The organism is Deinococcus taeanensis (genome assembly GCF_020229735.1).
GTDB classification, from domain to species: domain Bacteria; phylum Deinococcota; class Deinococci; order Deinococcales; family Deinococcaceae; genus Deinococcus; species Deinococcus taeanensis.
This window is the reverse complement of the sequence record NZ_CP083455.1, coordinates 1166898-1224193: the sequence shown is the minus strand read 5'-3', so window position 1 is coordinate 1224193 and position 57296 is coordinate 1166898. Positions and strand designations below refer to the sequence as shown.

The following is a 57296-nucleotide window of genomic DNA, read 5'->3' as shown; positions in this document are numbered from 1 at the left end:
CATGTCGCCTGCCAGACCGAGGCTCTGGAGGATGCCGCTGAACTGCGCGAGGCGGCCCTGGGCGCGGGCGAGTTCAAAGTACGCTTCGGCGCTGTTCCGGTCCTTGGCGATGGCCTGCTTGGCGTACGCCTGGGCTTTCTCAAACAGGCCTTTTTTCTGGTTGTCGGGGACCAGGGAAGCGCCGGCGGTGGTGGCCTCGGCGGCCAGCGCCAGGCCTTCGCTGGTGTTCAGGGCGGCGGCGGCGGCAGCCGCGTCCTGCCATTTGCCCTGGTCCAGGAGCGCGTGTGCGGATTGCACGGTTTGGGCGGTGGCCGTGGCGGCCAGGGTCAGGGCAAGGGTCAGAGCGGTCTTACGCATGGGTTCCTCCGGGGGGACAGTGCGGGTTTGGGTCTTGGGCCGGAGTATACACGCCCGGTCTGTCAGGTGTCTGACGAACGCGTCGGGAACGCTGGCCCTGGGTTGTTCTGCACCGGGTCCATCATGCGGGCAGGTGGTACTCTCGGGGCTGACGTGAACTGGAAAGCGGCCCTGGCTGACCTGCGCGCCCACCTGCCGCCGGGTGGGGGCGGCGTGACGCCGGGCAGCCTGCGCTGGCTGGAAGCCCAGATGGAGGCGCGCGGCGCGAAGCCCGGCACGGTGCGCAACATTGTGTACCGGGACGTGGGAAGCGCCGCCGATAAGGCGGCCCTGCGGGGCCTGCTGCTGGAACTGGCGCGTGAGGCGGGCCGGACCCTCCCCGACGAGGGTCATGGGCCGGTCACACGGCCAGCCGCCGAGCTGGAACTGCTGGGACGCAGCAAGAAACGGGCGTTCCGGCAGTTCACGGCGGGCGTCCGGGCGGGCCGGGCGCCGCGGCTGATCGTGAGTGGTCGCGCCGGAGCCGGCAAAACCGTGCTGCTCTCCCGCGTGGAGCGGGCGCTGCGCGACGCGGACGTCGCGGTGCGGCAGGTGTTCCTGTCTGGAGCCGCAGGGGACGTTCTTGTGCCGCGCGGACCGATCGGGTCGTCGTTTGCGGCGCAGGCACAGGCGCAGCTGGACGCGGCGCGCGCGCTGCTGCCCCAGGACGGCGCGCTGCTCGTGCGGGTCACGGCGGACCTGCAGCCGCTTGGGGGGCCACCGCGGCTACCAGACGGCGCGGTGACCGACGCAGCCACGTGGGCGGCGCACGCACTGCTGCGCCGCGCCCCGGCGGGCGTGGCTGTGCTGCTGGCCGTAGAAGGTGACGTGGCGGGCGCTCCGGGCGGTGAGGTCATCGAACTGAAACCTCCCACGCCCACCGAAGCGCGCGCGTTCCTGATGACCCGCCTGGGCGTCACCCGGGCCGAGGCAGAGCGGCTGGTGAAGGAAACCGGGCGGCACCTTGACCGCCTGACCCTGCTGGCGAACGTGGCCGGCGACGGGGTGCAGGTGAATGACCTGCTGGCCGACCCGGAAACGCGCCGGCTGGTGGAGGTCACGGCCGCGCTGGCTCAGGCGCTGCCGGGGCAGCTGACGTGGCCGGACGGGTGGCTGAGTGCGGCGCTGGGCCAGGCGGCGTCTGCCCTCCCCCCCCATGCGCGGGCGCTGCTGCTGGGCAGCGCGGACGCCGGGTGGCGCGCGACGCCGGCCCTGAGCCGCGCCTGGAGGGCCGTCAGCGGTGATGGCCTGCACGGTCCGCTGCGGCACCTCTCAACGCTGGACACCGCTCACGGTCAGGTGCAGGTGGGCGCACTGGCGGCCCTGGGGCACTGGGAGGCCCTGGCGGCGCTCGTCAGGGACCGTCCGGACGAAGCGCGGCACCTGCCGGCACTGTGGCCGAAGGTACGAACCGCGACCGGCGAGGCGCGGGAGGTGCTGGCCCGCGCGGTCGTGATGCACCACGCGGGTCGCGGGGAGTACAACGAGCCGCGCGCGCGCGACGCCCTGTTCACGCTGATGGAATCACCGCGTGCCGCGGTCCGGGCGTGGGCACGCGTGAAGCTGGCCGAGAGCAGCCTGGAGGCCGGGCGCATGGACGCCGCCCACGCGCAGCTCAATCATCCGGACGTCACGGGCAGGCATGGCCCTGACCCCTGGGAGCAGGCGGCGCAGGCCGACGCGCTGCTCGTTCATGCGGCGCTGGCACGCTGGCGCGGCGACCTGGAGGAGGCCACCCGCGCCGCCAGCGATCCACGGCTGGCGCGGGGGGGGCCGCGTGCCCTGCTGTGGCGCGGCCTGATCGCCAAGGACGCCGGACGCTGGACCGAAGCGCTGGCGGCCCTCCAGGCGGTACCGGCCGCCAGCCCCCTGCTGTCGGCCCGCGCGCGCTACCAGGAAGGAGACCTGCTGCTGCGCCTGGGCCGCCCCCTGCTGGCTTTCCCGGCTCTTCAGGAGGCCGCAGCGCGCCTGGAGCGGGCCGGAGGCGCACCGGAAGAGCGGGCGCGGGTGCTGGCCCGCACCGCCACAGCCCTGCGGCGCCTGGGGGATCCGGCGCGCGGACAGAACGTGCTGACCACGGCGCTGGACCTGGTGCCTGCCGATGACCGGCGTCACGTGGACGGCGTGCCCCGGGCGCGGCTGCTGTCTGAAGGCGTGCCGCTGCTGCTGGCTCTGGGGCAGCCGGAGGCGGCGCTGCGGCAGGCGGCGCAGGCCCTGGAGTTGCTGGCCCGCAGTGAATCCAGACCGGCCGAAGCGCAGTACCGGGAGCGCCGCACGCGGTACCGGGTGGCGCTGGCGTACCTGACGCGCGGTCTGGGCGTGCCGTACATGCAGCCGTTTCGCGGTCCGGCTGCGGACCACGCGGACCTGCGGCAGGCGCGGGTGCTCCTCGACGACCTGCTGTCCTGCCCGGCGGGCGGCGCGGACCGGGAGTCGATGCTGCATTTCGATATGCGGCTCAGCCGGGCACTGGCTGAACCCGACGCGGCCCTCGCTGTGAGTCAGGTGCAGCGGGCGCTGGACCTGGCCACGCACCCGTACGAGGAAGCGCAGGCGCGCGGCATGCTCGCCGAAGCGCACCTGCGCGCCGGTCAGGACACCGAGGCGCTCGGGCACCTGAACCGCGCGTACGCCCTGGTGCGGCGTCTGGGGCTGCCCGGCGAGGGGACGGCCGATCCAGGGCTGCAGGCGCAACTGCTGGCGCTGGAGGTGCGGCTGACGGCGCACGAGGGCCCGGTCGCGCTCACGTGGCTGCGGGACGCGCTGCGCGAGCCGCCACTGGCTCCTTTCCGCGCAGGGGTGTGGCGCGAGGCTGGCCGGGCCGTGGAGGACCGCTGCGCCGACCCGTGGGCGGTCCTGCGCGCGTGGGGGGTGACGCTCGACAGCGGGGTGTGGCGCGCAGCAGACGCCCTGTGCGTGCACGAGTTAAGCGAGGCTGAGCCTGCATGAACCGGGGTGAACCCGGTATGCTGTGCTCCGTGAGGACCAGTGAACCGCAGGCGGGAGGTCGCGCCGCCGTGCGTCTCCTTCAGGGCTACGTGTGGCACCCGCAGGAGGCCGACATTGACCTGGAGAACTTCCTGCCGCATGAGCTTGACCTTGCCGGCAGTGACGCCGGGGAGAACGAGGGCGCGCACGTGCTTTGGGACGGCGTAACCGCGCCGTTCGCATTCTTTGAGAACGGAGAACCAACCGCGTCGCAGGCGTTCTATCAGTTCACGGTGCTGCGCGTGTACGGTGCACGGCCGGACAATGACGCCCTTCACGCCGACGCCGAGGCCGCCAGCCAGATGCTGGAACCGCTGCTGAGCGGCACGCCTGCGGGTGTGGGCTGGCAGCTCTGGGAGGACCTGCGTGACCTTTGACGCCCGGGGCGTTCCCTGGCTGGACCTGACCGTCGAGGGTGACCCGCACCCCCGGCGCTTCGACGGCATGGCCACGGCGCTGCAGTACCTGCTTCGCGTCGAGCGGCTCTCCGACGCCGCGGCGCACCAGCTGCTGGAGACCGGTGAGGTCGGGCCGCCACTGGCACGCCGGGCGTACGTGCTGCAGCCGCTGGGCACGTGACCGCCCCGGTGCAGGAGACGCCCGGGCCGGTCGTGGCCCTCCCGGTGTACGCCGGAGTGAGCGAACTGGAACTGGGCGTGATGGTTACGGTGCTGCGCCTGTGTGGCGGGGAGGGCTGCGCGCTGACCGTCAACCGCTCGCGCGCCAGTATCGTCACCGCGGGGGGACTGGTCAGTACCCCGCACGTGCTGTATGCGGCGCTGCCCGACCCGGCGGCGCTGCTGGTGCCCGGCGGGCCGGGCGCGGCGCGCGCCGCGCGGGATCCCCTGCTGCGCACCTTCCTGGCTGCGCACGCGCACCTGCCCCTGGCGGCCAGCGGCAGCGGAGCCCTCCTTCCGGGCGAGGCGGGCCTGCTGGCCGGCCGAAGTGTGGGCGGACCGGTGGAACTGGCCGATACCCTGTGGGGGTTCACTCCCGACGAGGTGCGGCCAGGAGCCGTGGTGACCGACGGCCTGCTGTGTACCGCGCCGGGCGGCCTGGGCGCGGTGCACGCCGCGTTGCATGTTGCGCGGCACGTGTGGGGTGAGGCGGCGGCCCAGGAGGCCGCGGAGCGGCTGGGCGCTGCCCCTCTGCTGGGCTGAGACGGTCCTCTGCGCGAGGACGCGGCAGCCTGAAGGGTTCAGCTTACCGGGCGGGGGCGGCACCCACTGACCGGTGCCGCCCCCGCGCTGCGGGCTCAGGTCCAGTGCGCCGGCCGCCCGGCCAGCCCGAAATGCCACGCGATGGCCTGTGCGATTCGCTGGGCCGCGTGGCCGTCGCCGTAGGGATTGCGCGCCGACCGCATTGCCGCCAGCGTGCTCTCGCTGCTCAGCAGATCGTTGAGGACACGTTCCAGGTGCAGCGGGTCGTTCCCGGCGAGTTTCAGGACGCCGGCCTCCACCCCTTCCGGCCGCTCGGTCACATTCCGCAGAACGGCGACGGGAACGCCCAGCGCCGCGCCTTCCTCCTGCAGTCCGCCGCTGTCGGTGGCCAGCAGGCGCGACGCGGCCATCAGCGGCGCCATATCGCTGTAATCCAGCGGCGCTGTCAGTTCGAAGTTCGCTACGCTCTCCAGCGCCGGCCGCACGGCCTCCTGCACCGCGGGGGACAGGTGCACGGGGTAGATAAAGTGATGGTCGGCATGTGCCTGCGCCACGCGGGCCAGCGCGTGGGCCATGTCCCGCATCATGGGCTGGTTTTCACGGCGGTGCATCGTGACGGTCACCAGCGGCTGACCGGCCGCCACACGGGCCTGCCAGTCGGCCCGCAGGGGCACCCGCCCCGCCACCTCGCGCACGGCGTCCACGGCGGTCTGTCCGGTCACGAAGATCCCTCCGTCCGCCTTGCCTTCGCGGCGCAGGTTCTCCCGGCTGCCCTCGGTGGGCGCGAAGTCCAGGGTGGACAGCACGCCAGTCAGGCGGCGGTTTGCTTCCTCCGGGAAGGGTTCGCGCAGGTTCCCGGAGCGCAGCCCGGCCTCCACGTGGCCCACCGGGATACCTTCGTAGAAGGCGCTGAGAGCCACGCAGAAACTGGTGCTGGTATCCCCGTGCACCAGCACCATGTCGGCGTTCATGTCGCGCAGGGTCCGCCCGGCCTGCGGCACGATCCGCGCCGTGAGGTCTGCGAGTGTCTGCCGGTCCGTCATGACGTTCAGGTCCCGGTCAGGCGTCAGTCCGAACACCGCCAGGGCACTGTCGAGCATCTGCCGCTGCTGACCGGTCGAAAGAATCAGGGGGGTCAGGCCGCCCTGACGGAGCAGGGCCTGGTAGACGGGCGCCATCTTGGTGGCCTCGGGCCGCGTCCCGAAGGCGAGTACGATCGTTTTCACTCGTCATCTCCTTCACCGTGGCGGGCAAGCTCGCGCTTCCGGGCTCGGACCCGGCGGTAGGCCACGAAGAACAGGCACAGCATGGCGCTGGCAATGGTGCCGGCAATGGCCTGGGCGCGCAGGCCCTGCAGGGCCATTCCCACGGCGCCGCACGCGAGGGCCACGAGCCACAGGATCACTGCGGTGCGGCGCGCGCTGGACGTGCGGGCCAGCACCCGGTGATGAATGTGGGTCTTGTCCGGGTGACGCAGCGGGTTGCGGATGCCGCGTGCCAGCCGTCCGATCACCACCTGCGTGGTATCGATCAGCGGGAGGGCCAGGACGATCAGCGGGACGATCAGGCTGGCACCAGCGCTGACTTTCAGGGTGCCGAGCAGGCTCACGGCCGCGAGGGTGAATCCGAACAGCGTGCTGCCCGCGTCCCCCATGATGATGCGGCTGGGGTTGAAGTTGTGCCGCAGGTACCCGAGCGCCGCGCCGGCCAGACCCGCCAGGAGAATCACGGCGGCCGCCCGGTCCGCGAACTGCGCGGCCGTGGCGAGCAGCACGAAGCTGGCGACGAAGGCCACGCCGCCCACCACGCCGTCCACTCCATCGAGGAGGTTCACGGCGTTGGTGAGACCCACCACCCACAGGATCGTGAGCACGGTGCTGAGCGGGTGGTTGACGGCGTCGGGAAGGAGCGGCAGCAGTGGAATGGTGTTGAAGTCGATGCGCAGGTCGTTGACGAGCAGCAGCACGGCCGCGAGGGTCTGCACCAGCAGGCGTGACAGGGGCGACAGGCCGTACTGGTCATCAATAAAGCCCACCAGGACCAGCATGGACGCGCCCAGCAGAATGGCGAGCACCTGAATGTTCACGATGTCCACGGCGATGGGGCGCAGCGCCCACGCGACAATGATGCTGACGATGAATCCCGCGTAGATCGCCAGGCCGCCGGCGTTCGGCAGGGGCTCCTTGTTCAGGCGGCGTTCGTTGGGCTGGTCCGCCCAGCCGACCTGAATGGCGAAGGCACGCAGACGCGGAATAAACACCCAGGTGAACACCCCGGCGGTGATGAACGTGATCAGGACGCTGAGAAACCCCCGGCCGAAGAGGTCAGCGATGCCCAGCTGGGCGGCGAGTGCCTGCAATGACTCCATAAACGGCCACAAGTGTAACGGCTGGGCAGGTCACGCCGCTCAGGTGGGCATCAGAAGCCCCTCGTTCCCCAGCAGAGAAGCGGTGATGTGGCCCGGCCTGCACTCTTCCGGCGGGTCTGCAGGGACCTTCTGCCCTCCGGAGTTCTGGCACTCAGGGGGAGGGACCATCCGGCCTGCCAGGGCGAGGGGCACAGAAGTCTCCCCTGTTTTCTCGCCCGTAAATGGTGGGCGCCCAGGCACGCCGGTCCGGAGCCGCTTCCCCGTTCGCGGAAAAGCAGCACCACGACCCCGATCAGGGTCGTGGCAAGGGCCGTGCCTGGTGTGCGGCAGGGCGGTCCGTGATCCGGCCGCCCCGGGTGGTCAGAAGGTGTAGCCCTTGGGGACCACAACCACGCCGTTGTCCGTCACGGTGAACCCGCGGGCGCGGTCCTCCTCGACGTTCAGGCCGATTTTCGTGCCGGGAGGGATGATCACATTCTTGTCGACGATGCAGTTGCGGATGTGGGCGTGACGGCCGACCTCCACGTCGTCGAACAGCACGCAGCTTTCCACAAGGGAGTAGGAGTGCGTGCGGACGCTGCGGCCGAGAACGCTGTCCCGGACGGTGCCGCCGCTGATGATGGTCCCCCCGGCCATAATGGTGTTGAACGCCTGACCCTTGCGCCCGTCGCTTTCATGCACGAACTTGGCAGGTGGGGAGAACTCGCTGCTGGTGCGCAGCGGCCACTGCGGGTTGTAGATGTCGAACTCGGGGTTGATGCTGACGAGGTCCATGTTCGCTTCGTAGTAAGCGTCCAGGGTCCCGACGTCTCGCCAGTAGGTGTTGGCGGTGCTCTGCCCGGGAATGGGGTTGCGGTGGAAGTCGTAGGCGATCACGTTGTACCCGTCACTGAGGGCGCGCGGGATGACGTCACTGCCGAAGTCGAAGCCGGATTCGCCGCTGCCCATGTTGGTTTCGAGCAGTTCGTCCAGCGCGCGGCGGCTGAAGATGTAGTTGCCCATGCTGGTCAGGCTGGTGCCTTCCTGGCCGGGAATACTGGGCGGATCCTTGGGTTTTTCGAGGAAGTCCGTCACGCGCCAGTTCTGGTCGACGTGCATCACACCGAACTGGTGCGCCATGCTCTGCGGCATCGGGTACGCGGCGATGGAGACGTCCGCGCGGGTTTCGATGTGCTTCTGGAGCATGTGCTCCACGTTCATCTTGTAGATGTGGTCGCCGCTGAAGATGGCGACGTAGTCCGCTTCGTAATTGTCAATGAGGTGCATGTTCTGGTACACGGCGTCGGCGGTACCGCGGTACCAGACGGGTCCGAGTTCCTCGATGCGGTACATCTGGGCCGGAACGAGCGTGATGAAGTAATCACTGAGGAAGGTTCCGAACCGCCAGCCGCGCTGGATGTGCTCGGTGAGGCTCTGCGCTTTGTACTGCGTGAGGACGTAGATGCTGAACACGCCGGAGTTGATGAAGTTGTTGATCGCGAAGTCGATGATCCGGTACTTGCTGCCGAACGGCACGGCCGGCTTGCTGCGTTTCTGCGTCAGCGGGGCGAGACGGCTGCCCTGCCCTCCAGCGAGAATCATGCCCAGAACGCGTGGTTTCATGTGTTGTCCTCCAGTGAACCGGTGTACGGAAGGGGGCTTGGGGCGGCCTGCGGCGTGCAATTACTGTACTGTCTGCCCGTTTGCACTGGGCAGCGCCGATCTGAACGACGGCCGCCCCCGCGCTGGAATCGCCCGGTCCGCGCACAGGTTCGAGTTGGGGGTCACGCTAAACGGGCAGCAGGCGGGTCAGGTGCAACCCGGCTTCATGTGCGCTTAACAGCGGTGCGCGCAGCTGCGTACGGATGAACGTCTGCTGCCGCCGGGCGTACTGGCGGGTGGCCAGGGTCACCTGCGTGGCGGCGTCCTGGGGGCTGAGGGTGCCGAGCGCCACAGCCAGGGCCTCGCGGTAGCCCAGGGCCTGCCACACGGTGGGGCGCGGCTGCGTCCCGGGGTCCACCTGTGCGGCAAGCCACGCGGCCTCGTGCGCCCAGCCACGCCCGAACATGGCCTGGATGCGCTGTGCGGCCCGCGCCTCCAGCTCGGCCTGCGGCAGCGTGAAGGCGGTCACGTGGTACGTGTGTGCGGGGGGGCGGCGGCCGTAATCACCGGGGTAACGGCCGGTGCGGCGGTACACCTCTGTGGCGCGCACCACGCGGCGGGGGTTGCGTTCCATGCGGGCCGCCTCGGCGGGATTTCGGGCCGCGATGTCTGCGAGCAGGGCGTCGAGGCCGCGTTCGGCCAGTTCAGCTTCAACCTCGGCGCGGGTGCGCGGATCGGAGGGCGGTGTCAGCGGCAGGCCCTGCGTCAGACCCGTGAGGTAGAAGCCGGTGCCGCCCACCACCAGGGGCTGGCGGCCGCGGGCGCGGATCTCGTCGATGGCTGCTTCGGCCAGCGTGACGAAGCGGGCCACGTCGAACGGCTCATGAACGTCGGCGACGTCCACAAGGTGGTGAAGCACCCGGGCCTGCTCGTCGGGGGTGGGTTTGGCGGTCCCGATGTCCAGTCCCCGGTAGACGGTAAAGGCGTCGGCGCTGATGATCTCGACCGGCCTGCCCTGCGCGAGACGCGTGGCGAGCGCGGATTTACCAGCGGCAGTGGGGGCGGTCAGGATCGGCACCGGCGGCAACACGCGCCCGATCATACCGGGTGCGGCGTCCCGCGCCGGGGTGCTACCGTATCGATCATGAACGAGCCCGTGCTGGCGCGACTGCAACAACTCATGACGCTGCGCGAGGAGGTCGAGACCCTCGCTGCCCTTGGCCCCTGGACGCCCGCCGCCGACTGGTGCGACGGGGACAGCCACCTGGAACTTCACGTGGACGTACCGGGCGTTCAGGCGGACACGCTTGAATTGTTTGAGGAGGGCGACACCGTTACGGTCGCGGGACAACGGGCGGAGCCGGCCCGTCGTCTGGGCGGTGACCGGCCCAGTGGCACCTTCCGCCGAACCCTGACATTTCCGGAGCCGGTGCTGCCGCAGACCGGGCAGGCCAGTCTGAGTCACGGGGTGCTGACCGTGCGCTTCGAGAAGCGGCACCCGACGATCAATGTGGCTGCGGACCGCGTGCCGGACGACACACCCTGACCGCCGGCCGGGGGGCCGCCCCCATCAGGGGCAATGCGGTCTTTTTCGCATTCGGGCGCAGGGCGGGGGTGCTACCTTCACCGCGCTGTGGCCCGGAAACGACGAATGAGGCGCAAAAAACGGCAGAATGATGCCTGGACGATCCCGGTGTCGAATGTCCTGCTGTGCGTGAATGTGCTGCTGCTGGCGGCGGTGCTGCGCGAGCTGCACTGAGTGGGTGGGGCGTGACGCAGGCCGTGACAGGGGCGCCCCGGCGGCCTGCGTCCCGACCTGATAAGATTGAACCCAGTATAAACCGCTGTGTGATTCCCACCGTTTCGCCCCGGCCGAAACCCCTGAGGAGTGCCTATGGACTTCACCCTGAACGACGAACAACGCCAGCTGCAACAACTTGCCCGCGACTTCGCCCGCAAGGAGATCATTCCGATCGCCGCCGAGTACGACCAGAAGGAGGAACTGCCCTGGCAGGTCGTGGAAAAGGCCTTCGAGGTGGGCATCCTGAACCCCACCATTCCCGAGCACGCCGGCGGCCTTGGCCTGGGCATGTTCGACGAGTGCCTGATCGGCGAGGAACTCGCCTACGGCTGCATGGGCATCTACACGGTCCTGATGGCCAGTGAGCTGGGCATCGCCCCCATCCTGATCGGCGGAACGCAGGAGCAGCAGCAGCGTTTCCTGACCCCCCTGACCGAGAAGGCCGGCCTGGCCGCCTTTGCCCTCAGCGAACCGAACAACGGTTCCGACGCAGCGGCAATGGGCACCACCGCCGTGCTGGACGGCGACGAATGGGTCATCAACGGCACGAAGATGTGGATCAGCAACGGCGGCCTCGCCGAGGTAACGGTCGTGTTTGCCACCACGGACCGCCAGGGGGGCCACCGCGCCACGGTGGCGCTCGTCGTTCCCCGGGACGCCCCCGGGTTCACGTACAACAAGATCAAACACAAGATGGGCCAGCGTGCCTCCCTGACCAGCGAACTGGTGTTCGAGAACGTCCGGGTGCCCCGCGAGAACCAGCTGGGCGGCCTGGGTGACGGCTTCAAGATCGCCATGAAAACCCTCGACAAGACCCGCATTCCTGTGGCGGCCGGCTCGGTGGGCATCGCCCGGCGCGCCCTGGACGAGAGCGTGAAGTACGCCAGGGAGCGCGCGGCGTTCGGGAAACCCATCGCGGAATTTCAGGCCATTCAGTTCAAGCTGGCCGAAATGGCCATGGGCATCGAGACCGGCCGCCTGATGTACCAGAAGGCCGCGTGGCTGGTCGATCAGCATCAGGCGCACGGCTACGAGAGCGCCATCGCCAAGGCGTACTGCTCGGAAATGGCCTTCAGCGCCGCGAACGAAGCCATTCAGGTGCACGGCGGGTACGGGTACGTGGGTGAGTACCCCGTGGAGAAACTGCTGCGCGACGTGAAACTGAACATGATCTATGAAGGCACCAACGAAATTCAGCGTGTCGTGATCAGCCGCCACCTCCTCAAGTAACCGGCCAGCCGGCAGACGCGTCGCCCACAGGGGTCTCACCCGGCCTTCAGTCCCTGGACTGACAGGTTCGTGTGAGGCCTTGTGCTGGACACTGCGCGCATGTGGCCTGACCTGCCGGACCTGAATGCTTTTCAGTCGCTGGCTGTCATGGGCGATGAGGCCGGCCGGCTGGAGGCTCTGCGCGCGCTGAACCTGCTGGACACCCCGCCCGAGCAAGCGTTCGACCGGATCGTGCAGCTCGCCGCCCGGCACTTCCGGGTCCCCGTGGTTCTCCTGAGCCTCGTGGATCACGACCGGCTGTGGTTCAAGGCGCAGGTGGGCCACCCTGCCCTTGAGATGCCCCGGGCGTCGTCGGTGTGCAGCCTCACGATTGAGCACAGCGGGCCGCTGGTGATGGCCGATACGCACCTCGACCCGAGAGCCCACCGCCTGGACTGCGTGACAGGCGAAGAGAACGTCCGGGCGTACGCAGGGATTCCCGTAATGAGTGCGGAGGGGTACGCGGTCGGGACGCTGTGCCTCATCGACCACCAGCCGCGGCCCTTCAGCGCGCAGGACATTGAGGACCTGAAGCACCTCGCGGAGATCGTCACTGCGGAACTTGACCGCCGCCGCGCACAGACGCAGCTGGATCATCTGGCCCTGACCGACCCGCTGACCGGCCTGCCCAACCGCGCCCACTTCCGGCAGCACCTGTCGCAGGCCACGCGGCGCGTCACCCTGACGGGAGAGCGCGTGGCACTGTGCCTGCTGGATCTTGACCGCTTCAAGGTCATCAACGACACGCTGGGGCACGAAACCGGGGACCTCCTGCTTCAGCAGGTGGCGGTGCGCCTTCGCGACGCGGTCTCCAGCAGTGACCTTGTGGCCCGGATGGGCGGCGATGAGTTCACGCTGGTTCTCACGGACGTGCGAGACATTCAGGCCACCGATCAGATTCTCGATCGTCTCCAGGACGCCTTCCGCGTGCCGTTCGTGCTGAACGGGCAGGAACTGTTTGTTGCCTGGAGTGCGGGCGTGAGCCTGTACCCGGACGACGGCGTGGACGCCGACGAGATGCTGACCCGCGCGGACACCGCCATGTACCGCGCCAAACGCAGCGGCCAGCGCTACGCGTACTTCAACGCCCAGCACGACCGGCGCAGCGCCGCCGAAATTGAACTCGTCTCCGCGCTGCACCACGCCCGGACCCGCGGGGAGCTGCTCGCGGTCTACCAGCCGGTGGTCCGCGCGCAGGATTTCACGCCGGTGGCGCACGAGGCCCTGATCCGCTGGCGCAGGGGCGGCACGCTGATCAGCCCCGCGGCGTTCATTCCGCTGGCGGAAAGCTCCGGGCAGATCCATGAGCTGGGGGAGTTCATGCTGCGCGAGGCGGCCACACAGGTGCAGAGCGGCCGGCTGAGCCGCGTCTCCGTGAACGTCAGCCCACTGGAATTTGAGCAGGGGGATTACGTGCAGCGGGTCGCCAGGGTGCTGGACGACACCGGCCTGCCGCCTGACCAGCTGGTGCTGGAAATCACCGAAACGTCGCTGCTGGACGCCGACCGCTCCCGCGAGGTCCTCACCCGCCTGCGGGACCTCGGCGTTCAGCTGGCGCTCGACGACTTCGGCACGGGGTACTCCAGCCTGTCGGCGCTCGCAACCCTGCCCGTGCAGCACCTGAAAATTGACCGGTCGTTCGTGCAGGACGTAGGCCAGGACACGCCCGGGGGGCGGCGCGCACTGGACGTCGTGCGGAGCATCGTGACCCTGGCCCGCGCGCTGGACCTCAGCACCATTGCCGAAGGCGTAGAGACCGCCCGGCAGGCCCAGCTGCTGCGCGACGTGGGCTGCACGTACCTGCAGGGCTACCATTTTGGCCGTCCCGCCCCGCTGATCGCCTGAAGTGCGCCGGGCACCCGCGCGTCCCGTATCCTGCGCGCATGCAACTGGTCAGAATTTCCCATGAAGGGCAGGCGCACTGGGGCGAACTGGACGGCGCGCAGGTTCACCTGACGCGCGGCATGCGGGGCGAACCCCTGGGCACCACGGTGCCCTTCAACCCGGCGGCGCTGCTGGCCCCGGCCGAGCCGACCAAGATCGTGTGTGTGGGCCGCAACTACCTGGATCACATCCGGGAGCTGGGGAACGACACCGGGGACCTGCCGCGTGAGCCGGGCATCTTCCTGAAAGGCCCCAATGCCCTGGCGGAACCGGGCGGCACCGTGGACCGGCCAGACTGGACCCAGAATTTCCACTTTGAGGGGGAACTGGCCCTCGTGATCGGCCAGCGCGCCCGGCACCTCACGCCGGACACCGCGCTGGCGCACGTGGCCGGGTACACCTGCGGGCTGGACCTCACGGCGCGGGACCTTCAGAAAACGGACCTTCAGTGGTTCCGCGCGAAGGCCGCCGACCGGTTCTGCCCGCTGGGCCCCTGGCTGGAAACCGACCTGGACCCCACCGACCTGCGCGTGCAGACCCGCGTGAACGGCGCCGTGCGCCAGGACAGCCGCACGAGTCACCTGATCTTCCCGGTCGTGGACATCCTGGTGTACGTCACGCGGTTCGTGACGCTGGAGCCCGGGGACGTCGTCCTGACCGGCACGCCCGAAGGAGTGGGCGCCCTGAACGCCGGGGACGTGGTCGAGGTTGAGGTCGAGGGCATTGGGGTACTCCGCACCCCCATCGGGGTGGGCTGAACACCGTCCTCCGGGCCAGGCCCCGGCGCCGCCCGCACTGCACGCCGCCGGCGCCCCGCAGGCTTCCCTGCCGCCCGTGGCCCGGCGGGTGCCGCTACGCCGGGACGCTCGCTTGACACCCCCACAGGTGGCCCATACCCTAAGCGCACGTTTTCCTGTTTTCATCACCTGCCCGTCCAACGCCACACGCCCCGTCCGGGGCGCCGTGGGTTCAGGCGGCGGGTGCGGAGGTTCCATGAAGAAACTGCTCCTGACCGCTCTGCTCTCCACCCTCAGCGCCGCGTCGGCCGCCACGCTGGTTTTCGGCGGTAACGGCGAGCCCGTCAGCCTGGAGCCCGGGAACATCACCGACGGCATCAGCATCCTCGTGCAGCGCCAGATCTACGACACCCTGGTGGATTTCGAGGACGGCACCACCGACCTCAAACCCGGTCTGGCCACCAAGTGGACACCCAACGCGAACAACACCGCCTGGACCTTCACGCTCCGTAAGGGCGTCCGCTTCCACGACGGCACCGCCATGAACGCCGACGCGATTGTGTTCAACCTCAGCCGCTGGTGGGACAAAGCCCACCCCTACAGCTTCCGTGATCAGGGCCGCACCTTCGAAATCGTTGGCGAGCTGCTCGGCGGCTACAAGGGCGACGCCACGGCCGTCATCAAGAACATCGTCAAGGTCAACGACTCAACCGTCCGCATTGACCTGAACAAACCCTCCAGCGTGCTGCCCAACGTGCTCGCCGCCGGGTACTTCGGGATTGCCAGCCCCACGGCCATCAAGAAGGAAGGTGCGAAGTACGGCACGCCAGCCAGCAAACCCGTCGGCACCGGCCCGTTTGTCTTCCAGAGCTGGCGCACCGGTGACCGCGTGACCCTGCTGCCCAACAAGCTGTACTGGGGTGAGAAGGCCAAGGTCGACCAGCTGATCATCCGGTCCATCAAGGACGCCAGCCAGCGCCTGAACGAGCTGAAGGCCGGCACCATCGACTTTGCCAACGACCTCACGCCCGACAGCCTCAAGAGCGTGCAGGCCGACAAGAACCTCGTGGCGGTCAAGCGGCCCAGCTTCAACGTGGGCTTCCTGAGCCTGAACAACCGCAACCAGTACCTGAAGAACGAGAAGGTGCGCCAGGCGATCAGCATGGCCATCAACAAGAAGGAGATCGTGAATGCCTTCTGGAACGGCCTGGGCATCAGCAACGCCTCCTTCGTGCCGCCCGTGATGGCCTGGGCAAACAGCAGCAAGGTGCCCGCGGATTACAAGTTCGATCCTGCCGCTGCGAAGAAAATGCTCGCTGACGCCGGCTACCCGAACGGCATCAGCCTGGACCTGTGGTACATGCCCGTGTCCCGCCCGTACTTCCCGAACCCCAAACCCATCGCCGAGGCCATTGCCGCTGACCTGAGTGCCATCGGCGTGAAGGTGAACCTGAAAACCGAGGACTGGGCCAAATACCTGGAAGACCGCAACAAGGAACCCGGCTTCGACATGTACATGATCGGCTGGACCGGCGACTACGGCGATCCCGACAACTTCTACGGCGCGTACTACGGCAGCAACGCCAGCGACGACATCAACTGGAACCCCAGCACCGTCGAGACCCTGCTGCAACAGGGCCGCGCCGCACCCACGCAGGCCGCCAAGGCCAAGATCTACCAGCAGCTGCACGAAATGACCTACAACGCCGCGTACCGCATCCCGATGGTTCACAGCAACCCCCTGGCCGCCGCACGGACCTACGTGAAGGGCTGGGTGCCCAGCCCCCTGGGCAGCGAAGCGTTCAACTCCGTCAGCGTTCCCGGCAAGAAATAAGCCGCCCGCGTGGGGCCGGAGCAGCGTCCATCCGGGCGCCTGCCCCGGCCTCCGCGCGCGCAGGTCCATTCATCACCAACTGTTTTTCTGGAGGTTTGCTTTGGGCAGTTACCTGATTCGCCGCCTGCTGCGGACCGTGCTGGTCATGCTGGGCATCAGCCTGGTGGTTTTCGTGTTCGTCCGTTCGATTCCCGGTGACCCGGCAGTGGCCATGCTGGGCGAGCGCGCCACGCCGGAAGCGGCCGCTGCGCTGCGTGAGCAGCTGGGCCTCAACAAGCCGTGGTTCCTCAATCCGTCCAATCCGCTCGACGCCCAGTACCCGAAGTACATGAACGCCTTGCTGCGCGGCGACCTGGGCACCGGCATCAAGAGCAACATTCCGGTGCTGGACGACCTGAAGGCCCGCTTTCCGGCGACCGCCGAGCTGAGTGTCGCGGCCCTGCTGTTCGCCCTGCTGGTGGGCATGCCGGCCGGGATTCTCGCCGCGCTGCGCCGCAACAGCTTCTGGGATAACCTCGCTACCACCATCTCCCTGCTGGGCGTGAGCATGCCCGTGTTCTGGCTTGGCCTGCTGCTGTCGTATTTCTTTGCCGTGAAGCTGGGCTGGCTGCCGCCGAGCGCCCGGCTGGGCAGTGAGACGGACCTGCAGCCCATGACCGGGTTCTACGTGCTCGACGGCCTGCTGCGCGGTCAGCCGGCGGCGAGCTGGGACGCGCTGCGGCACCTGATTCTGCCGGCCATCGCGCTGGGGACCATCCCCCTGGCAATCATCGCGCGCATCACGCGCAGTTCCATGCTGGACGTGCTGGGACAGGATTACGTGCGGACAGCCCGCGCCAAGGGCCTCACGCAGCGGGCCGTGACGGTCAAGCACGCGCTGCGCAACGCCCTGCTGCCGGTCGTGACGGTCATCGGCCTGCAGGCCGGGGCGCTGCTGGGCGGCGCCGTCCTGACCGAAACGATCTTCTCGTGGCCGGGGATCGGCTCGTGGGTGTATGAAGCGATCAGTCAGCGGGACTACCCCATCATTCAGGGCGGCGTGATCTTCGCGGCCCTGGTGGTGAGCGTCGCGAACCTGATCGTGGACCTGAGTTACGCTGCCCTGGACCCCCGCATTCAGTACAGCTGAAAGGAACTGGTGAAGACATGACAACCGCAACCGTTCCGGCTGTGAAACGAAAGCAGGACAGTATCTTCTGGCGCCGGTTCCGGCGCAGCACGCCCGGCAAGGTCGGCGCAGTGATTGTCCTCGCGTTCGTGCTGCTGGCAGTGCTGGCCAGCGTCCTGAAGCCGTACGATCCCACCACTGACCGCAACTACCGCCTGACCCTGAAGCCGCCCAGCGTGACGGCCCTGTGGAACAAGGACGTGGCGGAAACCTACACCGATCCGGTCAGCGGCAAGGTGAATGCCTGGGCCGCACCGTTTGGAACGGACAACCTGGGCCGGGACGTTATGACGCGCGTGCTGCACGGCACGCGGATCAGTCTGAAAGTCGGCGTGGTGAGCACCATCCTGGCGCTCGTGCTCGGCACGCTGCTAGGCCTGCTGGCCGGGTATTACGGCGGGTGGCTGGACAGCGTCCTGGGGTACCTGACGGACGTGATGCTGGCCTTTCCGAGCATCCTGCTGGCCATCGGATTTGCCAGCATCTTCAGCACCAGTGACCCTCCCCTCCTGATCGCCGGCCTTGACCGCCTGTTCGCGCTGAACAGCCCGCAGCTGGTGACCGCGATGCTGGCCGTGTCGCTGGTGCAGGTGCCGGTGTACCTGCGCCTGGCGCGCGGGGTGGTGCTTTCCGTGAGGGAACGGGAGTTCGTGCAGGCGGCGGGTGCGCTGGGCGCCTCGCAGACCCGTATGATCTTCCGGCACGTGCTCCCCAACAGCCTGTCACCACTGATCGTGCAGGGCGCGCTGAGCATCGCCACGGCCACCATTGAGGTGGCGGCCCTGGGATTCCTTGGCATTGGGGCGCAGCCCCCTCTGCCGGAGTGGGGCACGATGATCAGCGACAGCCGCCAGTACTACATTGACGCGCCGTGGACGATGGTGTTCCCGGGCCTGGCGATCTTCCTGACGGTGCTGGGCTTCAACCTGCTGGGTGACGGCCTGCGGGACGTGCTGGACCCGCGCAGCACGCAGTAGGACCGCTGCAAGGAGGGGGCTGCGTATCTCGCGGCCCCCTCCTGCTCTGTCTGCCCTCGCCTCAGGCGAGGGGCAGCGCCGTAAAGCCGTACGTGCCCGGCCCGACGTGCGCGCCGATCACGGGCCCCATCAGCTGCACGCGGCCGCGCTGCACGTTCAAGCCGCTGGCGGCCATGGCGCTGCGCAGCGCATTGATCCGGGCCGTGTCGCGCCCGGCGTGCATGATCGTGACGCTCACCGGCGCGTTCCCCAGGCGGCCCTTGATGCTGTCGAGCATGTCCGCGGCGGCCTGGTCCACCTTCACGCGGCGCGTGGCTTTCAGTTCGCCGTGGTCGAAGGCGAGGATGGGCCGCAGGCTCAGCATGTTGCCCAGCAGCGCCTGGGCCCGCCCGATCCGGCCACTGCGGCGCAGGTACTCCAGGCTGGCCACCGACATTTCGGAGTACATGCGGTCCCGGGCATCCAGCACGGCTTTCGCGGCGCCCTGAAGATCTTCGCTGCTGTTCAGGTGGGTGCGCGCCACCATGGCAAGTTCGGCCAGGGGACCGCCGGCCACCTCGGTGTCGAGCACGTGAATGCGGCTGGTCTCGCCCAGGGCCTGCGCGGCTTCCTGGGCGTTCCGCACCGTTTCAGACAGCTTGCCGGACAGGTGGAGGCTTAAGACGGCGTCGTGCGTTTTCAGGAGTTCGCGGTACTGTTCGGCGAACGCGCTGACCGAGACGGGCGCGGTGGTGGCAGCGCCCCCAGTGCGCATGTGGTCGTACACGGCGTCCGGGTCGATTTCCAGCCAGTCGAGCATGGTGCGTTCCTGCATGTTGACCTGCAGGGGGACAACGCGAATGCCCATCTGCTGCGCACTGTCCGGGTGCAGATCACAGGTGGAGTCGGTAAGAACGGCAATCATACCCTTGTATTAGTGTGTTCTTCACTTCTCTTTCTGTAATGCAATCGCCTTCATGGGGTTCCACCCGCTATCTGAACAGCAAATCCGCGTTCTGAAAGGAAACTGTCAGGGCCTACTGTGTAGCGGACAGAACCGTTCCCTGCAGCGGCCCGGCGCGGCCTGCACGCCGACCCCATGCCGTGCAGCGCCGACCGGGCGTCAGGGGATGAAGATCAGGCGCGCAGCGACGAGCAGCACGATCGCGCCGTACATCCATTTCACGAATGAACTGCCCCGCAGCATCGCCAGGCGTGCACCCAGGGTGGCGCCCAGGGCGTTCGCAGCGCCCATGGGCAGCCCGATCCACCAGACCATCTGGCCGCCGATCAGGAAGAACAGGAACGCGCCGAGGTTCGTGGCGAAGTTGATGGTGCGGGCGTTGCCGCTTGAGCGCACGAGGTTGAAGCCCGCAAGGGCAAACAGGAACATGGCGAACGTGCCGGTGCCCGGCCCCAGAAAGCCGTCGTAGGTCCCGATGATGAACGTGCCGGGCAGGGTCAGTGCCAGCGTGCGTGCGCTCAGGCCCGGGTAGCGGTCTTCAAGCCCGAAGGATTTGTTCACGAGCACCAGGGCGCCCACGCCGAGGATCACGACGGCCACCAGGGTACGGAAGGCGTCCGGGTTCACGAAATGCACCAGGAACGCCCCCAGGGCGCTGCCGGCGAGTGCCAGCGGAATGAGGCGCAGCACCAGCGCGCGCTCCACGTGGCCTTTACGCCAGTACTGCGCGGTGGCGCTGCCGGAGCCGAAGATCGCCAGAAGTTTGTTCGTGGCGACCACCTGCGCCGGGCTGAGGCCCATGAAGAACAGGGTGGGAAGCGTGATGGTGCCGCCCCCCCCGGCGACCGCGTCGATGAACCCGGCGAGAAAGGCGAGCGGCAGACCGTACAGCAGAACTTCGGGACCGGGCACGGGTGCAACTGTACTGCCCGCCCCGGGCGGGGCGTCCGCGAGCAGCAGACAGCGCGGGGCCGTCTGCACGGGCGCGCGCCGCGGCGGGACGTGCATGCTAGCCTCCGCGTCATGAGTTCCGAGTCCGGTGCGGCGAGCGTGGCCCCCTCTCCTCTGTTCGGCACGGCGGTCGTGGCTGGCGTGGGTCTGATCGGGGGGAGTGTGGCGCTGGGCCTGCGGCAACGGTTCCTGGCGAGGCGCGTGATCGGCCTGGACGCCAGTCCGGACGTGCTGCGGGAAGCGGAGGCGCTGGGCGTGGTGGATGAGGTGCGGGCCGCGCCGGGCGAGTGGCTGCGCGGCGCTGACCTGGTGGTGCTGGCCGCGCCCATGCGGGCCCTGGCGCCCCTGGCGCGGGACCTGGCGCCGTTCCTGAACGCGCAGGCGCTCGTGACGGACGTGGGCAGCGTGAAAAGTGGCATTGCGGCGGAAATGGAGCGGCTGGGTGTGCGGCACTTCGTGGCCGGGCATCCCATGGCGGGCAGCGAGCGCGGCGGGGTCACGCACGCCCGCGCGGCCCTGCTGGAAAACGCCGTGTGGGTCCTGACGCCCACCGACCACACTCCCCTCACGGCCCTGAGCCGCGCGCGGACGCTTGTGGAACAGCTGGGCGCGGCGCCGGTGGTGATGCCCCCGGACGCACATGACGCCCTGGTGGCCACGGTCAGTCACCTGCCCTATCTGGCCAGCCTGGCGCTGACGCACATGGTGGCGCGCGACGAGCGCCTCAGCCTGCTGGCCGCAGGGGGGTTCCGGGACCTGACGCGCGTGGCCAGCGGTGATCCGCGCATGAGCCGGGACATGGTCGTTGAGAACAAGGAAGCCCTGCGTGAAGCGCTGACGCGGTTCCGCCGTCAGCTGGAACGTCTGGAAGCAGACCTGGATGAACCGGAGGAACTGCTGGCCGCCGCACACGAGGGCAAACGCACGCGCGACAGCCTGCCCATCGTGAAGCGCAGCCTGCTGCCGCAGCGGCATGACCTCGTGGTGGCGGTGCCGGACCGGCCCAACCAGATCGGGGCGGTCACGCAGGCCCTCGGCGCGGCGGGTGTGAATATCAAGGATATTGAGGTGCTCGCCATTCGTGAGGAGGGCGGCGCGATCCGCCTGGGTCTGGAAACGCCGGAGGACGTGGCGAGCGCCGCCTCGATTCTGCAGGACGCGGGGTTTGAAGTGCGTGGGCGCACCTGACCGGCATTCACCCCGCCGTTGCCCAGGCGGGGTAGGGTGGGGAGGTTGTGACGGACGTTCCCCCTGCCTCACCCGCCGCCCCGCCCCCGCGCGCGGCGCGCGCCGACAATCTGACCGCCATCGACATGTTCCGCGGCCTGACCATCATCGAGGTGGTCGCCCATCACTCGACCGGAGTGATGCTGCGGTACCTGGATCCGGCCTCCACCGCCCACCTTGTGACGCTGCTGCTCAACCGCACGCTGCACTTCGCGGTGCCGGCGTTCGTGTTTCTGTCGGCCGTGGTGCTCACGCGCAGCCTGCTGCGGCGCTTCGAACCGGGCCGCTACGCGTGGCGGCGCCTGACGCGCGGCGCGTGGCCCTACCTGCTGTGGAGCGTCCTGTACATCCTGTGGTACGTGTGGACCGGGCAGCGGGACCCGTCATCCCTGACTGACCCTGAGCGCTGGCGGGACTGGCTGCTGTACGGCAAGGCCAGCTACCACCTGTACTTCCTGCTCGTGGCGCTGGAGGTCTACATGGTGCTGCCGCTGATGCTGCCGCTGGCCCGGCGGCGCCCGGGCATCACGGCGGCGCTGCTGCTGGGCCTGGCGCTCCAGCTGGGACTGTACCTGCTGAACCGTGAGGTGCTGAAGCTGCCCTTCCCGGCCAGTACGGTGCTGTGGTACATGCTGCCCATCACGCTGGGCGTCGCGGTGGGCGCACGCCTGGATGAATTTCCGGCGTGGTGGCGGCGCCGGCGCTGGCTGCTGCTGCCGCTGCTCGCCCTGGTGTACGGCCTGTACCTGCCGCAGGCACTGGCGTACGTGCGTGGAACGCCCGTGACGCCCCTCGTGTACTCAGGTCTGTCGTGGACGTACACCAGCCTGATGGCCCTGACCCTGCTGGGCGTGGCGTTCCGCGTGCAGAGCAGCGCCTCGGCCGTGCGGCTCACCGTGGCGCTCCTGGGCACCGTGAGCCTGCAGGTGTACCTGATTCACCCGGCGCTGCTTCAGGCGCTGGAACGCTGGGACGCGCCGCAGGGTCCGCCGTGGCAGGTGGCCCTGACAATGGTCGGGTACTTCCTGCTGGCGCTGGGCCTCCCGGCGCTGCTGGGGCGGGCGCTGCTGAACACGCGCCTGAGCACCCTGGTGTTCGGCCGCTGATCTGATGCGGCAGGGACCGGCGGGGCTTCACGGCGGGGGCGCTCAGACGCCCGTGATGGCGCACACGCTAGAGTGCCGCCCGGTGAACCGAGTCCTGATGCTTCTCCTGTGCCTGCTGAGCGTAACTGCCGGGGCGTTGATCGTGCCGCCCGCCGCCACCGACGCGGCGGCGACCGCGCGGCGCGGCTGGGTCCCGGTGGGGGCCGGCCGCGCCGCCTCCCTGCTGCGCGTGCCGCCCTCATGCAGCGGCGCGGGGTGCGGGCTGGTCGTGGTGTCTCACCCGCGTGGGCAGACGCCCGAGCACCTGCGCGCAAGTCCGCAGGCGAGCGTCCTGACCGACGCGTTGCTGCGCGCCGGGTTCGCGGTGCTGCTGTCGAGCGACGGTGGCCCGAGCACGTGGGGCAGCCCGGCCGACCTGACCGCGCTGGGGGTCACGCACGCCACGGCCACGCGGCAGTTCATGTGGAACGGACACACCTACGCCCTGGGACTCAGCATGGGCGGGCTGATGGCCCTGCGCAGCGCCCTGCCCGGCGCGCCGTACCCGGTGGAGGGCGTGGCCCTGATTGACGCGTGGGTGGACGTGGACCTTGCGTACCGGTCCGCGGCGTCGCGCCGGCAGGAGATTGAGGAAGCGTACAACCGCGTGTCGGCCCCTGAAGCGGACCTCAACCCCCGCTGGCTGGTGGCGCACGCGGGTACGCTGCCGCTGCTGGTGGTGGGAAGCCGGGATGACCGGACGGTGCCGTTCGGGCTGAACGGCGAGGCGCTGTACAGTCAGGCGGCGCTTCCCGGCCTGGGGGGGCTGATGCAGCTCAGTGGCCCGCACCTCGGCGGCAACCGGTTCACGCCGGGCGTTGCGGAGCGGCTGGTGACGTTCTACCGGGCCCTCGCGGCCGTGTGCCCGGCCGGAGCGCCGGCCCCCTGCACGGCGGGACCGGGCGCCCGTGGCCGCTGAACGCGCGTGCAGACGGGCCGGAGCGCTACAGTGTTCTCCAGTCTGCTTTCCCGGAGAAGGAATGTGAAAGACTTAACGCCAGTGAGTCCTGACCTCAGCGCCCCTCAGACCCTGACCGACCGGACCGTGCTGGCCGAACGCGCCGGCGTGCGCAGCGAGCTTGCCATCTGGCGCGGGCAGCGCGTGTTCGTCAAGACCCTGATGGCCGGCGACCCGGACACCCGGGCCCGCTTTGAGCACGAAGGCCGCGTGGCCGCCCTGGTCCAGCACCCGCTGATCGTGTCCCCCCTGACGTTCACGCGCACGCAGCTGATCTTTCCGTTTGTGCCGGGCGGCACTCTGCGCGAACGCCTGGAACGCGAACTACTGAACGTGGACGAAGCCACGCAGGTCACGGCGGGGGTTCTCGCGGCCGCCGCGGCGCTGCATGCCGGAGGCGTCACGCATCAGGACCTGAAACCGGAGAATGTCCTGCTGGCCGGCGGGGAGGCCGCCCTGCCCGGCGTGAGGGTCATCGATTTCGGCATGAGTCACGCCGGGTCCCTGCCGCTGGACATTCACAGCGGCACGCGCATGGGCACCCCGCACTTCATGGCGCCCGAGCAGTTTCTGGGCGTGCGGGGGGACCCGCGCAGCGACCTGTACTCGGCGGGCGTGCTGCTGTTCGACTGCCTGGCCGGCCACCCGCCGTACGAGGACGCCCTGGGCTGGCTGGCCGGGATTCACGAGCGGCGCGCGGACCTGCCCGGCCCGGAGCCGCTGCATGACCTGCTGCGCCGCAGCCTCTCCCGTGACCGGTCCGAGCGGCCGGAGTCAGCGGCCCGCATGTACGCGGAACTGTGCGAGGCGCGCGCGGCGCTGAGCCTCCCCCCCTGCCGCCCGTGGAGGGGGCCCCGGCGTGCCACTGATCGTGTTCAGCGGGAACCGCTTTCTCGCGGATGAAACGCTGCGGGACACGCTGAGCGCCCGGGGGCTTGACGCCCGGGCGCTGCCGCGACTGGGCGGCGAGGACGTCACGGCCGACACGGTCGGCTCGCACCTGAACCCAGGGCTGTTCGGGGACGGCGGCGTGATTGTGGACCTGGAAGGCGTGAAGCCCGACAAGGCGCTGCTGGAGCTGCTGGCGGCCGCGCCGGTCACGGTGGCGCTCCTGGATGAGACGCCGCCCGCCACGCGCCTGAAGCTGTATGAGGCGCGTGGTGAGGTGGTGCCCTCCCCCGCCCCGTCCAAGCCGGGGGATGTGGCCGGCTGGGTCGTGCAGCGCGCCCGCAAGGAGCGGCTTCCCGTGGAGCGGGACGCGTGCGCCTACCTCGCGGAGGTGTTTGGCGCGGACCTGGCCGGCATCGCCGGGGAGCTGAACAAACTGGCGCTGCTCGACGGCCCGTTTACCCGTGAGGCGGTGCGGCGCGTGGTGGGCCGCGAGCCGCCCGGAGACAGTTTCGCCATGCTGGGCGCCGCGACCGCCGGAAAACCCGGCGAAGCGGTCACGCAGTTGCGGCGCCTGCTGGCGTCCGGTGAAGATCCGTTCAAGCTGATGGGCGCGGTCGTGTGGCAGTACAGCCTCGTGGCGCGCTGCGTGGCCCTGCAGCAGGAGGGGGGGCGGGTTACGGAACAGGTGGCGGCGCAGCGCCTGGGGGTCAAGCCGTACCCGGCGAAGAAGGCGCTGGAGGTGGCGCGCCGCCTGAATGAGGCGCGGATCCGTGCACACCTCAACCGCATCCTGGACGCTGACCTTGCCATGAAGCGCGGCCTGGACGCCGGCGTGGCGCTGGAGCGGCTGATCGTGCAGCTCAGTGTCTGAGAGCGCTGCAGTGACGCCCGGCCCCCGGTCGTGCGCGCGACGGACACGGGACGGGTGGCGGGGCGGGTTGTGCGCGCCCAGAACGGACAACCCGCTCTGGCGTGGCTGGGCCTGCCGTACGCCGCGCCGGCCCGCGGCCCGCTGAGGTTCGCGCCGCCTGCCCCGCCCGCAGAGTGGCGCGGGGTGCGTGACGCGTCGGCGTTCGCGCCGGACGTGCTGCAACCCCTGGATCCGTCGGTGACGCTGGCGCGGTCGCTGGAGGGCAGCCTGCACCTGAACGTGTGGGCGCCCCCGCACGGGGAGGGGCACCCGGTGCTGGTGTGGTTTCACGGGGGCGCGTTCCGGGCCGGGAGTGGCCGCCTGTACGACGGCCGGGAGTACGCGGCCCGGCGGGGCGTGGTGGTGGTGACCGTCAACTCCCGGCTGGGCCCACTGGGCTACGCGAACTTCGGGGGGCTGTTCGGGGACGAGCGGTTCACGCCGAACGCCGGGTACCAGGACCAGGGGGCCGCGGTGCGCTGGGTGGCCCGGAATATCGCGGCGTTCGGCGGGGACCCGGCGCGCATCACGGTGGCCGGCGAGTCGGCGGGGGCCGTGGCGTGCGCGCTGATGCTGCGTGACCCTGACCTGGCGCCCCTCGTGAGTGGCGCGGCGCTGCAGAGTGGCGGACTGAACCAGGTGAGCACGCTGGACAACAGCCTGGAGCTCGCGCAGGCGTACGCCAGGGCCCTCGGGGTGAGTGGGGCGACGCGCGAACGACTCTGGACGCTGCCCCCGGCGGCTTTCGTGGGGGCGCTGCACACCCTGGAACGCGTCCGGGCGCGCCACCTGAACTCCCGCCCGGTTCTGGACGGGCAGGTGCTGCCAGCCACCATGAGCGCCCTGCTGGCCAGGCCGGTCGCGCCGGTGCCGCTGCTGCTGGGCGCCAACCGGGATGAGTACTCGCTGTTCGTGAAGCTTCCGGACCGGGTGTTTCCCCGCACGGACCGCGCGCTCCTTCGCCGCGTGCTGGAGGGCCAGCTGACACCCGGGGGCGCCTCACGCGTCCTGGACTGCTACCCGGACACACCGGACGGCCTGGTGGCGCTGGGAACCGACATGTTCTTTCACGCGGGCAATGACGCGCAGCTGGCCGCGCACCCGCCGGACGTACCGGCCTTCCGGTACCGGTTCGACTGGGGCACCCCGCTGTTCGGGCTGGGCGCCGCGCACGGCATGGAACTGCTGTTCCTGTGGCCCCGCCCGATGGGGTTGGCCTCGGGCGTGTTGCGCGGTGCGGACCGCGGCGGGCGCACCCGGCTGGCCGAAGCCATGCAGACCGCATGGGCGGCGTTTGTGCGGACGGGCTCACCCGGCTGGCCGTCGTGGCGCGTGGATTCGCCGCAGGTGGCGCAGTTCAGTGCGGCAGGGATGACGCTGAGCACGCAGGGGGAGCACGACCGCCTGGACCGCTGGGGCGCGCAGCTGATCGTGATGCCCTGAAGCGGCTCCCGCTGCACCCACACTCAGGCGGTACAGTGGCGGTCATGCGGGGACGGTGGTGGGCAGGCGTGGCAGCCGCGTGGGCGGCAGACAGGGTGTGGCGCTGGTCGGGTCTGGGGACCCTCCGGCGGGCCCGCAGCGCCCAGCCGGGCCTGGGGCTGCTGCTGGAGGGCGGACCGGACCCGGCTGTGACCCCGGCTGTTCTCGCGGCGCTGCGCACGGCAGGCGTGACAGTGACCTTCGCCTTCGAGCCGCCCCTCGCGCGGCGCCACCCGGGCCTGGCCGCGCAGGCGGCCCAGGAGGGGCACGATGTGGTGCCGTTCGTCCGGGTGGGTTGGTGGCCCTGGACATGGTGGCCTGCCCTGCGGGTGGTGCCTCCTGGCAGTGCAGCGCCGGGTCTGCGGCTGGCAGGGCCGGTGCCGGCCGTGGTGGCCGCGCTGCTGTCCTGGCGGTGGGGCGTTGCGCTGACGGCGGGGCAGGTGCAGGGCCGGTGGGCGGACAGGCAGCTGGTGCTTCCCGGCGTGCGGCCCGGCGCGCTGGCGCATCTGAGCGGCACCGACCCCCGGCTTCCCGAAGCGCTTCCGGCCCTGTTAGGCGACCTGAAGGCCCGCGGGTACGAGGTGCGGGGACTGTCCGGGCTGCGCGGCCTGCGTCCGGAACGGCCACGGGACCTGCCGGCCACCGCCCTGCAGTTCGTGGACGTGCTGTACGACCGTGTGGGCCGGATTCGCCGCGTCGGGGCGCACGCCAGCAGCCTCTTCCGGGTGGGCATGGCCTCCTATCCGCTGGCCGACGTGGCGCTCCCGGGCGGCGAGCGGGTCCGCCGAGGTGAGCGGCTGGTGGAGTTTCACCTGGACAGCGCCCGCCTCACGGAACTCGCCGAGCGGCCCCTGGCAGGGCGGCGGATCATCACGCATTCCGTGCGGGACCTGGCGCGGGCCGTGCGGGACGAGCCGGAGTGGAACGCGGCAACAGCTGTGTTCAGCATCAGCATCTTCTCGGACGTGCTGGCGCTGTACGGCTTCACGGTGCTGGACCTGCCGCCCGGACGGCGGCGCGCGCTGACGTGGTGGTCACGTGTGATCCGCCGGGCGTACGGCGTCTCCGACCCACGCAAGCAGCACGTGCCGCGCCTGGCTGTGATCGCCCGCGAGGACCTGATCCGGCGGCACGCCCGGGACTGACGTCCCCGTGTGCTCGGTCCCCTTACGCTCCGTCGGGGTCGGCCACCTGCGCCCAGCGCCACTGCCCGGCGGCGGTCATGGCATGCAGCCGCCGGCGCAGTGCCGCGTGGGGACGCAGGAACGCGTGAAAGGCCTCATCGTTCACCAGCGGCAGGCCAGCGGCGCGCAGCAGCGTCAGGTCCGGCGGGGGCGGCGGGGGCAGCGTCAGGTGCGGCTGCGCCCGCTCGAAGGTGCGGGTCAGGCTGTCCACGCACGCCAGCGCGCGGCGCAGGCCCGGCGTGGGTTCCCCCTGCAGCGCGCCCTGCAGAATCAGCAGCGCTTCGCCCAGCGCCGGCAGGTTCAGGTCCAGAGCATCGCGGTGGTCACGGTCATGAAAGCGGTGCACGTAGGGGGAGTTCAGGTGCGCGGCGTCCAGTCGGTTGAGCAGGTGGTGCAGGTCCGTGGTGAGGCTCAGCAGGCCGCGGTCGTGGTCGGTGTACGCCTGCAGGATCAGCGCCTGCGCGCCCGGCCCGGCCCGGTACAGGTGCAGGGCCAGTTCGCGCCGGTCGGCACGGATCTGCGCCATGGGCACGATGAATGTGATGGCGAAAGTCAGCACGAAAAAGCCGTTGATGGCCGCGATGTCGGTCAGGATGCGCCAGAACGGCTGCGGGGCGATGATCTCACCGAGGCCCAGGGTGCTCAGGGTGTACCCCACGAAGTAGAACGTGGCGATCAAGGTGGTGTTCTGCCCGGTGTCCGCGCCGGTCAGGGCGCCGGGCTGTGACCAGAACACCAGGGTCCATCCTACCCAGGCGAGCATGATCCACGCGGTGAGTGTTCCGGTGATCAGCAGGGGCGCGCTCCAGGCGAGCAGCGTCCGGCGACCGGTGAGGCGGGCGGCGGCGCCGAGCAGGCCGTACAGGGGCCTCTGCACGGCGCGGCTCAGGCGACCCTCACCGGACTGAATACAGGTCACGAGCAGGTCGAACAGGACGGCGATCACCATGATCGCGCCGGGAATCCAGAGCAGGTGCCGGAGCATCACTGAGCATTGTGCGCGCCCGGAAGCGGACGCGAGTGGCGTGCACATGAAGGGGCGCGTACCTTCGCGGCCGAGGTGCGCCGCGACCGGCCCGACAGCGAGCCTGACCCGCGGGGGCAGCTGTTTTTTCCGGCCGGTGTGCGGGTCTGCGCACTGTCCGGCTCCGTGCTGCGTCTCCCGGCCATACTGCCCGAGGGACGGTGCCTGAGTGATGGCCGGGCCTGCTCGCTCATACGTGGTCCACTCCTCTCGCATCAGGGCGGCCCCAGCACCTCCGGCAGGCATGGGGTGGCCTCCCCCGTCCTGGCGGGGAGTTCGTTCGTACCCCATCGCGGGTGACGTCCTGTTCAGGCAGGACAGGACATGGGCGGGAACGGCAGGAGCATCCTTACCCGAAGACTGAGTTCCGGCTGCCATGATGAGGCGCACGCCGGACCTGACCTGCACGCGCCTTTTCCCTACGTGAGCCTCAGGTCAGCTCGGCGAACACGGCGCGGCTGATCACAAGCTGCTGGATTTCACTCGTCCCTTCGTAGATCTCGGTGACCTTCGCGTCACGGTACAGCCGCTCGACCGGATACTCACGGCTGTAGCCGTTTCCGCCGAAGATCTGTATGGCGTCGCGGGCGCAGTCGACGGCCGCCTCGCTCGCCAGGAGTTTGGCAATGCTGGCCTCCTTGCTGTACGGCTGACCCTGGTCCTTGAGCCACGCGGCTTTCAGGGCCATCAGGCGGGCGCTTTCGATCCGGGCCGCCATCCGGGCGATCTTGAAGGACACGCCCTCGAACTCCCGCAGGGGTTTGCCGAACTGCTCGCGTTCAGCGGCGTAGCGTGTGGCGTGTTCCAGGGCGGCGCGGGCGATGCCGAGGGCCTGCATGGCGATCCCGATGCGCCCGGCGTCCAGACTGGCGAGGGCCACGATCAGGCCCTGCCCTTCCTCTCCGACCATGTTGGCGTGTGGCACGCGAACGTCCTCGAAGGTGACGGTGGTGGTGTGCGAGGCGTGCAGGCCCAGTTTCTCCTCAGGCCGCCCGAAGCTCAGGCCTGCCGCGCCGTTTTCCACGATGAAACAGGAGATGCCGCGCGCGCCGGGGCCGCTGGTGCGGGCCATCACCAGGTACGTGTCGGCCTGACCGCCGCTGGTGATCCAGGCTTTGGTGCCGTTCAGCACCCAGTGGTCGCCGTCGCGGGCGGCGCTGAGGCGGAGGCTGGCGGCGTCGCTGCCGGCGCTGCTTTCGGTCAGGCAGAATGCGCCGATGTGCCGCCCGGCGGCGAGGGGACGCAGGTAACGGTGGCGTTGCTCGTCGGTGCCGTAGCGCAGGATCATCTGTTCGGGCAGGCCGTTCTGCACGCTGACGATCACGGCGACGCTGGCATCGGCCGCGGCGATCTCCTCCAGGCACAGCGCGTAGGTGACGGAGTCCAGGCCCGCGCCGTCCCATTCCTCGGGGACGGTGGCGCCCAGCAGTCCGAGTTCCGCGAGGCCGCGCAGCTGTTCATGGGGGTAGTCGCCGCTGCGGTCGTACGCGGCGGCTTTCGGGGCGATCTCGGCCCGCACATACTCGCGGACATGCTGCACGATCATGCGCTGCTCGTCGTTCAGGGCGAACGACATGCCGGGGGCGGGCAGGGTGCTGGTCATGTCGCCCAGGCTACCAAACGGGCGTTAGGTTCTCCGGGGGGCGTGTCCCGATTCTCCGCCGCTCCGTTCAGGCCACGGCGGAGGCCAGCGCCTCCTCGATGCCACGCCCGCGCCATCCGGAGTCGACCCCTGCGGCCTCTCCGGACGCCCAGCGCAGATGCGCGCCGATCACGCTGCCGCCTGCGATGGCGAGCGCGGCGGCACTGAGCGCCTCCAGGGGCGCTCCGGGGCACAGGCGGGCCGCGGCGGTTTTCAGGGCCGGGGCGAGGGGCAGGGGGGGACGGGTCACGCGTACACGGGCGGGCAGGGTCACGCCCAGAGTGTAGCCAGCCGCGCTGCATCCGGCACGCCCTGTGAAGAGCCTCACTGCGCCGCCCGGGATCGGCTTTACAATTCACCCGATGGCCGAGCAGTCAGCCCCCCCTATTCAGCCTGTCCACCGTTTCTCTCCGGGCCGCGTGGCCCTGCTGCTGCTCAGTGTGCTGCTGTTCCTGGGCGCCGCGGCCCTGGGTCTGTTGTCCCTGGGGCTGCTGTCGGCGCTCGCCGCGAACGGTCCGTTGTGGCTGCGTTCGCTGGGGGCCGTGGCCCGCACGCTGATTGAAACCCTGGGCCTGAGTGGCTGGTCGGGCGTGACGCAGGCGTTCACCATGATGCTGCTCACCAGCCTGCTTGCGGCGCTCGCGGCGTACGTGAAACCGCGGCCCTGACAGCTCCGCCGTGCATGAGGCCCCTTTTAGGCGGCCCTCATGGTGCGTGCTACGATTGGGGGGTTTGTACCGGAGGCGAGTGTGAGGCTGTCAGAAGACATTGGAATTGACCTTGGAACGGCGACGTTCCTGATTTACAGCAAAAGCCGCGGCCTGGTTCTCCAGGAACCCAGCGTGATCGCCATGGCCCGCGACAGCAAACAGGTGAAGGCCGTGGGTGAGGAAGCCTACCGCATGATCGGCCGCACCCCCGGCGGAATCGTGGCCGTGCGACCCATCAAGGACGGCGTGATCGCCGACGAGGGCCTGACCGAGAAGATGATCACCATGTTCCTGCAGAAGGTGCAGGGCAGCGCCGGCCGCCTGTTCGGGTTCAAACCTCAGCTGATGGTGGGGGTACCCAGCAACGTCAGCGACGTGGAAAAACGCGCCGTGCTGCGTGCCGCCCTGCACAGCAATGCCAAACGCGCCTTCCTTATCGAGGAGCCGCTCGCGGCTGCCATCGGCGCCGGCCTGAAAATCGCCGAGCCGGTGGGCAGCATGGTCGTGGACATCGGCGGGGGCAGCACCGACGTGGCCGTGATCTCCCTGGGCGGCATCGTGGTCAGTGAGTCCCTGCGCGTGGCCGGCAATGAGTTCGACGAGAGCATCATCCGGTACGTGCGCCGCAAGCACAACGTCCTGATCGGTGAACGCACCGCCGAGGAGATCAAGGTGAAAGTCGGGGCGGCCATGCTGCTCGACGACGCCGAGAACCTGACCGCCGAGGTGCGTGGCCGCGACCTGGTCAACGGTCTGCCCAAGACCATCAGCCTGGATTCCACCGATGTCGTCGAGGCGCTGTCCGAGCCGGTCACCAAGATCGTGGAGGGCGTCAAGCGGGTGCTGGAAATCACGCCGCCGGAACTGGTGAGTGACATCATTGACCGCGGTATCGTCATGACCGGCGGCGGCAGCCTGCTGCGCAACTTCGACGAGCTGCTGCGCCAGACGACCGGGATTCCCGTGGCGGTGGCCGAGAACGCCATCGAGGCCGTCGCGGTCGGCACAGGCATGGCGCTGGAAATGATCCCCGTGCTGGGCGACTCGCTCGTCAGCAGCGACAACTACCTGCGCCGCTGACACGCCGGCTCCGGGCCCTCGCCCCGGGCTCATTTGAGACAGATGGGAGACGGCCGCCACGCGCCTCTCCCGTCTTTTCACTCCCTCTTCCCCGCAAGGAGCACCCCATGGACCCCCTGCTGATCCAAGACGTTCTCAAGACCCTCCCGCACCGCTTTCCCTTTGTGCTCGTGGACCGCGTTCTGTCGGTGCAGGACGGCACCGTGCACGCGCTGAAGAACGTCACGATCAACGAACCGTTCTTTCCGGGCCATTTTCCACAGGAACCCGTGATGCCCGGCGTGCTGATCATCGAGGCCCTCGCGCAGGCCAGCATGTTCTGCCTGCACGGGCAGCTGGAGCCCGGCTCGGTCGGGTACCTCGCCGGTGTGGACGGCGCCCGCTTCAAACGGAAGGTCATTCCCGGCGATCAGCTGCACCTGCACGTGAAACTGGAGTTCCTGCGCCGCGGCCTGGGCAAAACCACCTGCCGCGCCGAGGTGGACGGGGAACTCGCGGCGGAAGCCACGATTCTCTTCGCGGTTGCCAAAGGGTGAGTGAAGGCGAGCGCGCCAGCAGCGGCCGGGAGCGTTGCCGTACGCTGACCCGGATGGCTCGCCGCACCGCTCCCCACGCCCGAGGTCCGCGGTGACCCGCTTGACCCGTTACGTCACGGCGGAACTGCTGCCCCCCCTGCTGGCCGGCACGCTGCTGTTCACGGCCGTCCTGAGCTTCGGGTACTTTTTCATCTCCAGCCAGTGGCTCCAGGGCGTTCCCGTGACGCTGGTCGGCCGCTGGATTGCGTACCAGGTGCCCGACACCCTGGTGAAGGTTCTGCCCATGGCCGTGGTTCTGATGACCGTGGTGGCGTTCGGCCGGATGAGCAACGAGCGAGAACTGGTGGCCGTGCAGTCGGGCGGGATCGGCCTGAACCAGGCCGCGCGGCCCGCCGCGGTCCTGGCGCTGCTGGTCACGGCGCTGTCCGTGTGGCTGAGCCTGTGGGTGGCCCCCCGGGCGAACGTCGAGACCCGCGGCCTGTACTGGGACGTTCTCACGGGCGCCGGACTTCAGCAGCTTGTGGGGAAGACCGTGGACCTGGGCAACAACCTCACGCTGTCCATGCGCGGCTATGATCACACCACGCGCCGCATGACGGGCGTGCGCCTGGAGCGCTGGGAGGCGGGCAGCCATCAGCGGGGCACGCTGACCTTCGCCGACAGCGGCACCTACGAGAACCGCAAACTCACCCTGAAAGGTTACGCGAGCTTCAAGGTGAATTTCGCCGCGGCCGAGCGGACGTTGCGCACGCCGGGCCTGAATCCGCTGCTCGCTGCGGGCGCGCTGCGCACGGCGTTTCCCGGTGTGGTCCTCCCGGACAGCGCGCAGGCCACCCTGACGCTCGACACCGGCCTGAGCCGCAAGGAAACGCTGGCCCGGTACGCCGACGCTGTGGGTGCAGACGCGCAGGGGTGGGCGCAGCTGATCACGGCCCTGACCGCACCCGGCGTCAGTGCCGAGGAGCGCGTCTCGGCGCGGGTCACGCTGAACCGTAAGCTCGCGCTGCCCTTCGCGAATCTGGTGCTGGCTCTGGCGTCCCTGCCGTTCGCACTGCGGTATGGGCGCACGCTGGGCGTCGCGCTGGGTCTGGCGCTGCTGCTGGCCGTGGCGTACTACCTGCTGTTCTTTCTGGGCCTCACGCTGGCCGGCGCTGTTCCTGGACTTCCCGAGGCGGGCGTCTGGCTGGCGAACGTGGTGTTCGCGGTGCTGGGCCTGAGCCTGCTGAGGCGCACGTGACGCCCGTGCAGACCCCGGCGCAGACGCCCCTGCGGGCCCTGATCGTCTCGGCGTCCTTCGGCAGCGGGCATCACCAGGCCAATGGCGCGCTTGAGGCCGCGCTGCGCGTCCGGGGCGTGCCGCTGGACGCCCGGCATGCGGACCTCCTGAAGTACATGAGCACCCCCGAACGTCTGGTCACGGCCGGCACGTACGACCTGTGGCTGCGGCACGCCCCGGGCATCTACCGCGCGTTCTATCACCTGACCGACACCGACCGCGCCCCCACCGCGCAGACTTTCGGGTGGCTCGGGTACCCTGCCATGCGGCGCGATGTGCTGGAGGTGCAGCCCGAAGCGGTCGTAAGTTCCTACCCCACCCCGGCGGCGCTGGCGGACAATGTGCGCCGCCGCGCGCACCTGAACTTCCTGAACGCGCTGGTCATCACCGATTACCGCGTGCACCAGCACTGGGCGCGCGCCGAGGCGGACGTGCTGATGGTGCCCAGCGAGGAGGCGCGTGAGCAGATGGACCGCTGGCGCATTCCGCACAGCCGCATTGAGGTGACCGGCATCCCCATCGCGCAGGTGTACCGCGACCTGATCGGTGCGCCGAAAGGCCCGCTGCGCCTGAAGCACGGCCTGGACCCGGAGTTGCCACTGATCCTGATTTCCGGAGGTGGAACCGGCAGCTACCGCGCCCTGGGCCGCGTGCTGACCGAGCTGGGCAATCTGGGCCGACCCGTGCAAGTCCTGGTCCTGGCGGGCGCGGACGGGCACGGCGTGGCCCAGGTGGGTGGCGCGACCCTGCACCGCCTGGGGTTCACCACGAACTTCCCGGAACTGCTGGCCGCGTCGGACCTCGTGGTCGGCAAGGCCGGCGGTCTGACCGTCGCGGAATCCACGACCCTGGGGGTGCCTCTGGTCGTGCACGCCCCGATTCCCGGACAGGAAGAATTCAATACCAACTACCTGGCCCGGCACGGCGCGGCGCTCTGGGCGCACGACCTGCGCGACCTGCGGCCCGCCGTGCTCCGCGCCCTGGACCCCGATGAGCGTTCACGCATGTCGCATGCGGCGCGCCAGGTCAGTACGCCGGACGCGGCCGACCGGGTCGCCCAGGTGCTCCTGCGCCGCCTGGGCCGCGCGTGAAGGCCGGGCGCCGGGTGCTGCTGGGCACCGTAGTCTGGCTGGGTACGTACATCGGGCTTCCGTACCTGCTCAGCCAGCGTGGCGGCCTCGGCCTGATCCGGTCCGGGCGGGGCGCGCGGCAGGTGGCCCTCACGTTTGATGACGGTCCGGACCCAGCCACCACACCCGCGGTGCTGGACGCATTAAGGGCGGCGGGCGTCCATGCGGCGTTCTTCGTGCTTCCCGAACAGGCCGAGCGTCATCCCGCCTTGCTGCGCCAATTGCTGGATGAGGGTCACGAGGTCCACCCGCACGGCAACCTGCACCGCCACGCCTGGTTCCTGACCCCGTGGCGGGCGTTCCGCGACCCGGGCGACGCCGCACGCCGGATCGCCCGCCTGACCGGGCGGCGCGCCACCCGGCAGCGTCCCCCCCACGGTGGCTACACGCTCGCCACGCTGCTGGGTCAGCGCGCCACCGGGCTTACCGGCGTGCACTGGACCGTCGAGGCGCGCGACTGGGCGCCGGACGCCACGCCGCAAGGCGTGCGCAGCGCCGTGCGCCAGCAGGTGCACCCCGGCGCGATCATCGTGCTGCACGACGCCGGGCCCGGGGGCCGCACGACACCCACCGCCCTGCCGGGCATCCTGCGGGACCTGCTGGAGCAGGGGTACGACGTGGTGCCCCTGCAGGAGTTGCAGGGCGCCCGGCCCGGGCGCTGGCAGGACCTCGCGGGCGCCCTGCGCGGACGGCACTGATCCCGTAGCCTGTGCGGCGTGAACTACGACGACTTCGCCGACCTGTACGACCACCAGTACGACGTGTACCGCGACGACCTGCACCACTACGCGCGGGTGGGCGAACAGGCGCGGGGGCCCGTGCTGGAGATCGGGTCGGGCACCGGGCGCGTCACGACGTTCCTGGCGCGGCGCGGCGTGGTGATCACGGGACTGGAGCCCAGTGCACGCATGATCGACCGGGCGCGCGAACGCGCCGCCAGGGACGGCCTTCAGGTCACGTACGTGCAGGGGGATGCCCGCACCTTCCAGCTGCCCGAACGCTTCGACACGATCATCGCGCCGTTTAACGCCCTGATGCACCTGTACACCCCGAATGAACAGTTACAGGCCCTGGAGAACATTCACGCGCACCTTCAGACCGGCGGCACCTTCACCTTTGACCTGTACGTCCCGCGGTTCGGAAAACCCAACACGGTCCGGCACGAAGGCGAAACATTCCACGGGCCGGACGGACACCGCACGGACGTGTTCCTGGTGCAGCGTCATGACAAACCCCGCCAGCACATCACCACCGAGTACCACGTGGACACCACTGCCCCCGACGGCACCCTGACGCGACGGCATTACACCCTCACCCAGCGGTACTACACCCGGTACGAGATGGAATGGCTGGTGCGCTTCGCAGGTTTCGAGATTCCCCGGGTCACAGGATCATTCCAGGGTGGGCCACTGGACGCCCGCAGCGACGTCATGGTGTTCACGACCAGGGCCCTGTAGCGCCGACCGCCCACACGCCCGCCGGGCAGAAGGGTGACCGGGTCTGCCAGTGAACCGCAGGAAGGCACCTCACCGCAGGGTGGTCCGCCCGATGCCCGTCCGTGCGGTGCCCGGGGCCCCAGTTGACAACGCCCGTGCCCGGTGGATGATCAGGCTGCCGCCGGGCGCGCCGCGATCAAGTTGCTGGCGCACGGTGTGAGCAAGCTGGGGGCGCGTGGGGGTCCGTTCGGCGCCCAGGGCGTGTTCGACCCCGGGCACAGGCCGCCACGCCACTGTCAGCAGGAAGCGCCCACGGCCTCACCGGACCGGGCAAGTCTTCAGGACGGCCAGCGGGTGCCTCTGGAGCTCCATGCAGCGGTATGCCCTGAACCGGCGCCGGACCGACTGGCGTGAGCACCTGTTCGGAGCCCAGCCGGACGGGCCGGGTGTGCAGTGGGTTCGGCGATGACCGCGCCGGTCCTGCTGCCGGCCGCGCAGGCCGGGCTGCGCCGCGGGGCGCTGGCTGGGGGCAACCACGCCGCGCTGCGGCCGTCCGGTGGGAGGGATCAGGTAAACAGGGGGCCGAGGTCGGTGAGGAGGCCGGTGGGCTGAGCGGCGCTGAACTGGTAACTCCCGAACACACTGAGAAATTCCTGGTGCGTGAGGGTGCGGGTCTGGCCACTGGGGCCGGTGGCCTGCAGGTCCCCGCCGCGCGCGGTGAGGCGGTACTCGCCAAGTTCCCGCACGCTGGCCTTGCGCCCCCGCCCGGTGGCGAGCAGGGCGGTCACGCGGTATTCCCGGCCGCCGCGCACGGTCAGGAAGGTGAGGAGGTCGTGGGGCGAGGTCATGAGCGGGTCAGCATACCGCGGCGGCTGGCCGCCTGCCCAGTCCGGTGTGGGGGCCGGGCGGGGTCAGGAGACGACGGTGCCCTGACCGGACAGCGCGGCGCTGACGGGCTGTCCGTGCCGCGCGTCGCCGAAGATGACGCGGCGCACGCCGCCCTGCACCGCTTCGGCCGCGCCGAGGACTTTCTTCTTCATGCGGTCCTGCGCAAATTCCAGGTAGGCCTCGACGTTCGCGGCGGGAATCTCCCGGATCAGGCTGCTTTCGTCGGGGTAGGCGCGCAGCAGGCCTGGCACGTTGGAGAGCAGCAGCAGCGCGTCGGCTTTCAGGGCGACGGCCAGGGCGGCGGCGGCGCGGTCGCCGTCGACGTTGATGGCGACGCCCTCGTAGGAACTTGCAGGGGGCGTGAGGACGGGGAGGTACCCGGCGGTGAGGAGCAGGTCAATGAGGTGCGTGTTGACCCGTTCGACGGTGCCGGTGTGGTCGCCGCGCAGCACTTTGACCTTGCCATTCTCGACGGCGCGCACGGAGTCCTTGTGCTTGCCTTCGAAGATCCGGCCGTCGAGCCCAGAGAGCCCGACGGCGTTGACGCCGAGGCGCTGGAGGCGTTCTACGATGCCTTTGTTCATCTTTCCGCAGTACACCATCTCGAAAATTTCGAGGGTCTGGCGGTCGGTGAAGCGGCTGGTGTAGCCGCTGGGGCTGGTGACGAAGCGTGGTGGGTGCCCGAGCGCTTCGGCAACGCGGTTGGTTTCGCCGCTGCCGCCGTGGACGAGGATGAGACGTTCGCCAGCGTGCCAGCGCTGTGCGATGTCGGCGCAGACTGCGTCGTAGTCGATTCCGGCGCTTCCGCCGACCTTCACAACAATCATGCCGGGTATCCTAACGCATGACAGGTAGAGTGGTCAAATGTCTATCAATTGAAAAGGCCTCGGTGGAGAGCAACGGACGCAAGGAGTCCCAGCACCCACGCCGCGCTCCACCACAGCATCCGGCGACGAAAGATCCGCTGATACGTCCGCTTGCGGGTCTTGTGCCGGAACACCAGCTGCGCCGCCCATGACCCCAGCCACCCACCCCACGCCTCCAGCGCATGCAACTGACGCTCCGGGAGCCGCGCCCTCCCCTGCTGTGCCAGACGCTTGTCCCGCCACACACTCACAAAGGCCACCAGACCCCAGAGCAGCTGCCACGCCACGAACAGCCGCAGCAGCAGTCCCGCTCCTTCCTGCACAGTAACCAGCATGGCCTACTGCATGGTGCGCGGCAGCGCCTGGGAAGGCAGGATCTTGCGCGGCTCGCGGAACTCGATGTTCTCCCACTCCCCTTCCTCAATGACCTCCAGCGCGGGGTTCAGCGCCCGGAAATGTGCCACGACCGCCTGCACCAGATCGTCCGGCGTGCTGGCTGCACTGGTGATCCCGACCGACCGGGCTCCGGTCAGGTCTACGCCCACGAGGTCCGCCGCGGTTTCCAGCCGCACCGAACGGCCGCACTCCGACTCCGCCAGTTCCAGCAGGCGCATGCCGTTGCTGCTGTGCGTGCTGGTCAGCACCAGAAACACATCCACCAGGGGAGCGATGGCCTTCACGGCGTCCTGCCGGTTCTTCGTGGCGTAGCACAGGTCCTCGCTGGGCGGCACGACCAGCGCCGGGAAACGCGCCCGGAGAATCTCGATGGTGCGCCGGGTGTCGTCCACGCTGAGGGTGGTCTGCGTGAGCACCACCAGCCGCTCCGGGTCCGGCACCTGCACCGTGTGCGGGTCTGCCAGCCCCTCGCCGGTTTTCCCGAGCACGCCCACCACCACCGTGTGGTCCGGCGCCTCGCCGCGCGTGCCGATCACTTCCTGGTGCCGGGCGCTGTCACCGATCAGCAGGATGGTGTAGCCCTCCCGGGCGTACTTCTTCGCCTCGGTGTGCACCTTCGTCACCAGCGGGCACGTGGCGTCGATGGTGGCGAGACCCAGCTGACGCGCCCGTTCCCTGACGGCCGGCGCGATCCCGTGCGCGCTGAACACCACGGTCTGCCCGCCCTGCGGCAGGGCCTCCACAGCCTCCAGGTCCTCCACGAAGTGCACGCCGTGCCCCTGCTGCAGCCGGTCCACCACGGTGTGGTTGTGCACGATGGAGTGGTACACCGTCACGGGCCGGTCCTCTGTCCGCGCGGCCTTCTCGACCGCCTGAATGGCCATCACGACCCCGGCGCAGAAGCCGCGGGGTTTGGCCAGGTGAATCCGCTCGATCATGCCGCCCAGTGTAGAGCGCCGCCCACGAGCGTACCGTGCCCTTGCCCGCCCCTTGCGCCTACGGCCCGCCGTCTCCGCGGGGTGTGGCGGAGGCCGGCAGCAGGTCACGGGGCACGCGGGCCAGCCAGCGCTCCTCGGGAATGGCGACGCTGCCTGTGGCCCACGCGGACTCGAAGGTCCGGTCCTGTTGGGCCACGGCCTGCGGGTCACTGGTCGCCAGGGCCGCCTCGGCGAGACCCAGAGATCCCCACGCGCTGAAGTGAAAGTTCATGCTGCCCGCCACGACCATGTCATGGTCCACGGTCATCACCTTGGCATGCATGTTGTAGGTCACGTACCGTGCCTCGAAGCGGTCATCCAGACCCCGGCGGCGCAGTTCACGGCGCATCAGCGCGACGCCGGTGCGGTTGGCCGGCTTCCCGAACCCGTAGTTCACGACCAGGAGACGGACCTGCACCCCGCGCTTCATGGCGTCCAGCAGCGCAGGAAAGTACACGGGCAGGTGGTTCAGGGGGCACGAGTCCGGATTCAGGTAGCCGAACCAGCATTCCAGGCCGGGACTGAAATCCGCCTGCATCAGGCCGATGCTGCGTTGGGCGGCGTTCATCAGGGCCAGGGACGCCCGGTCCGCGAAGTCCTCCCCGGCCGGCCGGCGGTACAGCACAAACGCCCGGGCGCTCCCGGCACTCACAGCGCGCGCGGCCAGCGGCGGGTGGCTGGGCGGCGCGGCCGGCACCAGACGGCATGACGCACCGACCTGCCCCGGGGGCACGTCCGGAGGACACTCGAGTTCCTCGCTGTGCCGCCACAGGTCATCGAAGGCGGCCACGCCGGCCTGCGCCACGGGGCCGCGCAGCCGCAGGCCCAGGTCGTGCAGGTTACGCGCGCCGGGCTGCCCGCCCGGCAGGTGCCACGCGGTGAAGTTGTACCCGGCCACCGTGAGGTCCTGCCCGTCAATGACGTGCAGTTTCACGTGACTGTGCGGCAGGTACCCGTAATTCAGGAGGGTCAGGGTCCATCCGGCGCGCTCGTCGCGCAGGGGCACGCCCGCGTCCCGCAGGGCGCGCGCCAGGGCGAGGATCTGCGTGGCCCCGTCCGGCCGGATTAGGTCCGGGAAGTTTCCGAGCAGGACACGTACCGTCATGCCCTGCGGGTACGCACCCGGGCGGGCCTGAACGCGGCGGTACAGCCGCGCGGCCGCCTGCACAAACGTCCCGCCGGGCTGACCCGGCCCGCTCTGCCACTCCATGCTGGCAAGCAGCACCTCGGCCCGCGCGTCCTGAATCTGGTCCGCCAGCACCTGGTACGCGTCGCGGGGAGAATCCAGGTCCTGGGGGGTGCGCAGGTACGACACGAAGGCGTTGTCGCAGCTGAGGTCCGGCCCGCCCCGCTGCCGGTCCAGCGTCCACACCACGCGCTCCAGCGGCGCCACCGGCTTGGCACACGCGGCGGGCGGCTGCACCCAGGCAAGCTGAGCGGGACCCAGGTAGATGGGCAGGCGGGCCGCCTGGGCAGGCGCGCCGCACATCATCAGTCCCAGAAGCAGTGCCCGTCTCATCTGCGGGGCAGCGTAGGGTGCCGGAACAACCGGCGTGAGCGGCGGCCCTCCATGCGTTCTTCACGAAACGCACAGCCTCCCACTCCTGTGAGCGGCGCGCGCCGCCGTACCCGGCCTGCCCGTCGCCTTATTCGACGACCTGGAAGCCCAGGTGCTCGGCCTGCTCCACGAAGAAATTGATGTTGTCCGTCAGGGTCTGCTGCCCCAGGCTCTTGCGGTGGTGCTCACCGGTCGCCGCGATGATCAGCGTTTCGGCGAGGCACGCGGGCACCTGTCCAGTTCCGAACTGCAGGTCGATATTGCTGGTCATGCCGCCCGGAGGGCGAACCACGCCGCCGGGAATGACCCGCACGCCCGGCAGGGCGTGCACGCTCTCATGCACGTCGGCGGGGCGCCCCTCGTCGAAGATCCACACGCCGGGCTTGACGTGCTGCGGAAAGATCACAGGGTTCGGGTCGCTCGTGGCGCTGAAGATCAGGTCGGCTTCCTTCAGGGTGTCGTAACTCGTCGTGGTGATGATCTCGGTGTCCCGCGCGGCGCGGCGCAGGGCGGCAGCGCTGCGTTCCAGCCGCTCCAGGTCCCGGCCGATCAGGATGAGCTTCCCCACCTGCGGGGCGATGGTGCGGGCGATTCCGAAAGCCACCACGCCGTTCGCACCGACGATGCCTGCCGTGGCGCCACGCAGATCACGGCCCTGCGCGGCAAAGTGTTCCAGGATGCCGGGAATCGCGGCCTTGATGGTGCCGGAGGTGTACGCGCCGCCGTTCGTGATGGTGATGTCCGGCACGGCCGCCTGCACGTCCAGGCCCTTGTTCCCCACGACCGACCAGAACGCACCGAGCCCGAACACTTCTGCGCCGAGTTCCTGCGCGAGGCGTGCGCCTTCAATGGCACGTTTCGTGGCGAGGTCCGGGTTGTCACGGAACACGTCGGGAAGCAGCGGACTGGACAGCAGGTAGCAGCGGATGCTCTTGCCGTCCGTGGTGCGGATTCCCTGCAGTTCGCCCACCTTCATGGGCCGCAGGCTCTCGGCCATCTGCCGCACGCCGCGCTCGCTGACCAGACCTTTTTCCACCAGGGGGCGCAGCCACGCAAAGCGGCGCGCGCTCCAGAAGTTCTCCAGCGACATGGGGTGAATCATGAACGCGGCGACAACCTCGTCGGTGCGGCGGCCAGCGAGGGGCACCGGATCGCCGAGCCGCGGTTCGGTGCCGTCTGCCATGCGGCCCAGGTTCTCCTTGAAGCGCCACGTGGCCGCCACCAGGAGCGCCAGGGCCGCCAGTTTCGCAGCCGGGCTCAGCGGCAGGGACGCCACCGCCAGCGTGAAGGTCAGCAGGCCGGCCAGCGTCGCGCCACTCACGTACCCCCAGAAGCCCGCAACGCCCGCGTACACCACCACCGGCAGGGCCGCCGCCCACAGCGGCACTGCGGCGGCCACCGCCAGGCCCGCCAGAACCCCCAGCAGCACCAGGTTCCCGCGCCCGCGCGGGGGCGTCGGCCCGAACAGGAAGCGGGGAGGATTCAGGTGCCCCAGGTACGCGGCCAGGGCGGCCATGACCGTCACTTCCGGCACGCCGAGGCTGGAGGCCATCAGGACAGCGAGAAACCCCTTGGCGGCGTCCAGCAGAGCGGTGAGGCCCGCCAAGGCAGGTCCAACGCGGTACAGGACGTTTTCCACGCCGAGGTTGTGCGCGTTGGTCATGCGCACGTTCACCCCCGCACGCGTCAGAACGGCGTTCCCGACGGGCACGCTGCCCGCCAGGAACGCCACGAGCAGCAGCAGGGCCGAAAGAAACAACATGCCGCGCATTCTAGTGCAGCCCGGCCTGCCCGGCCGTCCGGGCAGTCATCCGGACGTGCTCAGTCCGCGCTGGGGTCGTCCTGCACGTGCCTGGCTTCCCACACAAGGTCCCGCATGACCCAGCCGCTCCCGGCGAAACGGAGTCCCAGGCGCAGCTCTCCGAGCAGGTATTCACGCACGTCGCGGATACTGGTGCCCTCACCCACCGCGTCGGCCAGGGTCCGTTCGCCGTCCAGCTGGCGCGCAACCGGGTGCACCGCTGCCCGCTGACCGGCCGGCTGGAGTTTCAGGCGCGCCCACTCGAACCGTCCCTGCGGGATCAGGCGGCCGTCACGGACGCCCTGCGCGGCCAGCTGCGCCACCTGAAACAGAGGCTGCTCGGTCTCGCGGGCCACGGCGCGCACCGAGCGGCCGCCTGGAATGTCGAACATGGGCAGGGGGCCCTGAAGCAGCTGGCTGGGACTGCCGATCAGGGCACAGACCTGATCCCATTCATCACCGATGCGGGCCCAGTCGGTTGAGAAATGTCCGTACGGGGCCAGGGGCGTGCCGGTCACGTCACGGGGTTCGAACCGGAAGGTACCGGAGTCCGCCAGGATCGGGCAGGCCTGGATCGCTTCGGTGCCGAGCCAGTCGATGATGCCGCCGGCAACAATTTCACCGTTCATGAATGCCACGGTGAACGGAACGCTGGTCTGCACGTCCAGCACGCCGGTCTGGCGCGTGGTGTGAATCAGTTCCAGCACACCCATCAGGGGAACATCGCTGAGAAGACCTTGCATGAACGCCTGCACGCTACCACCTTTCCGGCCGGTTCTGGCGGGTCAGGGCGTACACCCGGCAGGGGCGTGCAGGTCTGCCCAGGCCTGACCGAGTTCCTGCGCGACGTCCGTGGCGCCCAGACCGTACCCGAAGCGCCGCGCGGCCAGCTCACCGGCGCGGGCGTGAAGTCTGACGCCCACCCGGGCCGCGTCGGCCGCGCCGAGCCCCTGCGCGAGCAGGGCCGCCAGCAGGCCTGAGAGCGTGTCGCCCATGCCGCCGCTGGCCATGCCGGGGTGCCCGCCGCGCGAGACACTCAGGCCGGCCGCGCTGGCAATCACGCTGGGCCCGCCCTTGAGGATCACGGCGCCGCCCAGCCGGTCACGCAGCGCGCGGGCGGCGGTCAGCGGATCGCGCGTCACCTCGGCGGTCGTCGTGCCCAGCAGGCGGGCCGCTTCGCCCGGGTGGGGCGTCCACACGCATCCGGCGTGCCCCAGGCCGGCCAGTTCGGGCTGCAGGGCGTCGGCGTCCAGCACGGTGCTGACGCCCCAGGTCAGCACGGCCCGGGCGGCGGGCACAGCCTCCGGTCCCAGGCCCATGCCCAGCGCCACCGCGTCAGGCCGGCGCCCGGGTTCGGCTGCCGCCAGGAAGGCCGCAAGGGCCGCGTGCCGGTGGACCATGAGTTCCGGTGTGATCAGCGGCACGTCCGCCCCGGAGTGGACGGTCACCAGGCCCGCCCCGGCCCGCAGGGCGCCCAGACCGGCCAGCGCGGCGGCGCCCACCGTGCCGGGGTGTCCCCCGACGATCCACACGCGGCCCGCGGTGCCTTTGTGTGCCGCGGCCGTGCGGACCGGCAGCAGCCTGCCCAGTTCCTGGTCGTCCGGCCACTCGGCAATCTGCTGCGCCTGCACCCAGTCGCGCGGCACCCGCAGGGGCGCCACGATCACCTGGCCGCAGCGTGCGGCCGCCTCTCCGAACAGCAGCGCGGGCTTGACGCCCATGAACGTCACGGTCCAGTCGGCCTGCACGCTGGGGTGCGGGGCGCCGGTCTGGCCGGCGTCCAGTCCGCTGGGCAGGTCAATCGCCAGGACCGGAACGCCCTGGTCCCGCGCGGCGTTCACAGCCGTGAGGATGGTGGCCAGACCCGCGCGCAGCGGGGGGCGGAAGCCGGTGCCCAGCAGGCCATCCACGAGGACGGCCGCGGTCCGGCCCAGGCGCGCGAGCGCGGCGGGCTGCAGGGGCCGGACCGCGCCGCCCACCGCGCGGTAGCGGCGGCGGTTCAGGCGGGTCAGGGGGTGGGTGGACGGCTGGGCCAGGACCATGACGTCCCGGCCCAGGGTCAGGAGGTGCCGGGCCGCCACAAAGGCGTCTCCGCCGTTGGCCCCGCCGCCCGCCAGCAGCAGCACCCGGCCGCCGGGCACCCGGGTGTGCGTCTCGTCCGCCACGGCCCGCCCGGCGTCCTCCATGGCGAGGTCCAGCAGGCCGGCGCGTTCCAGTTGCGCGTCCACCGCGCGGGCGCCGGCCGGGAGGAGCACCCCGGGCGTGGTCACCCGCCGCCGCCCCGCAGGAACAGGACGGCCACCACACCCAGCACGCCGAGGACCACCCAGCGCAGCTGTTTGAGCACCGGTGTCCGGGCGAACTGCTCCTTGACCTCCGCTTCGGTGTCGTCCCGGGAGCGTTTCATGGCGAGCCGCTGCCCACGCCGAATGTGGCCCACGCCTTCCGAGATGCGGCCCTGACGGCGCACGGCCACCCCCAGGTTATGATGCCCGCCGTCATATTCGGGGTTCAGGCGCAGGACCTCACGGTAGGTGGCTTCGGCCTGCGCGTACCGGCCGGCTTCCATATCCAGGTTGCCCAAGTTCGTCAGCGCCCGGTAGTGCCCGGGGTCCACGCTGAGCGCTTCGCTGAGCACCGCGTGAGCGTCATCGGGGCGGCCCAGCATGGCCAGCAGGATCCCCTGCATGTTCAGCGCCTCGGGCCGCGTGAGGGTCAGGTTCAGCGCGCCGCTCAGCCGGTTGCTCAGAGTATCGGGATCCGTCTCCTTCTGCGCGCCTTCCAGGGCGGCCACGGCCTCCAGCGCCGCGCCGGGTTCCACACTGCGCCGCAGGACCTCCAGCAGAGGATGAGGCGCGTCGTTCAGTGCGGCGCGGTACTCCCCCAGCCAGCGGCGGACCTCAGGGTACCGGCGCGCCCGCAGCGCCTCCTGCGCGCCCCGCAGGGCCAGCAGCGCCTCCTGCACCTGCACGGGCTCCTCCTGCGCGCCCGCAGTGGCCGCGGCGCGGCGCCAGTCGCCCGCAGCAATCAGGGCGCCCAGGGCGGGCGGGGCACTGCCCGGGTCAGCGGTCACGCGCACTCCAGGACGCTCAGCGGAAAAGAATGGACCAGCGCAGCGGAACTCAGGCTCACCCCGAGAGTATACTGACGCGTTACTGTTCCGCCCTCAGCGGCGAAGCATGGTCCCGGACCGCGCTCAGAGGAGCGCCCGGGGCTTCACCCTGTTTCCTCCCCCCGCCACCCCACCCACGGAGTGACCAACCCTGCCATGCCACGCGACCACACCTCCCGCCGACCGGGCCGCCCCGCCCGCCGCACCGACGCCTCCCCGGACGCTGAACGCGACCTGAGCGCCGCGCCCCTGTACTCGCCCGCGCGGGTGCGCGACCTGCTTGACCGGCACGGCCTGAGACCCACCAAAAGCCTGGGGCAGAACTTCCTGATCGACGGGAACATCCTCAGGGCCATCGCCGAAGCGGGCGGCGCAGCAAGCGGCGTGCCGGTGCTGGAGATCGGTCCGGGGCTGGGCGTCCTGACGCGTGAGATCGCCTCCCGGGGGGCGCAGGTCACGGCGCTGGAAAAAGACGAGCGGCTGCGGCCGGTGCTCGCTGAAACGCTGGGCGGCCTGGACGTGAACGTCATCTGGGGAGACGCGCTGGACTTTGATTACGCCACCCTTCAGGCGGGCACCCGCGTCATCGCGAACCTGCCGTACTACATCACCGGGCTGCTGCTCTCGCGGTTCATGCGGGCGCCGGGCATCGCGTCCGCCACCGTGCTCGTCCAGAAGGAGGTCGGGCAGCGTCTCGCGGCGCAGCCCGGCAGCGAGAACTACGGGTTTCTGAGTGCCATCGCGGCCCTGTACGGCAGCGTGCAGCACGTGCGTGACGTTCCCAAGGGCGCGTTCCTGCCCGCCCCGGACGTAACCAGCAGCGTCATCCGCCTGGATTTCGACCGGACCCGCGAGGCGCCGGAACCGGCGTTCCTGAGCTTCGTGGAGGCCGCGCTGCACCACCGCCGCAAGACCATGCGCAACAACCTGCGCCTGACCGGCATGGACGGGGACGCGATCGACGCGGCCCTGAACGCCACGGGCCTGCGTCCGGATGTCCGCGCCGAGGACGTGTCCCTGGGTGACCTGCGTGACATGGCTCTTAAACTCGGCGTGGTACGTTAGGCGCAGCTTTAAGCCGCCTTACCCCTCATTCCTGAACACAAGGGCGACCGTTTCCCGGGCCCTGGAGGTCCATCCGTGAAGTTCTATGTTATCGGCGACGTGACCGTTGACCACCTCTACCATCTCGAGCGTCTCCCCCAGCCCGGCGAGGAGGTCACGCCGGAACAGGCCAGCATGAAACCTGGCGGCGCGGGCGGCACGATCTCCGTCACCCTGGCCCGTCTGGGTCATCAGGTGACCCTCGCTGCGCGCGTCGGAGACGATCCGTTCGCAGAGTACGCGCTGAGCCGCGTGCGCGAGAGCGGCGTGAGCGAGAGTGCCATCCAGCGTGACCCGGCCCTGCTGACCAGCACCATTACCGTCATGCAGGCCCGCGGCGGTGAACGCGCCATGATCAGTGACGGCGCAGCCAACCGTCAGCTGGACCCCGCCGCTCTGAAGGTCAAGGACATCGAGAGCAGCGACGCCCTGATCCTCAACGCCTACGCCCTGATCGAAGGACCCCAGCGCGAATACACCCTGGCCGCCATTCAGGCGGCCAGGACCGCCAAGGTGCGCGTGCCGGTCTTTATCGACCTGGGCACCGGCGCGGTCAACAAGGCCGGCACGACCCTGCTGGACGACGTGATCAAGGCCGACTACGTGATGCTCAACCAGCATGAGCTGCAGGCCCTGACGGGCACCAGTTCCATCAGCGCCGCGCTGGCGCAGCTGGGGCAGGCGGGCGCGCAACAGGTGGTGGTGAAGGTCGGCAAGATGGGCTCGATCACCTGGACGCCCACCGACACCGAACTCGTGGACGCCGTGCGCCCTGACGGCAAGGTCGTGGACTCCACCGGCGCGGGCGACACCTTCACGGCTGTATTCGCGCACGCGATCCTGGCCGGGGCAGGCATGTCCGCCGCGGCGCGCGCCGCGAACACGGCCGGAGCCCTGGCAGCCACCGGTTTCGGCGCGCAGGAACGCCCGATTACCCAGGCGGACCTCGCAGCCGTGCTGCCGGACGTGACGCCGCCCGCGCCCGCCCCGGCACCGAAAGCCACGCGGGCCCGCAAGAACACCGCCGGCTGAGCGCTGTCCGTTCCGTCCAGGGCGCAGGCCCACACCCGGCTGGGTGTGGGCCTGCGCCCTGACCCCCTGTGGGGCAACAGAAAACCGCCCCCAGAGCGGGGGCGGCCGTGAGGAGGCGCCAGACTCAGGGCGCTGGAGGCGTCAGACTTCCAGGGCCTTCTTGTTAATGAAGGGCATCTTGTCACGCAGTTCCTTGCCGACGACTTCCAGGGTGTGCTCGCGCATCTTGCCGCGCTGCTCGTTCATGTACGGGAAGCCGCTTTCGGCGTCGTCAATGAAGCGCTTGGCGAAAGCGCCACTCTGAATGTCCGCCAGGACGCGGCCCATCTCGGCTTTGGTGTCGGCGGTGATGACACGCGGCCCGGTCACGTAATCGCCGAACTCGGCGGTGTTGGAGATGGAGTGACGCATGCCCTCGAAGCCTTTTTCGTAGATCAGGTCCACGATCAGTTTCACTTCGTGCAGCGTTTCGAAGTACGCGATTTCAGGCTGGTAGCCGGCTTCCACGAGCGTCTCGAAGCCCGCCTGGATCAGGTGGGTCACGCCGCCGCACAGAACGCTCTGCTCGCCGAACAGGTCCGTTTCGGTTTCTTCCTTGAAGGTGGTTTCCAGCACGCCGGCGCGGCTGCAGCCGATGCCGCGGGCGTACGCCAGGGCGACGTCACGCGCCTGGCCGGTGGCGTCCTGCTGCACGGCAAAGATGCCGGGCATGCCAGCGCCGTCGGTGTACACGCGGCGCAGCATGTGCCCGGGGCCTTTGGGCGCCACAAGGAACACGTCCACGTCGGTGGGCGGGGTGATACGGCCGAAGTGCACGTTGAAGCCGTGACCGAAGGCGAGGGCCTTACCGGCGGTGAGGTGCGGGGCAACGCTCTGCTCGTACACGCGGGGCTGCTGCTCGTCGGGAATCAGGAGCATGACGACGTCCGCTTCGCGGGTGGCGTCCTCGATGCTGGCGACGCGCAGGCCCGCCTGTTCGGCCTTGGCCTTGCTGGCGGAGCCCTCACGCAGGCCCACCACCACGTTGAAGCCGCTGTCGCGCAGGTTCTGGGCGTGGGCGTGCGCCTGGCTACCGTAGCCGATGATGGCGATCAGCTTGTTTTCGATGGGGGCGGTGCTGACGTCGCGGTCGTAGTACATTTTTGCAGCCATGTTGGGGATTCTCCTACAGAATGTGTTCTGGATGGCAGAGCGGACTAGGCGGGTCGGGCGGTCCGGCGGACCGTCAGAAGATGTTGGGAACGGCGCGGGCGCGTTCCTCACGCGGTTCGACCTGTAGGGTGGGTTGCAGGGCCTGGGTGGCACCCTGGTGGTACACGTGCGTGGGAATGTCGGCGTTGCTGCCGCGGGTCAGGGCGATGCGGCCGGTGCGCATGGTCTCCAGAATGCCGAAGGGGCGCATCTGCTCGATGAACGCCGTGAGTTTACCCTCGTCGCCGGTGACTTCAAAGGTGAGGGCGTGGCGCCCCACGTCCACGATGCGGCTGCGGAAGTCCTCGGCAATCTGCCGGACCTCCACGCGGCTTTCGGGCGTAATGGCGACCTTCACAAGCACCAGTTCACGGTCCACGTACTTCTCGAGGCTGTGGTCGATGATCTTCACGACGTCATGCAGCTTCTCGAGCTGCCGGATGGCCTGCTCCACGACGCCGCGGTCGCCGTTCACGACGATGGTCATGCGGGAGACGCCGGGGTGCTCCGTCGAACCGACTGAAAGGCTCTTGATGTTGTAGCCGCGGCGGCCGAACAGGGCGGTGATGCGGGTCAGGACGCGGGGTTCGTCGCGCACCAGGATGGACAGGAGCTGGTCTCGGGCCTCGGTCATGCTTCGCTCGTCTCCTCGGTTGCCTGCCGCTGTGGGGTGGGTGCGGCGGTCTTCACGGGTTCGGTTTCAATCATCTCGTACAGCGCGGCGCCGGCAGGAACCATGGGGAACACGCCGTGCTCGTGGGGCACCACGAGCTCCAGCAGGGCACTCTTGGGGTCGGCCAGCCAGGCGTCAATGGCGGCGGGCAGTTCCTCAGCGGTGCGGGCGCGGTAGCCGGGCACGTCGTAGGCGTCGGCGAGTTTGATGAAGTCGGGGTTGCTGTCGCCCAGCCACACCTCGCTGTAGCGTTTCTCGTGGAAGAGTTCCTGCCACTGGCGGACCATGCCCAGGAACGAGTTGTTGATGATGCAGATCTTGACGTTCCGGACGTCGTACATCTTGAGTGTGGCAAGTTCCTGCGCCGTCATCTGGAAACCGCCGTCACCGGCAATCACGACGCTGCGCACGCCGGGTTCGGCCATGCCGGCGCCGATCGCGGCGGGCAGGCCAAAGCCCATGGTGCCCAGGCCGCCGGAGTTGATCCAGCGGCGGGGTTTCTCGAAGCGGGCCAGCTGCGCGGCGAGCATCTGGTGCTGCCCGACGTCGCTGGACAGAATGTCGTCCGGGCGGAGGCGGTCCACAACGGCTTTCACGGCGTACCCGGCGCCCCAGTCGGTGGGCATCTGGGTGCGGCCCTGCCACTCGCTGAGCTGCGCGGCCCAGTCGGGGCGGGCGGTGGGCTGTGCGCCCTCGGCGAGGAGGCGCGCGGCGACCCGGGCGTCCCCGCGGACCGGCACGTGCGTGCGGATGATCTTGCCGATCTCGGCGGCGTCGAGGTCCACGTGAATGATCGACGCGTTCGGCGCGAAGCTGTTCACGCGGCCGGTCACGCGATCATCGAAGCGCAGGCCGATGCCCAGCAGAACGTCAGCCTCGCTGATGGCGCGGTTCGCGGCGACGCTGCCGTGCATGCCCGGCATGCCCAGCCAGAGTGAGTCGCTGGCCGGGAAGACGCCCAGACCCATCAGGGTGGTGATGACCGGCATGCCCCACGCGTGGGCCAGGGCGGTGATTTCGGCGCTGGCGTCCAGGCTGCCGCCGCCCACCATGATCACGGGCTTCCGGGCGCCGCGCAGCAGTTCACGCGCACGCTCAATGCTTTCCGGCGACGGATCTGGCGCTTCCGGGCGGGCGTGCGGCGCAGGAATCTCGCCCTGGAAGGCGGCCAGCTGAATGTCTTTGGGAATGTCGACCAGCACGGGGCCGGGGCGGCCGGAGCGGGCGATGCGGATGGCTTCGGCCACAATGCGGGGGAGTTCCTCGACGTCGCGCACCACGTAGTTGTGCTTCGTGATCGGCAGGGTGATTCCGGTGATGTCGGCTTCCTGGAAGGCGTCGGTGCCCATCAGGTGCGAGGCGACGTTGCCGGTAATGGCGAGCAGCGGAACGCTGTCGAGCATCGCGTCTGCGAGGCCGGTCACGAGGTTCGTGGCCCCGGGGCCGCTGGTGGCCATGCACACGCCGATCTCGCCGGTGGCTTTCGCCCAGCCTTCGGCCGCGTGCGCGGCGCCCTGTTCATGACGAGCGAGGACGTGGCGGACTTCGGGGTAGAAGGTCAGGGCGTCGTACACCGGCATGATGGCCCCGCCGGGGTACCCGAAGACGGTGCTGATGCCGTGGCTGGCCAGCGTGGCCCACAGGGCCTTGGCGCCGGTCATGTCCCCGCGGTGCGGCGGGGCGTGCTGCGTGTCGTGCTGCGCGTTGTCTGAACCCATGGTGTTTCCTCCCGGCCTGCTCGTCCCTATGAAAAACCCCCACCCGGTGTGGGTGGGGGTGTGCGAAGTGGCGGTACGCCTAGCCTCGGACTCCCCCGATGCTAAGAATTACCACCACAAGCGTCGCACTCATGGCCTCACCATAGGCTGCGCGCTGAACCCGGTGCAAGGTGCGTCTAGACGCCTGGGCGTTCCGGTGAGGGGAACAAACGGACGTTTGTGCTCTGCGCGGGTCCGGGAACGACAGGGGGCGGGACGGCCAGCACCCGGCCGTCCCGCCCCTGACCGGCCGGCGCTTCAGCCGCGCGGACCGGTTTCGTACACGGCCTGCCAGGCCTTGTACACGGTGCTGACCTTGTCGCTGCGCACCCCACTGGCGTCCTTGATGGTGCGGGTGATGTACAGGCTGTACCCGTCGGCAGCCCAGTCCACCTGGCGCATCGCGCCGGGCCGCAGGTTCGGGTTCATGATGTAGCGCGGCGCCGGGTGCGGCACACGCCCCGTGATCACGGCGGAACTGACGGTCACGGTGCGGGCGGGCTTCACGCCCCAGACCTCGACGGTCAGCGTGCTGCGCGCGTCGTCGTTCTTCGTGCGGATCAGGATGGGCGCGCTGGTGTCGTTCTTCATTTTCAGGTCGAGCCCCGGGTCGTACACAGCAGCCTCGAAGCCCACCTGCGGTTCGTAGTACCCGACCCGGTACGAGTGCTGGTTGCGTTCCACGACCGGCAGGCCCGCCTGGTACAGGGCGCGGAAGACCGTGGTGCTCACCTGGCACACGCCGCCCCCCAGGCCATCCACAGTACGGCCACCGCTGATGATCAGGCCGCCCACGAAGCCGTTGCTGGCATCGATGCCACCGAGGTTCTGCAGGAAGCTGAACACCTCCCCGGCCGGCACAACCGCGCCGTTGATTTTCGCGGCGGCGTTGGCGACGTTGATGCGGCGGGCGGCGCTGCTGTGGTAGTAGGTGCTTTTGCCCACCGCGATCAGCTGCAGTTTGTCCGCAGCCGGCAACTGCGCCACGTTCAGGGTGGGCTGATCGACCTTGCTGGGCCACGTGAGGGTGGTCACGGCCGGGTCCAGCACCGCCTTGCGGAACAGTGCGTACGCGGCGGCGCGGTCAGTCACGCGGCCGGCCTTCTCCCTGGTCTTGACCAGCTTGCCGCCCTGCAGCACGTACCGGGCGTTCCGGGCGGGCTGGTCCACCTCGCCGGTCAGGCGGTCAAAGGCGGCTTTCAGGGTCGGCTCGTCGGGCTCGATGCCGGTAACGCGCACCCAGTACAGGTTGGCGACCTGCAGGGGGTCCAGAGCCCCCTGGCGGGCCGTGCCGCCGAGTTTGACCGTGAACGGCCGGACCAGGGCGTTCCCGCGGTCCACGTGTTTTTTCAGCGCGGCGGCCGTGAGCGCCGCAGGGGACTCGACGACGGGAACGGTCAGGGTGGTCAGGGCGGGGTTGGCGACGTAGGTGTTCACGGCCGCCGTGAGGTCGGCCTGAAGGCCGGGCCGGTCGGGTTTCACGGCGTAGCGTTTGCTGACCTTGTCGAAGTAGATGCTGGCGTTCAGGGGTCTGGTGTTCAGTCCGGCGGTCAGGGTACTCAGCGTGGTGCGGGCGCGCGCGGCGTCCACAGCGGCGGTCAGGGGAAGGTCCTGCACGGGCGCCTGCCCGATCAAGCCCTGGAGTTTCTCCAGGGTGTTGCGCTCGGCGGTGAGTCTGAACGCGGCGTCCACGCTGGTGCGTGCGTCCGAGTGCCAGCCGAGCTGTTCGGCGCTGAGCGTCCAGGTGTTCGTGCCGGCACGGACGGTGACCTGCGGGGCGCTGCTTACGCGGCTGCCCACGGCGGCGAGGGCCTGGTCGCGGTTCAGGCCGCCGACGTCCACGCCGGCAATTCTCAGGCCGGGCGCGAGGGTGGAGTTGTTCTGCGTGGCCCCCAGGGCCAGCGCACCGCCGAGGAGAAGGGCCACTGTGCCCGCCGTTATGCCGCCTGCTGCCCAGAACTTCATTGGGCACAGTGTAAGGAAGTTCACGCCGGCACGATTGCGGAAACTGCACGTTCCCCCGAGGCCTCAGGCTTCATGAAGACAGGGCCTGGGTACGTTCCGTGCACCATGGCGGAACGGGAAGTCGGCGCACACCGACTGCACGTTCCGCCTGACGCCCGGTTTATTCGGTCTGAACCTGCTCCTGCTGGGCCGCGGCCAGTTCCGCCTGCCGCTCGGCGCGGGGATTCACACCGTTCAGGACCCGTTCGAACGCTGCGATCACCGTGTCGATCTGCTCACGGCTGATGGTGACTGGCGGCAGGAAGCGCACCACCAGGGGTGTGGCCTGCAGCGTCAGGATGCCCTCGTCGTGCTCCAGCGCGTGAATGTAGGGCGCACTTTTTTCCTTGAGTTCCACGCCGATCATCAGGCCCAGGCCGCGCACCTCGCGGATCTTGGGGCTCTGAATGGCACGCAGTCGCTCCATGAAGTACGCGCCCTTCTCCCGGGCCTGTTCGGCCATGCCTTCGCGTTTCATCGCGCGGATGGCCGCCACCCCCGCCGCCATCGCCAGGGGGTTCCCGCCGAACGTGCCGCCGTGCCCACCCGCCGGCATACGGTCAGCCACCTCGGCGGTCATCACGAACGCGCCGATGGGCACGCCCCCGGCCATGGCCTTGGCGAGCGTCATGCCGTCGGGCACCACGCCGTAGTGCTCGGCCGCGAACATCTTCCCGGTGCGGCAGAACCCGGTCTGAATCTCGTCGAGGATCAGCAGGGCGCCCTTCTCGCGGGTCAGGCGCCGGGCCTCCTGGATGAACTCCGGGCTGGCGGGACGCACGCCGCCTTCGCCCTGCACGGGCTCCAGAATCACGGCGGCCGTCTGGTCGGTTACGGCTGCGCGGAGTTCCTCGATGTTCCCGTAGGTCACGAAATCCACGTTGCGGTTGTCAACGGCGTCACCGAACGGTTCACGGTACTTGGGCTCCCACGTGAAGGCCAGGGCGCCCAGGCTGCGGCCAGAGAAGCCGCGCTTCATGCTCACGAAGCGCTTGCGGCCCGTACCGGTGATCGCGAACTTCTTGGCGGCCTCCATGGCCTCGGTGCCGCTGTTGCACAGAAAGACGCGGTCCAGGCCCTGCGGAGTCACACTGACCAGCTCGGTGAGGAATTCGGCGCGGCGGTCGTTCGGCAGGCTCTGCGGCATGACGATCAGGCGCTCGGCCTGGTCCTTGATGGCGCGGACGACATCCGGGTGGCTGTGACCGATGTTGGCCACGCCATACCCGGCAACGCAGTCGATGTACGAGCGGCCCGTTTCGTCCCAGACGGTGGCGCCCAGCCCGCGGGTCATGACGACCTCGTGCTTGCCGACCACGCGGCTGTCGTATTTCAGTTCGGCTTCCAGCCACTTGCTGCGGGTTGACGTCATGCGGTGTTCCTCCGTGGCAGGTCACGCCGCTTGAACACGTGACCCGGTTGGTGTGGCGCCCGCCCGGAGCGGAACGCGTGATGCGCCAGTGTAGGCCTTGAGAAGCCAGCGCAGCCAGGGGTGTCCAGTCCGCCCAGCCGCCTCAACTGCAAGGTCTCTGTCAGCGTCCGCCTTACGTTTGGCGGGCAGGGACGTCCGCGCGGGGCGCGCGAGGCGGAAAGTTCAGCAGCCCCAGCCCCGACAGGACCACCAGAACGCCCGTCACCGACACCCAGCCCAGCGGTTCGCCCGCCAGCGCCGCCCAGCCCAGGCCCCAGACGGGCAGCGCGTACGTGACGGCCGTGACCTGCGTGGGGGTGACGCGGGCCAGCAGCCCGTAATACAGCAGGTAGGCCAGGCCGCTGCCCACCACGCCCAGGAACGCCACGGCCAGCGTGGCCTTTGCGGTCAGGGCGGCCGGGTGCGGACCGGCCAGGGCGACCGGCAGGAGCACGGCGGCACTCAGGCCCAGCTGGGTGGTGGCCAGGCCCACCGGGTTCAGGCCGGACAGGCTGCGCTTGGCGATGGTGGTTGCCACCGCGTAACCCAGGCTGGCGAGCAGCAGCACGATGACGCCGTGCGCCGTGGCGTGCCCGCCGCCCAGGCCGCCGGACACCGTGAGGGCCACGCCGCCCAGGCCCAGCAGGACGCCCGCAAGCATCACGCCGCGCACCCGGGTGTCCCGCAGCGTCAGGCCGATCAGCAGCGCGAACAGGGGCGTGGTGGCATTGATGATCGCCGCAATGTTGCTGCTGACCGTCTGCTCGCCCCACGCGAAGAACGACCAGGGAATCACGTTGTTGAACAGGGCGACCAGCAGCAGCGGCCGCCACAGCCGCGCGGGCGGCAGGGCGTGCCCCCCCAGACGCAGCGCGCCGGTCAGCACGAGCGCCCCGAACGCAGAGCGCAGCAGCGCCACCCACACCGGCGGGAACACCTCGCCGGAATACCGGATCAGCAGGAACGACGCGCCCCAGAACGCAGACAGCAGGAACATGTCGAGCACGTCGCGGCGGTTCATGCCTGCTCCCCCGGTCGGAAGGGCGCGGCCAGCGGGGCCGGCAGGGGCGGCCAGCCGTCCTCCTGCGCGGCGTGCGCCGCCCAGTTCTCCTTGCCGCTCCAGCGTTCGATGCTCAGGGCGTACACGCTGGTGCGTGCCAGGTCGTCCTCCGTGACGGGCCGGGTGTGCGTGCCCACCTTCAGGCCCGGAAACACCCGCTCGCTGAGCGTGATCAGCGCGCCGCGCGCCGCCTCGCCGTGCAGGACGTGAGCTGTGCCGAACACGATCACCGAGCGGTACTGCACGCTGAGTTCCAGGGGGGAGTTGCTGGGAAGCAGCAGTCCGGTCTCGGTGACCTCGAAGGTGGCGGGGTGGCCCTGCGCGGTGTTGGCGCGCAGCCGGCCGGTGACGTTCGTGTGGTACACGAGGTCACGCTGCTCGGGCCGGTACGCGAAGGCCAGTGGGGTCACGAACGGCCACACCTGCCCGTCCTCCCCCTGCCAGACGGTGGCCACGCGGCCCAGCGGCACGCGGCGCAGCAGCGCCTCGATCCAGGCGTCGTCCCGCCGGTTCTGCGGCCGGCGGCTGACACTGGGGTCCCGCCGCGCGGGATCGTAGTACGCGCCGCTCACGCGCGGGCCTCCACGCCACGCTGCGTCCAGCGGTACTCCATCTGGCGGGCCGTGCGTTCCGCCAGTGCGCGGGAGTGCAGCCGCTCCACAAGGTGAAGGGTCATGTCGATCCCGGCGCTGATGCCTCCGGACGTCACGACGCGGCCCGTATCCACCCACGACACGTCCCCGATCACCCGCAGGTCGGGGTGCCGCCGGGCGAGATC

The 57296-nt window shown here is 69.7% G+C and carries 54 protein-coding genes (2 of these 54 cut by a window edge); 27 read left to right on the top strand and 27 right to left on the bottom strand.

The features are described from left to right. Window positions 1–357, bottom strand: the 5' portion of a protein-coding gene (locus tag LAJ19_RS05945; RefSeq protein WP_225477520.1) for a hypothetical protein. The gene continues 339 nt to the left of window position 1, outside the view; only the first 357 of its 696 coding nucleotides appear in the window; the start codon lies at window positions 355–357; its stop codon lies off the left edge, out of view. A gap of 153 nt (window positions 358–510) precedes the next feature. On the opposite strand from LAJ19_RS05945, the gene LAJ19_RS05940 reads away from it, so the two are divergent. Genes LAJ19_RS05940 through LAJ19_RS05925 form a run of 4 tightly spaced genes read left to right on the top strand, consistent with a single transcriptional unit; the run spans window position 511 to window position 4544 of the window. After that, window positions 511–3345: an AAA family ATPase gene (locus tag LAJ19_RS05940; protein WP_225477519.1), complete on the top strand. Its 2835-nt coding sequence runs from the start codon at window positions 511–513 to the stop codon at window positions 3343–3345. A gap of 17 nt (window positions 3346–3362) precedes the next feature. Beyond that, window positions 3363–3761: a DUF3208 domain-containing protein gene (locus tag LAJ19_RS05935; RefSeq protein WP_225523210.1), complete on the top strand. Its 399-nt coding sequence runs from the start codon at window positions 3363–3365 to the stop codon at window positions 3759–3761. After that, entirely contained in the window at window positions 3751–3963 is a 213-nt protein-coding gene (locus LAJ19_RS05930; protein ID WP_225477518.1) for a hypothetical protein, read from the top strand. Before LAJ19_RS05935 ends, LAJ19_RS05930 begins: the two co-directional genes overlap by 11 nt. Beyond that, the gene (locus LAJ19_RS05925) at window positions 3960–4544 is read left to right on the top strand and encodes a type 1 glutamine amidotransferase family protein (protein WP_225477517.1); all 585 of its coding nucleotides are present in this window, start codon (window positions 3960–3962) and stop codon (window positions 4542–4544) included. The genes LAJ19_RS05930 and LAJ19_RS05925 overlap by 4 nt, the downstream gene beginning before the upstream one ends. A gap of 95 nt (window positions 4545–4639) precedes the next feature. Here the strand turns inward: LAJ19_RS05925 and wecB are convergent, their stop codons facing one another. The 4 genes from wecB to miaA form a co-directional block, all read right to left on the bottom strand. Then, window positions 4640–5770, bottom strand: coding sequence for a non-hydrolyzing UDP-N-acetylglucosamine 2-epimerase (gene wecB / locus LAJ19_RS05920; RefSeq protein ID WP_225477515.1), 1131 nt, complete (start codon window positions 5768–5770; stop codon window positions 4640–4642). After that, window positions 5767–6912 (bottom strand): MraY family glycosyltransferase, encoded by a 1146-nt coding sequence (locus LAJ19_RS05915; RefSeq protein ID WP_225477514.1) that lies wholly within the window; start codon window positions 6910–6912, stop codon window positions 5767–5769. The genes wecB and LAJ19_RS05915 overlap by 4 nt, the downstream gene beginning before the upstream one ends. 360 nt (window positions 6913–7272) lie before the next feature. After that, the gene (glgC, locus tag LAJ19_RS05910; RefSeq protein ID WP_225477512.1) at window positions 7273–8514 is read right to left on the bottom strand and encodes a glucose-1-phosphate adenylyltransferase; all 1242 of its coding nucleotides are present in this window, start codon (window positions 8512–8514) and stop codon (window positions 7273–7275) included. 166 nt (window positions 8515–8680) lie between these two features. Beyond that, a complete protein-coding gene (miaA, locus tag LAJ19_RS05905) occupies window positions 8681–9580 on the bottom strand; it encodes a tRNA (adenosine(37)-N6)-dimethylallyltransferase MiaA (protein WP_225523209.1) in 900 nt (299 codons plus the stop codon). 57 nt (window positions 9581–9637) lie between these two features. On the opposite strand from miaA, the gene LAJ19_RS05900 reads away from it, so the two are divergent. From LAJ19_RS05900 to LAJ19_RS05870, 7 genes are all read left to right on the top strand, one after another. Then, window positions 9638–10039: an Hsp20/alpha crystallin family protein gene (locus tag LAJ19_RS05900; RefSeq protein WP_225477510.1), complete on the top strand. Its 402-nt coding sequence runs from the start codon at window positions 9638–9640 to the stop codon at window positions 10037–10039. A gap of 348 nt (window positions 10040–10387) precedes the next feature. Next, window positions 10388–11524 carry an acyl-CoA dehydrogenase family protein gene (locus LAJ19_RS05895; protein ID WP_225477508.1) on the top strand — a complete coding sequence of 379 codons (1137 nt, stop codon included), beginning with the start codon at window positions 10388–10390 and terminating at the stop codon, window positions 11522–11524. A gap of 99 nt (window positions 11525–11623) precedes the next feature. Continuing rightward, window positions 11624–13408, top strand: coding sequence for a putative bifunctional diguanylate cyclase/phosphodiesterase (locus LAJ19_RS05890; RefSeq protein ID WP_225477506.1), 1785 nt, complete (start codon window positions 11624–11626; stop codon window positions 13406–13408). A 38-nt stretch (window positions 13409–13446) separates the two neighbouring features. After that, window positions 13447–14205, top strand: a complete 759-nt coding sequence (locus LAJ19_RS05885) for a fumarylacetoacetate hydrolase family protein (protein ID WP_225477504.1) — start codon at window positions 13447–13449, stop codon at window positions 14203–14205. A gap of 235 nt (window positions 14206–14440) precedes the next feature. Then, entirely contained in the window at window positions 14441–16018 is a 1578-nt protein-coding gene (locus LAJ19_RS05880) for an ABC transporter substrate-binding protein (RefSeq protein ID WP_225477502.1), read from the top strand. Between the two features lie 100 nt (window positions 16019–16118). Then, window positions 16119–17147, top strand: a complete 1029-nt coding sequence (locus LAJ19_RS05875) for an ABC transporter permease (protein WP_225477500.1) — start codon at window positions 16119–16121, stop codon at window positions 17145–17147. 17 nt (window positions 17148–17164) lie between these two features. Further along, entirely contained in the window at window positions 17165–18163 is a 999-nt protein-coding gene (locus LAJ19_RS05870) for an ABC transporter permease (protein WP_225477498.1), read from the top strand. Window positions 18164–18224: 61 nt separating this feature from the next. On the opposite strand, the gene LAJ19_RS05865 is transcribed toward LAJ19_RS05870, so the two are convergent. Both LAJ19_RS05865 and LAJ19_RS05860 read right to left on the bottom strand, forming a co-directional pair. Beyond that, a complete protein-coding gene (locus tag LAJ19_RS05865) occupies window positions 18225–19067 on the bottom strand; it encodes a DegV family protein (protein WP_225477496.1) in 843 nt (280 codons plus the stop codon). A 198-nt stretch (window positions 19068–19265) separates the two neighbouring features. Beyond that, on the bottom strand, window positions 19266–20018 hold the full coding sequence (locus tag LAJ19_RS05860; protein WP_225523208.1) for a TSUP family transporter: 753 nt from the start codon (window positions 20016–20018) through the stop codon (window positions 19266–19268). 111 nt (window positions 20019–20129) lie between these two features. Between LAJ19_RS05860 and LAJ19_RS05855 the strand changes: the two genes are divergently transcribed. The 7 genes from LAJ19_RS05855 (at window position 20130) to LAJ19_RS05825 (ending at window position 27815) form a co-directional block, all read left to right on the top strand. Next, window positions 20130–21245: a prephenate dehydrogenase gene (locus tag LAJ19_RS05855; protein ID WP_225477494.1), complete on the top strand. Its 1116-nt coding sequence runs from the start codon at window positions 20130–20132 to the stop codon at window positions 21243–21245. A gap of 47 nt (window positions 21246–21292) precedes the next feature. After that, window positions 21293–22390 carry an acyltransferase gene (locus tag LAJ19_RS05850; RefSeq protein WP_225477492.1) on the top strand — a complete coding sequence of 366 codons (1098 nt, stop codon included), beginning with the start codon at window positions 21293–21295 and terminating at the stop codon, window positions 22388–22390. Window positions 22391–22472: 82 nt separating this feature from the next. Beyond that, window positions 22473–23348 (top strand): alpha/beta hydrolase family protein, encoded by an 876-nt coding sequence (locus tag LAJ19_RS05845; RefSeq protein ID WP_225477490.1) that lies wholly within the window; start codon window positions 22473–22475, stop codon window positions 23346–23348. Between the two features lie 81 nt (window positions 23349–23429). Beyond that, window positions 23430–24290, top strand: coding sequence for a protein kinase domain-containing protein (locus tag LAJ19_RS05840; RefSeq protein WP_225477488.1), 861 nt, complete (start codon window positions 23430–23432; stop codon window positions 24288–24290). After that, a complete protein-coding gene (gene holA, locus LAJ19_RS05835; protein ID WP_225477486.1) occupies window positions 24247–25149 on the top strand; it encodes a DNA polymerase III subunit delta in 903 nt (300 codons plus the stop codon). The genes LAJ19_RS05840 and holA overlap by 44 nt, the downstream gene beginning before the upstream one ends. Window positions 25150–25179: 30 nt before the next feature. Then, complete coding sequence (locus LAJ19_RS05830; RefSeq protein WP_225477484.1) at window positions 25180–26631, top strand: carboxylesterase/lipase family protein; 1452 nt, start codon at window positions 25180–25182, stop codon at window positions 26629–26631. Between the two features lie 44 nt (window positions 26632–26675). Next, a complete protein-coding gene (locus LAJ19_RS05825) occupies window positions 26676–27815 on the top strand; it encodes a YkoP family protein (protein ID WP_225477482.1) in 1140 nt (379 codons plus the stop codon). Between the two features lie 22 nt (window positions 27816–27837). Here LAJ19_RS05825 and LAJ19_RS05820 read toward each other — a convergent pair whose 3' ends face one another. The 3 genes from LAJ19_RS05820 to LAJ19_RS05810 form a co-directional block, all read right to left on the bottom strand. After that, window positions 27838–28839 (bottom strand): potassium channel family protein, encoded by a 1002-nt coding sequence (locus LAJ19_RS05820; protein WP_225477480.1) that lies wholly within the window; start codon window positions 28837–28839, stop codon window positions 27838–27840. Window positions 28840–29308: 469 nt separating this feature from the next. Continuing rightward, window positions 29309–30481: an acyl-CoA dehydrogenase gene (locus LAJ19_RS05815; protein WP_285892304.1), complete on the bottom strand. Its 1173-nt coding sequence runs from the start codon at window positions 30479–30481 to the stop codon at window positions 29309–29311. A 67-nt stretch (window positions 30482–30548) separates the two neighbouring features. Next, a complete protein-coding gene (locus LAJ19_RS05810) occupies window positions 30549–30794 on the bottom strand; it encodes a hypothetical protein (protein ID WP_225477479.1) in 246 nt (81 codons plus the stop codon). An 88-nt stretch (window positions 30795–30882) separates the two neighbouring features. Between LAJ19_RS05810 and LAJ19_RS05805 the strand changes: the two genes are divergently transcribed. From LAJ19_RS05805 to LAJ19_RS05775, 7 genes are all read left to right on the top strand, one after another. Continuing rightward, a complete protein-coding gene (locus tag LAJ19_RS05805; protein WP_225477477.1) occupies window positions 30883–31188 on the top strand; it encodes a hypothetical protein in 306 nt (101 codons plus the stop codon). Window positions 31189–31269: 81 nt separating this feature from the next. Then, complete coding sequence (locus LAJ19_RS05800) at window positions 31270–32310, top strand: rod shape-determining protein (protein ID WP_285892303.1); 1041 nt, start codon at window positions 31270–31272, stop codon at window positions 32308–32310. 107 nt (window positions 32311–32417) lie between these two features. Then, entirely contained in the window at window positions 32418–32846 is a 429-nt protein-coding gene (fabZ, locus tag LAJ19_RS05795; protein WP_225477473.1) for a 3-hydroxyacyl-ACP dehydratase FabZ, read from the top strand. 91 nt (window positions 32847–32937) lie between these two features. After that, window positions 32938–34083, top strand: a complete 1146-nt coding sequence (locus tag LAJ19_RS05790; protein ID WP_225477471.1) for an LptF/LptG family permease — start codon at window positions 32938–32940, stop codon at window positions 34081–34083. After that, on the top strand, window positions 34080–35213 hold the full coding sequence (locus LAJ19_RS05785) for an MGDG synthase family glycosyltransferase (RefSeq protein ID WP_225477469.1): 1134 nt from the start codon (window positions 34080–34082) through the stop codon (window positions 35211–35213). The genes LAJ19_RS05790 and LAJ19_RS05785 overlap by 4 nt, the downstream gene beginning before the upstream one ends. Beyond that, window positions 35210–35950, top strand: coding sequence for a polysaccharide deacetylase family protein (locus tag LAJ19_RS05780; protein WP_225477467.1), 741 nt, complete (start codon window positions 35210–35212; stop codon window positions 35948–35950). Before LAJ19_RS05785 ends, LAJ19_RS05780 begins: the two co-directional genes overlap by 4 nt. 18 nt (window positions 35951–35968) lie before the next feature. Continuing rightward, complete coding sequence (locus tag LAJ19_RS05775; protein WP_225477465.1) at window positions 35969–36709, top strand: class I SAM-dependent methyltransferase; 741 nt, start codon at window positions 35969–35971, stop codon at window positions 36707–36709. 545 nt (window positions 36710–37254) lie between these two features. Here LAJ19_RS05775 and LAJ19_RS05770 read toward each other — a convergent pair. The 9 genes from LAJ19_RS05770 to LAJ19_RS05730 form a co-directional block, all read right to left on the bottom strand. After that, window positions 37255–37536 (bottom strand): hypothetical protein, encoded by a 282-nt coding sequence (locus LAJ19_RS05770; RefSeq protein WP_225477463.1) that lies wholly within the window; start codon window positions 37534–37536, stop codon window positions 37255–37257. A gap of 63 nt (window positions 37537–37599) precedes the next feature. Next, entirely contained in the window at window positions 37600–38403 is an 804-nt protein-coding gene (locus LAJ19_RS05765) for a [LysW]-aminoadipate kinase (RefSeq protein WP_225477461.1), read from the bottom strand. A 44-nt stretch (window positions 38404–38447) separates the two neighbouring features. Next, window positions 38448–38777: a DUF1294 domain-containing protein gene (locus LAJ19_RS05760; protein WP_225477459.1), complete on the bottom strand. Its 330-nt coding sequence runs from the start codon at window positions 38775–38777 to the stop codon at window positions 38448–38450. A gap of 3 nt (window positions 38778–38780) precedes the next feature. Beyond that, window positions 38781–39776: a 4-hydroxy-3-methylbut-2-enyl diphosphate reductase gene (gene ispH / locus LAJ19_RS05755; protein ID WP_225477457.1), complete on the bottom strand. Its 996-nt coding sequence runs from the start codon at window positions 39774–39776 to the stop codon at window positions 38781–38783. A 58-nt stretch (window positions 39777–39834) separates the two neighbouring features. Beyond that, window positions 39835–41334, bottom strand: coding sequence for a phospholipase D-like domain-containing protein (locus tag LAJ19_RS05750; RefSeq protein WP_225477455.1), 1500 nt, complete (start codon window positions 41332–41334; stop codon window positions 39835–39837). Window positions 41335–41461: 127 nt separating this feature from the next. Beyond that, window positions 41462–43135: a glycerol-3-phosphate acyltransferase gene (locus tag LAJ19_RS05745; RefSeq protein WP_225477453.1), complete on the bottom strand. Its 1674-nt coding sequence runs from the start codon at window positions 43133–43135 to the stop codon at window positions 41462–41464. Between the two features lie 59 nt (window positions 43136–43194). Beyond that, the gene (locus LAJ19_RS05740) at window positions 43195–43917 is read right to left on the bottom strand and encodes a DUF4388 domain-containing protein (protein WP_225477452.1); all 723 of its coding nucleotides are present in this window, start codon (window positions 43915–43917) and stop codon (window positions 43195–43197) included. A gap of 42 nt (window positions 43918–43959) precedes the next feature. Further along, entirely contained in the window at window positions 43960–45444 is a 1485-nt protein-coding gene (locus tag LAJ19_RS05735) for an NAD(P)H-hydrate dehydratase (protein WP_225477449.1), read from the bottom strand. Next, a complete protein-coding gene (locus LAJ19_RS05730; protein ID WP_225477447.1) occupies window positions 45441–46247 on the bottom strand; it encodes a tetratricopeptide repeat protein in 807 nt (268 codons plus the stop codon). The genes LAJ19_RS05735 and LAJ19_RS05730 overlap by 4 nt, the downstream gene beginning before the upstream one ends. Before the next feature lie 195 nt (window positions 46248–46442). Here LAJ19_RS05730 and rsmA point away from each other — a divergent pair, with 195 nt between their 5' ends. Both rsmA and LAJ19_RS05720 read left to right on the top strand, forming a co-directional pair. Continuing rightward, a complete protein-coding gene (gene rsmA / locus LAJ19_RS05725) occupies window positions 46443–47351 on the top strand; it encodes a 16S rRNA (adenine(1518)-N(6)/adenine(1519)-N(6))-dimethyltransferase RsmA (protein ID WP_225477445.1) in 909 nt (302 codons plus the stop codon). 75 nt (window positions 47352–47426) lie between these two features. Continuing rightward, window positions 47427–48422 carry a carbohydrate kinase family protein gene (locus LAJ19_RS05720; protein WP_225477443.1) on the top strand — a complete coding sequence of 332 codons (996 nt, stop codon included), beginning with the start codon at window positions 47427–47429 and terminating at the stop codon, window positions 48420–48422. Window positions 48423–48563: 141 nt separating this feature from the next. Here the strand turns inward: LAJ19_RS05720 and ilvC are convergent, their stop codons facing one another. The 8 genes from ilvC to LAJ19_RS05680 form a co-directional block, all read right to left on the bottom strand. Then, entirely contained in the window at window positions 48564–49574 is a 1011-nt protein-coding gene (gene ilvC / locus LAJ19_RS05715; protein WP_225477441.1) for a ketol-acid reductoisomerase, read from the bottom strand. Between the two features lie 73 nt (window positions 49575–49647). Next, window positions 49648–50247, bottom strand: a complete 600-nt coding sequence (gene ilvN / locus LAJ19_RS05710) for an acetolactate synthase small subunit (RefSeq protein WP_225477439.1) — start codon at window positions 50245–50247, stop codon at window positions 49648–49650. Beyond that, complete coding sequence (ilvB, locus tag LAJ19_RS05705; protein ID WP_225523206.1) at window positions 50244–51947, bottom strand: biosynthetic-type acetolactate synthase large subunit; 1704 nt, start codon at window positions 51945–51947, stop codon at window positions 50244–50246. Before ilvB ends, ilvN begins: the two co-directional genes overlap by 4 nt. A gap of 354 nt (window positions 51948–52301) precedes the next feature. Continuing rightward, a complete protein-coding gene (locus tag LAJ19_RS05700; protein ID WP_225477437.1) occupies window positions 52302–54008 on the bottom strand; it encodes a VanW family protein in 1707 nt (568 codons plus the stop codon). Window positions 54009–54168: 160 nt separating this feature from the next. After that, entirely contained in the window at window positions 54169–55419 is a 1251-nt protein-coding gene (locus LAJ19_RS05695) for an acetylornithine/succinylornithine family transaminase (RefSeq protein WP_225477435.1), read from the bottom strand. A 172-nt stretch (window positions 55420–55591) separates the two neighbouring features. Next, window positions 55592–56479 (bottom strand): DMT family transporter, encoded by an 888-nt coding sequence (locus LAJ19_RS05690; RefSeq protein WP_225477433.1) that lies wholly within the window; start codon window positions 56477–56479, stop codon window positions 55592–55594. Then, complete coding sequence (locus LAJ19_RS05685) at window positions 56476–57090, bottom strand: pyridoxamine 5'-phosphate oxidase family protein (RefSeq protein WP_225477431.1); 615 nt, start codon at window positions 57088–57090, stop codon at window positions 56476–56478. The genes LAJ19_RS05690 and LAJ19_RS05685 overlap by 4 nt, the downstream gene beginning before the upstream one ends. Beyond that, window positions 57087–57296, bottom strand: partial view of a DJ-1/PfpI family protein gene (locus tag LAJ19_RS05680; RefSeq protein ID WP_225477429.1) — the end only. Its footprint extends 405 nt past the window's final position; only the last 210 of its 615 coding nucleotides appear in the window; its start codon lies beyond the right edge, outside the window; the stop codon is at window positions 57087–57089. Before LAJ19_RS05680 ends, LAJ19_RS05685 begins: the two co-directional genes overlap by 4 nt.

Coding starts and splice junctions, on each gene's coding strand:
- LAJ19_RS05935 (WP_225523210.1), top strand. CDS start 3,363: ATGCTGTGCTCCGTGAGGACCAGTGAACCGCAGGCGGGAGGTCGCGCC.
- LAJ19_RS05915 (WP_225477514.1), bottom strand. CDS start 6,912: ATGGAGTCATTGCAGGCACTCGCCGCCCAGCTGGGCATCGCTGACCTC.
- glgC (WP_225477512.1), bottom strand. CDS start 8,514: ATGAAACCACGCGTTCTGGGCATGATTCTCGCTGGAGGGCAGGGCAGC.
- LAJ19_RS05900 (WP_225477510.1), top strand. CDS start 9,638: ATGAACGAGCCCGTGCTGGCGCGACTGCAACAACTCATGACGCTGCGC.
- LAJ19_RS05895 (WP_225477508.1), top strand. CDS start 10,388: ATGGACTTCACCCTGAACGACGAACAACGCCAGCTGCAACAACTTGCC.
- LAJ19_RS05890 (WP_225477506.1), top strand. CDS start 11,624: ATGTGGCCTGACCTGCCGGACCTGAATGCTTTTCAGTCGCTGGCTGTC.
- LAJ19_RS05885 (WP_225477504.1), top strand. CDS start 13,447: ATGCAACTGGTCAGAATTTCCCATGAAGGGCAGGCGCACTGGGGCGAA.
- LAJ19_RS05880 (WP_225477502.1), top strand. CDS start 14,441: ATGAAGAAACTGCTCCTGACCGCTCTGCTCTCCACCCTCAGCGCCGCG.
- LAJ19_RS05870 (WP_225477498.1), top strand. CDS start 17,165: ATGACAACCGCAACCGTTCCGGCTGTGAAACGAAAGCAGGACAGTATC.
- LAJ19_RS05865 (WP_225477496.1), bottom strand. CDS start 19,067: ATGATTGCCGTTCTTACCGACTCCACCTGTGATCTGCACCCGGACAGT.
- LAJ19_RS05855 (WP_225477494.1), top strand. CDS start 20,130: ATGAGTTCCGAGTCCGGTGCGGCGAGCGTGGCCCCCTCTCCTCTGTTC.
- LAJ19_RS05825 (WP_225477482.1), top strand. CDS start 26,676: ATGCGGGGACGGTGGTGGGCAGGCGTGGCAGCCGCGTGGGCGGCAGAC.
- LAJ19_RS05820 (WP_225477480.1), bottom strand. CDS start 28,839: ATGCTCCGGCACCTGCTCTGGATTCCCGGCGCGATCATGGTGATCGCC.
- LAJ19_RS05815 (WP_285892304.1), bottom strand. CDS start 30,481: ATGACCAGCACCCTGCCCGCCCCCGGCATGTCGTTCGCCCTGAACGAC.
- LAJ19_RS05805 (WP_225477477.1), top strand. CDS start 30,883: ATGGCCGAGCAGTCAGCCCCCCCTATTCAGCCTGTCCACCGTTTCTCT.
- fabZ (WP_225477473.1), top strand. CDS start 32,418: ATGGACCCCCTGCTGATCCAAGACGTTCTCAAGACCCTCCCGCACCGC.
- LAJ19_RS05770 (WP_225477463.1), bottom strand. CDS start 37,536: ATGACCTCGCCCCACGACCTCCTCACCTTCCTGACCGTGCGCGGCGGC.
- LAJ19_RS05765 (WP_225477461.1), bottom strand. CDS start 38,403: ATGATTGTTGTGAAGGTCGGCGGAAGCGCCGGAATCGACTACGACGCA.
- LAJ19_RS05760 (WP_225477459.1), bottom strand. CDS start 38,777: ATGCTGGTTACTGTGCAGGAAGGAGCGGGACTGCTGCTGCGGCTGTTC.
- ispH (WP_225477457.1), bottom strand. CDS start 39,776: ATGATCGAGCGGATTCACCTGGCCAAACCCCGCGGCTTCTGCGCCGGG.
- LAJ19_RS05750 (WP_225477455.1), bottom strand. CDS start 41,334: ATGAGACGGGCACTGCTTCTGGGACTGATGATGTGCGGCGCGCCTGCC.
- LAJ19_RS05745 (WP_225477453.1), bottom strand. CDS start 43,135: ATGTTGTTTCTTTCGGCCCTGCTGCTGCTCGTGGCGTTCCTGGCGGGC.
- LAJ19_RS05740 (WP_225477452.1), bottom strand. CDS start 43,917: ATGCAAGGTCTTCTCAGCGATGTTCCCCTGATGGGTGTGCTGGAACTG.
- rsmA (WP_225477445.1), top strand. CDS start 46,443: ATGCCACGCGACCACACCTCCCGCCGACCGGGCCGCCCCGCCCGCCGC.
- ilvC (WP_225477441.1), bottom strand. CDS start 49,574: ATGGCTGCAAAAATGTACTACGACCGCGACGTCAGCACCGCCCCCATC.
- ilvN (WP_225477439.1), bottom strand. CDS start 50,247: ATGACCGAGGCCCGAGACCAGCTCCTGTCCATCCTGGTGCGCGACGAA.
- ilvB (WP_225523206.1), bottom strand. CDS start 51,947: ATGACCGGCGCCAAGGCCCTGTGGGCCACGCTGGCCAGCCACGGCATC.
- LAJ19_RS05700 (WP_225477437.1), bottom strand. CDS start 54,008: ATGAAGTTCTGGGCAGCAGGCGGCATAACGGCGGGCACAGTGGCCCTT.
- LAJ19_RS05695 (WP_225477435.1), bottom strand. CDS start 55,419: ATGACGTCAACCCGCAGCAAGTGGCTGGAAGCCGAACTGAAATACGAC.
- LAJ19_RS05690 (WP_225477433.1), bottom strand. CDS start 56,479: ATGAACCGCCGCGACGTGCTCGACATGTTCCTGCTGTCTGCGTTCTGG.